Here is a 57,671-nt window from a genome sequence, read left to right as displayed (position 1 = left end):
CTTGGTGATCGCCTCCGCCTCGGCCCGGTCCAGCTCCGGCACCGCGGCGGCGTCGGCGAACACCACGCCGATCTCGTCGGCCACCGCGCCCGCGTCGGCCAACGCGCGCTGGATCGCCTTCTGCAACGTCGGCGCTCGGTCACGTCCCGGCGCCGGGTCCATCGTGGACGCGTGACCGGCGATCTCGCCGTAGACGCGGGCACCGCGGGCGGCGGCGTGCGCGCCGTCCTCCAGCACCAGCAGCGCGCCGCCCTCGCCCGGCACGTGGCCGGCGGCGTCCTCGTCGAACGGCAGGTACGCGCGCCGCGGGTCGTCGTGCTCGCTGAGCCGGCCGCTGGTGAGCTGCGCGACCCAGCCCCACGGGCAGATCGACGCGTCCACCGCGCCCGCCAGCACCACCGACGTGCCGTTGCGGATCTGGCGGCGGGCCTGCGCCACCGCGTCCAGGCCGCCCGCCTGGTCGCTCACCACCACGCTGCTCGGGCCGCGCAGCCCGTTGCGGATGGAGATCTGGCCGCTGTTCACCGCGTAGAACCAGGCGAACGACTGGTAGGCGCTGACGTACTGGCCGCCCTTGCTCCACAGCGCCCGCAGCTCGTTCTGGCCGAACTCGAAACCGCCCGAGTGGCTGGCGGTGATCACGCCGATGTCGTAGTCGGGCAGGTCGGACGGCGTCAGCTCGGCGTCGGCGAACGCCCAGTCGGCGGCCACCAGCGCGAGCCTGGTCATCCGGTCGGTCTGCGGCAGCAGCCTGCCCGGCAGGTGGTCCTCGTCGACGAAGTCGCGGATCTCGCCCGCGAGCCGGGCCGGGTAGCCGGACGGGTCGAACCGGGAGATCCGGTCCAGCGCGCCGACGCCCGCCAGGGTGTTGGCCCAGTAGGCGTCCACACCGAGCCCGGTCGGCGCGGCCACGCCCAGGCCCGTCACCACGACGCTCACGACCGCACCAGCCCCGGGTCGGCGAGCACCACGGCGCTCTGGAAGCCGCCGAACCCGCTGCCGACCGACAGCACCGCGTCGGTCCGCCAGTCGCGGGCCACCAGCGGCACGTAGTCCAGGTCGCACTCCGGGTCCGGTGTGTGCAGGTTCGCCGTGGGCGGCACCACGTCGTGCTGCATGGCCAGCACCGACGCGGCCACCTCGATCGAGCCGATCGCGCCGAGCGAGTGCCCGACCATGGACTTGATCGAGCTGACCGGCACGCGGTAGGCGTGCTCGCCGAGGCTGCGCTTGAACGCCGCCGTCTCGTGCCGGTCGTTCTGCCGGGTGCCGGAGCCGTGCGCGTTGACGTAGTCGATGTCCTCCGGGTTGAGCCGCGCCTGCGCCAGCGCCACCCGGATCGCCTCGGCCATCTCCCGGCCATCGGGCTTGAGGCCGGTCATGTGGAACGCGTTGGAGCGCGTCGCGTACCCGGCGACCTCGGCGTACACCTTCGCGCCGCGGGCGCGGGCGCTCTCCAGCTCCTCCAGCACGAACACCGCCGCGCCCTCGCCGAGCACGAACCCGTTGCGGCTCGCGTCGAACGGCCGCGAGGCGTGCTCCGGGTCGTCGTTGCGCGGCGTGGTGGCCTTGATCGCGTCGAAGCAGGCCACCGTGATCGGCGAGATCGGCGCGTCGGTGGCGCCCGCGACCATCACGTCCGCCGAACCCTCGCGGATCACGTCGGTGGCGTAACCGATCGCGTCCAGGCCCGACGTGCAGCCGGTGGAGACGACCGTGCTCGGCCCCTCCGCGCCGACCGCCCAGGCGACCTCCGTCGCGAACGAGCTCGGCGCGAGGTAGTTGTACAGGTGCGGCACGGCGTACCGGTGGTCGACCAGCTCCAGCCTGCCGCCGTCGCTGACCGTCCGGTACTCCTCGTCCAGGCCCATCGTGGCGCCGACCGCGCTGCCGATGGTCACGCCGACCCGGTCGGGGTCGACCGAGGAGAACTCCAGCCCGCTGTCCTCCACCGCCTGGCGGGCCGTGACGACGGCGAACTGGGCGGCCCGGTCCATCCGCCGGATCTCCTGCGGGCTCAGGCCGTGCAGCTCGGCGTCGAAGTCGACCTCGGCCGCCACCTGCGAGCGGAACGGCGACGGGTCGAAGAACGAGATGCGGCGGGTGGCGGTGCGACCCGCGGTGAGCAGGTCCCAGAAACTCTTCACGCCCGGTGTGCCGGGGGCGGTGACACCTACCCCCGTGATCACCACTCGACGGTTGGTCACGGTGTGCTCCAGTGGTAGAACCGGCTCGCCATCGCGTCCGCGGGCGAGCGCCACGTCTTCGGGTCGTAGGCCTCGATGAACGGCTTGAGGTCGTCGCTGATCCGGACGAAGCGCGGGTCGCCCTTGGCGTCCTCGATGCGCTCGCCGCCGTGGTCCTCGTCGAAGTCCTGCAGGTGGAAGTACAGGCCGCGGTAGTGGAAGAGCTGGCGCCGCCGGGTGCCCATGAGGCCCGGCATGTCGCTCTGGTCGAACTCCCGGAACAGCGCGGCCACGTCGCCCGCGGATCCGGGGTCCATCCGTGCCACGATCAAGGTGCTGTGCATCGCTCCTCCTCCTGCGTCAGCCGGTCGGCCCGAACCAGCGGTCCAGGGCGGTCGGCAGGTCGTGGTGACTGCCCGGCGCGGCCCAGGCCACGTGGCCGTCGGGCCGGACGAGGACCGCCGTGGTCCCGCCGGGGAGGTCGTCGGCCGCGGTCGCGGTGACGACGTCGATCCGGTCGGCCCAGGGAGCCGCCCTCCGGCGCAGGACGGCGTTGTCCGCCAGGTCGAGCAGGACGCCGCGGCCCCGGCGCAGCAGCTCCGTGCTGCTGGTCCGGCGGTTGCCGCGGGTCAGGTCCAGGTGGGGCATCCGCAGGCCGAGCAGCGGGTTCGCGCCGCCGCCGACGTCGTAGCGGATGTCCAGGCCGCTCACCCGCGCGGCGAGGTGGCGTTCCACCTCGGGGTAGCGCAGCAGCTCGGTCAGCACCTCGCGCAGCGGCGACACCTCCGCGCCGCCGAGGATGAACATGCTCTGCGCGCGGGTGTTGACCAGCAGTTGGCGGCCGACCTCGTGCCGTTCGGCGTGGTAGGTGTCCACAAGGGACAGTGGCGCGGTGCCGTTGACCACGGCGGCGAGCTTCCAGCCCAGGTTCAGCGCGTCCTGGATGCCGGTGTTCATGCCCTGGCCGCCCGCGGGCAGGTGCACGTGGGCGGCGTCGCCTGCGAGCAGCACCCGGCCGCGCCGGTACTCGGTGACCTGCCGGGCGGCGTCGCCGAACGCGCTCACCCACACCGGCTCGGCGTGCGAGATGTCGGTGTCGGTCAGCCGCTTCCAGACCTCCGCGACCTCGGCGAACGGCGGCGGGCCGGTGCGGCGGCGCGGCGGGGTGCCCCGCTCGCCCACGATGACCCGGGTGGTGCCATCGGGCAGGCGGGCGGACATCACCATCCCGCCGGACACCTGCTCCCCGATCATCCGCGGCTCGATCTCGATGCCGCGCACGTCGGCCATGAGCAACTCGGTCGTCGCGTCCGTGCCGGGGAAGTCGAACCCGGCCAGCTTGCGCACCGTGCTGCGGCCGCCGTCGCAGCCGACGAGGTAGCGGGCGCGCACCGTCTCCGACGTGCCGCGGACGTGCACGGTGACGCCGTCCGCGTCCTCCTCGAACCCGACGAGCTCGGTGCCGCGCCGGACGTCCGCGCCCAGCCGGCGCACCCAGCCCTCCAGCACGGCCTCCGTGCGCGACTGCGGCACGGTCTTCGCCGACTCCCGCGCCGCGCCGAGCACGCCCAGGTCCAGCGGGATGCCGCCGAAGTGCCCGAACGTGCCGGTCTGGATGCCGCCGAACCGCGGCAGCAGGCCGCGCTGGTCGAACACCTCCATCGTGCGGATGGTGAACCCGATGCCCCGCGACTCGCCGGTGCGCTCGGGCAGCCGTTCGAGCACGACCACGTCGACGCCCGCCAGCCGCAGCTCGCCGGCCAGCATGAGACCCGCCGGTCCCGCGCCCACGACAACGACCGATGCGTACACAGTCCCCTCCCCAGGGGTGGAAGGCTTCATTCGGAGAGCCGGCAGACGACGGCGCCCGCGGCGATCGCGTCGCCCGGTTTCGCGGTGAGGCCGCGCACGACCCCGGCGCGGTGGGCCAGGACCGGTTGCTCCATCTTCATCGCCTCGACGACCAGGACCAGGTCACCCGCGCCGACCCGCTGGCCCTCCTCGACGGCGACCTTCACGGCGGTGCCCTGCATGGGCGACACGAGTTCGTCGCCGGTCGCGGTGGCCTTGCGCGCCGCCGCACGCGGCTTGCGGACCGCCGTGGCGACGGGTCCGCGCGACGCGGGCACGAGCGACGGCAGCGACACCTCCAGGCGGCGGCTGCCGACCTCGACCACCACCGTCTCGCGCGCTGCGGCGGCGGGTTCGTCGTGCGGCTCGCCGTCGTAGGGCGGTACGCGGTTGTCGAACTCGGTCTCGATCCACCGGGTGTGCACGGCGAACGGCTCACCCGCGAACGCGGGGTCCTCCACCACCGCCCGGTGGAACGGCAGCGTGGTCGGCACGCCCTCGACCTCGAACTCGGCCAGCGCGCGGGCCGCCCGGCGCAACGCCTGCCCGCGGGTGGCACCGGTGACGACCAGCTTGGCCAGCAACGAGTCCCACGCGGGCCGGACGACCGTGCCGCTCTCCACGCCGGAGTCCAGCCGCACGCCCGGCCCGGAGGGCGGCGCGAACCGCGTCACCGTGCCCGGCGCGGGCAGGAAGCCACGACCGGGGTCCTCGCTGTTGAGCCGGAACTCCAGGCAGTGCCCGCGCGGCACCGGGTCGGTGTCGTCCAGCCGCTCGCCGCGGGCGACCCGGAACATCTCCCGCACCAGGTCGACGCCCGTGACCTCCTCGGTCACCGGGTGCTCCACCTGCAGCCGGGTGTTGACCTCCAGGAACGAGATCGTGCCGTCCCGGGCGACCAGGAACTCGCACGTGCCCGCGCCGACGTACCCGACGTGCGCCAGGATCGCCTTGGACGCCCGGTACAGCTCGGCGTTCTGCGCGGCGGTGAGGAACGGCGCGGGCGCCTCCTCGACCAGCTTCTGGTGGCGGCGCTGCAGGGAGCAGTCCCGGGTGGAGACGACCACGACGGTGCCGTACCGGTCGGCCAGGCACTGCGTCTCGACGTGCCGCGGCCGGTCCAGGTAGCGCTCCACGAAGCACTCGCCCCGGCCGAACGCGGCGGTGGCCTCGCGCACCGCCGACTCGTACAGCTCGGGGATCTCCTCGCGGGTCCGGGCCACCTTCAGGCCCCGGCCGCCACCGCCGAACGCCGCCTTGATCGCGATCGGCAGCCCGTGCTCGTCGGCGAACGCGACCGCCTCCTGCGCGCCGGTGACCGGTGCGGGCGTGCCCGCGACCAGCGGCGCGCCCACCTCGCGGGCGATGCGCCGCGCCTGCACCTTGTCGCCGAGCGCCCGGATCGCGTCCGGCGACGGCCCGATCCAGGTCAGCCCGGCGTCCAGGACGGCCTGCGCGAACGCCGCGTTCTCGGACAGGAAGCCGTAGCCGGGGTGCACGGCGTCCGCGCCCGACTCCCGTGCGGCGGCGAGCACCTTGTCGATGTCGAGGTAGCTCGTGGCCGGTGTGTCGCCGCCCAGCGCGAAGGCCTCGTCGGCCAGGCGCACGTGCGGTGCGTCCCGGTCAGGTTCGGCGTACACCGCCACGCTTTCCAGCCCTTCGTCCCGGCACGCGCGGGCAACGCGCACCGCGATCTCGCCGCGATTGGCGATCAGCACTTTTCGCACGGTTGGACCCCCATCCCCGTTCCGAACCACGACCGTGCCCGGGCAGGTTCGACCGCCCCCGGAAAGAATTCGGGGGAAATGAGCGTGAAAGCTCAGGCGGAACCGTTCTCCCGCATGTTCTCGGCGATCCGCCGCAGCACGTCGTTGGCCGCGAGGAACTCTTCCTGCGTGATGCCGCGCAACTGTTTCGCGGCGTGCTCGTTGACCAGCACCTCGGCCCTCGCGTGCGCCTCGGCGCCCACCTCGGTCGAGGTGATCGTGTCGCCGTCCAACCGGGCCCAGCCGCGGGCGACGAAATCCTCCACGACCGGCCGGTACGACCGCTCGCCGTCCGCGACGAGGAACGGCGCGAACGCCTCGTCGATCCCGGGCACCGTGCGCACGCCGATGTGGATGGCGTGCAGCACCTGCCACTGCCTGCGGTTGAGCCCCACGTCCCGCAACGCGGTGGTGGTGGCGGCGTCGAACGCCTGGTGCAGCAGGAGCAGCCAGTAGCCGATGCGCTTGGTGGTGTTCTGCTGGAGCATGGACCCTCCCCCTGGGGCGGTTGCGGCCGTGCGGTGGCGGCTCGCGGTGGCAGCCTGCGGTGGCGGCTAGCGGCCGTGGCCGCGGTCGTACGGGATCACCCAGAACGGCGTGAGCGTGATCCGGTCGAACAGCCAGCGGCCGCCCACCAGCGCGTACTCGTCGGCGAACCGGCCCGCGACCAGGTACGTCTCCTTGTCGAAGACGACCTTCTCCTCGAAGAAGCACACGCCGGTCGCCCGGTCGCCGCCGACCTCCACGTCGTGCCCGTGCACGAACTGCTTGACCAGCACCCCGGAGGCCACCGGGTTGTCCGCCTCGATCCGCGCGGGCAGCCCGGCGAAGTACTCCGCGATGGCCGCGCGGCCGTCCGCCCGACCCACCTCGCCGTAGTCGAGGTGCGCGTCCTCGGTGAACAGCTCGCCGACGCGCCCCCAGGCGTCCTCGTTGATCAGCCGGGGCAGCCGGTTGCGCAGTTCGTGCAGCGCGCGCACCTGCTCCAACTCGTGGACGCGAGCGGCGAGCGCTTTCAGCTGGGTGACCAGATCGGGTTCTCCGGGCAAGGCACACCAAACCCTTCGTCGCATTTGCGATCAGTGCCGAGGTCCCGATCCCGACTTCTTATCGGAAATGTCGTCCGGGGACCCGACTGATTCATACGGGATTGATGTTGGCACGGCGTCTTCGGCGCCGACAAGGCTTGCCCCCGGATACTACGGTCGACCCGCAAACTCGCCACCGGAGATTTGTGACCCAGGTCACCGCGCCCCGTTGCCCGAATGGGCAAGGAGGATGCCCGGATACCGCCTTGGTCCTACTTCAGTACTGCTTCAGCCCTGCTGCCCCAGTGCGGCGCGCAGCTCGTCGCGCCCGGTGACACCCAGTTTTTCGTAGGTGTTGGAAAGGTGGAACTCGACCGTGCGCAGCGCCAGGAACAGTTTCGTGGCGATCTCGCGGTTGGAGTAGCCCGCGACCACGAGTTCGGCGATGCGCGCCTGCTGACGGGTCAGCGCGGGCCTGCGCGGCGGCGCGGCGACCGCGGCGAGGGCGCGCTCCGCGGACTGCGCCCGTTGCGGGTTTCCGGTCCGCCGCGCCAGCGCGAGCGCGCAGTGCAGCCGCTGCCTGGCCGTCACCACGTCGCCGCGCGCGGCCAACCGGACACCCAGCTCGTACTGGGCCCGACCAAGTTCGGGCCACGCCTGCGCCAACTCCAGCAGCTGCACGGCCTCGCTGAGCCGCGCCATCTCCTGGCCATCGGCGTCCACGACCGCCAAGGCGCACAACGCGCGCCCGACCGTGCGCGACTCGCCCCACAGCACGGCGGCCTCGTACTCCTGACGTGCCAGCGCCACGGCGAGCTCGTCGCGCCCCGCCGCGAACGCCGCCAGCGCCGCCTCGCTGCGCCACGGCATCACCGCCGGGTTCACCACGCCGCGCGCGATCAGGTCCCGCCCGCACGTCAGGTACTGGGACACGGCCAACCCCGGCCGCCCCTCCGCCACGGCCACCGCGCCGCGCGCGGCGAGCAGCACCGGGCGGCACCCGATGCCGGAGTCCAGCGCCTCGTCCATCCGGTGCTCCCGGGCCAGCGCGCGGGCGCCGTCCACGTCACCGCACTCGGCCAGCAACTCCACCGACCACCCGATCGCGACCATCCGGATCTCGAACGGCGTGACGACCGACATCAGCGGGCCGAGCAGCGCGTGCGCGCGCTCCACGTCGCCGAACAGCCGCGCGATGCGCGCCTGGAGCAGCGCCACCACGCCGGAGACCTCCGGCCGGTCGGCGTTGAGCAGGCTGTGCGCGTCCGCGGTGACCAGCTCGCCGCCGTAGATCAACGTCGACAGCGCCCGGGCGACGCACACCTCACGACTCCGACAGGCCTCGTCCTCCAGCGCCTCTTCGGCGCAACGCATCGCGCCGACCCAGTCCCGTCCGGCCACGAGCAGGCGCAGCGCGCGTTCGGCCGCGCACAACGTTCCCGAGGCCTCGTCGCCGTGCCCGACAGCCATCAGCGTGCCGCGCCCCAAGGGCAGGAACGCTTCGAACAGCGGAGCGTCCCTACTTCCCTTGGACCACGACCGACCCGCCGAATGCCCCATTCCGGCCCCCTCGTGAACGTCCCCACAGCGCCGCCCGCACCCGACGGCACACCCACCGAAACCGGTCACGCTCGGTCAGAACACCTGTAACCCACGGTAGATCCATCCGATTCCAATATCCAGCGAGATCCACCGCGGCACAGCCACGCGGCCGCGTCGATCCTGTTAATGCGAACAGTCTTCCGGATTCGCCCGGGGCCGGTGGTGGGCCGCCGGTGAAGCGGTCAGGTTGCCGCGTTCGGGTGGAATTCCGCAGAGCTCCGGATCACGTCGACGGCCGCGAGGCCGTGCACCTCCTCCACCGCGTTCGCCGCCGCGTGGCAAGTCCGGAAGCGCTGGAACGGGGTCAGGCCGAGCCGACCGATCTGGAGGTAGGTGCAGTTGAGCAGGAACCGGTGGCGCAGGAACGCGGGGTCGCGGAAGACGGCCTCCCGGTAGGCGCGGTTGCCGAACACCAGCGCGTGCACCGGTGCGTGCGGCGGGGTCGCGGGCGGTGCGGCGGGCAGCGGTGGGAAGACCGAACCTCGTTCGACGAGCGGGTCGACGCGGCGGCCGTAGTCACGGCACACCGACGCCCAGCGGCGGGCGTACGGCGCGGTGGGCGCGCCGCCGTCCAGGGTGGCGAGCACGGCCCGCGTCCGGGCGACGAAGGCCTCGCGGTGCGCGTCGTAGTGCGCGTCGAACGCGGCACGCGCGGCGCCCGGGTCGCCGCACGAGTACAGGAAGCCCTCGGCGTGGGAGCGGTAGGACGCGAAGCCGGCCGTGACGGGCGGGCACGCGGCCACCGTCGTGGCCAGCATCAGCTCCAGCGCGATCAGGTCCTTGGCGTCGGCGCCCGCACGGGTCCGGTCGAGCATCCGGAACAGCAGGTGCGTGCCTTCGGAGGCCAGCGACGCCATCAGCTCGCCGGTCTCCGCGCTGCGGATCACGTGCGACCGGGTGTCGTAGGGCTGCTCGTGGATGGAGTTGTCGGGGAACCACGGGGTGAGCGGCCCGTGCTCCCGCTCACGCCTGGCCAGGACGCGGTGCTGGGCCAGGTCGTGCTCCAGGTCCGGTTCGGCCGTCGACGGGTGCGCCGCCAGGTAGTCACCGACGACGGCCACGATGCGGGGCCGGACCAGGCGTGCCCAGGTCTCCCGGTCGGTCTTGGCGAACAGGCGCAGGTGGGGTCCCCGGCGCCAGTGCCGGGTGAGGTGGAGCCCGGCCACGCGGGAGCGCACCTGTTGGAAGGCGGGGCGGACGGCGTCGAGGATCAGCCGGTCCTTGTCCGGTTCGTAGTAGTAGACGTGCAAGCAGTGCCAGCTCGGGTCGGTGGCCTGGTCGGCGCCTTCGGTCTCGACGGTCACAGCGGAGCCACCTCCTCGTGCAGTTCGGACAGCGTGCGGGCGGTGAGGGGGTCGGTCGGCGTGAGGCCGGAGAGGGTGGAAGGGCCGGCGGGTTCGGAGGGGCCGGAAGGGGCGGGGCGCTCGGAAGGGTCGGAGCCGTCGGAAGGGTCGGAGCGGTCGGAAGGGTCGGACGACAGCCGGTCCCACAGGCGGCGGGTCTGGTCGAGGAGGTCGTCGCGGCCGTCCGGGCGCGGGTGGGCTCAGCCATGCGGTTCCGTCTCGGGCGGCCCGAAGACGCGTGGCCCGTGGTCGCCGCCGCGTGCGGGGATCGCGTTGTTCGGCAACGCTTCCTCCCAGCTCCGACACCGCCGCGGCTGCGTGGCGGGCATCCGCACACCGCACGGCGTCAGCTCACGGGACCCGGGCCTCCGGTCAGGCGATCGCGCTGCCGAAGTCGGTGCCTCCGTCGCAGTCGTCGCACAGGCAGGTTCCACCGCACGCGCCCAGCTCGGTCTGCCCGTACCCCTCCGTCAGCTCTTCCAGACCCACGGGCGGGACGACGCCGATCATCTCGACGTCGAGGGCGTCGACGTGCGACGCGGGCTTGGGGACAGTCATGTGAGATCACTCCCAGGATCGGGACCACCGTTGTGCCCGAACGCATCCCGGCACGACGTCCAGTGCAGCACGGTCCATTCCGCACCCGGGCCGAAACCACCCGTGCGGGTGTCCTGGCCGATGTTCCGCACCGCACGACCCGTGGTCGCCGAAAAGTGCCACCGCGGTGTTCCGTCACCTTGTCGTGGTGCGGTGCCGGGGTCCGGTGGGTCACGGGCAGTCAGCCACGCCCCGCCCGTCATCGCCGATCCGGGTCGAGGAAACCCCGGAAGCGGGAACGACCGCCGATCAGGCCTGTTCGAGCACGACGGCCAGCCCGGTCCTGGCCCGGTCCCGCTCGTCCTGGTCGCCCGTCTCGGTGGCGATCCGCAGCGCGTCGGCGTGCGCGGCACGGGCCTCGCCGAACCGGCCCAGACCGCGCAACGCCTCGGCGAGACCGTTGAGCGCGCTCGCTTCCCCGTACCGGTGGCCGATGTCCCGGAAGATCGGCAACGCCGACGTGTAGCAGTGGTGCGCCTGCGACCAGTCGCCGAGCCGGCGGTGCACGTTGCCCAGGTTGCTCAACGTCACCGCCACGCCGTAGTCGTGGTTGAGCCGCTGGAACAACTCCCGCGCCCGGTCGAGGTGCCGTACCGCGTCCGGGAAGCGGCGCAGGCTGCCGCACACGTCACCGAGGTTCGACAGCGCGCTGGCCTGCCCGATGGCGTCGTCAAGGCGGCAGAACAGCTCCAGCGCGCCCTCCAGGTGCTCGGCGGCACGGTGGTGGTGACCCGGGCGGTTGTAGGCGTTGCCCAGGTTGAGCAGCACCGCCGCCACCCCGTACTCGTTGCCCAACCGCTGGTGCACGGCCAACGCCTCCCGCTGGGACGCCGCCGCCGCGTCGTGATCGCCCTGCCGTTCCTCCACGATGCCGAGGTTCGACAGCGCCCGTGCCGCGCCGTAGTGGTCACCGGTCCGCCGGTGCAGCCCGATCGCCTCGCGCAGGTGCCGGGCCGCCTGGTCGTAGTCGCCCAGCAGCCGGCGCAACGCGCCGAGGTTGGTCAGCGCCGCGGCCAGCATGGTCTCGTCACCGGCCCGCCGGGCGGCGCGCAACGCGCACTCGTGGATGGTCGACGCGTCCGCGTAGTGGCCGCCTTCCAGGTACCGGTACAGCGTGCCGGCCAGGTCGACGGCGTAGCCCGGCCGTCCGTCCCGCGCGGCGAAGCGGCACAGGGCGACCAGCGTGGGCCGTTCGGCGTTGAGCCAGGCGCGGGCGCCGTCTGCGGTCGCGAACGGCGGCGTCACGGTGACGTCCACCGGCGGCCGGTAGGGGCGGTCGGCCGGGTACAGCAGGTCCATCGCGGCCGACGCGGCGGCCAGGTGGTGCGCGAGCAGCCGGTCGACGGCGGCGGACCGCTCCGGCGCCGGGTCGTGCTCGCCGGCCAGCTCCTCGGCGTAGGCGCGCAGCAGGTCGTGCACGACGAACCGGCCGCCGGACGTCGGCTGCGCGAGGTGGTTGCGCGCCAACACCTCCAGCGCCCGCCGCGACTCCTCGGCGTCGGTCCCGGTGAGCGCGGCGAGCGCGAACGGCGTCACGTCCGGCCCGGGGTGCTGGCCCGACCGCCGGAACGCCTTCGCGACCCGCGGCGGCAGCTGCCGGTACGACCACGAGAACACGGTCCGCACCGCCGCACGGGCGTCGTCGCCGACGTCGAGCACGCGCAGCCGGCGTCGCCGGTCGGCCAGTTCACCGGTCAGCTCCGCCAGCGTGCTGCCCGGCCGGGACGCGGCCAGCTCGGCGGCGACGCGCAACGCCAGCGGCAACCGACCGCACCGGGCGGCCAGTTCCGCCGCCGCACCGGGTTCCCGGCGCACCCGGTCGCCGATCAGCGCGCCCAGCAACGCCACCGCGTCCGGCGCGGGCAGCAGGTCCACGTCGAGCCGGTGCGCGCCGTGCAGCGCGACCAGGCCCGCCAGGCTGTTGCGGCTGGTGACCAGGACCAGGCAGCCGGACGTACCGGGCAGCAGCGGCCGCACCTGGTCGACCGCCGACGCGTTGTCGAGCACGACCAGCACCCGCCGGTCGGCGAGTTCGGCCCGGTAGCGCGCGGCACGGCGATCCGGGTCGTGCGGCACGTCCGCGCCGGTGACGCCGAGGCCGTCGAGCAGGCGGCCCAGCGCGTCGTTCGCCGACACCGGCAACCGCGCGTCGTAGCCGCGCAGGTCCACGTACAGCTGACCGTCCGGGTAGTCCGACCGGATCCGGTGCGCCCAGTGCAGCGCGAGCGCGGTCTTGCCGACACCCGCTGTGCCGCACACGACGACGATCGGCACCCCGGTGCGGTCGGTCCCGGGAACCCGGCCGAGTTCGGCGAGTTCCGCCGCGCGGCCGGTGAACGCGAACACGTCACCGGGCAGCGTGTTCACCGCCGCGGCCGGGCGTCGCGGTGCTTCCTCGAGCGCGTCGAGGTACGCGGCGGTCAGTTCCGGGCCTGGACCGACGCCGAGTTCCTCGGTGAGTCGGCGGCGCACCACCTCGAAGGCCCCGAACGCCCGGTCCCGCTGACCGGTCGCCGTGTACGCCCGGATGAGCAGCGCGTGCGCCGCCTCGTCCAGCTCGTGCTCGGCGGTGTCCGCGACCAGCGCGGGCAGCACGTCCCGCGCCGAGCCGGTCGCGATCATCACCTCGGCGTACCTGGCCAGCGCCACCCTCTGCGCGGCGGCCAACGTGACCACGGCGGGGTGGTCGCCGAGCACCGGCACGTCGGCCAGCGGCGGTCCGTGCCACAGTGCCAGCGCCCGGCCCAGCAGCTCGGCGGCCTGCCGGGGTTGCCCGGGCAGGACGGAATCCGCACGGGACACCAACGAGTGGAACCGCGCCACGTCCACCCCGTCGCGGGGCAGGTTCAGCGCGTAGCCGTCGCCGACGGTGGGCAGGGTCGTGCTCGGCGTGCGGGCACCCCGGCCGGGTTCGAGCACGTGCCGAAGGTGCTTGACGTGGGTGTGGATGACGTTGGTCGCACTGGGCGGCGGACGTTCGCCCCACAGCGCCTGCACGAGTTCGGCCCGGCTCACCGGCTTGCCACCGGCGAGGGTGAGCAGGCCGAACACGGCCTTGCGGCCGGCCGGTCCGAACGCCAGCGCGGTGCCGTCACGCCAGGCTCGGACGGGACCGAGCACTTGGACGGCCAGCACCCACAACCCCCATCAGGTTGGTCAACGCGGCGGGAAAGGCGGCGGTTTCATGCTGGCACGGGCACGGAGCCGCACCAACGGCCGTCCGGGCGACAGGCGGGCTCGGACCCGGCTTCGACCGTTCAGCGGAAAACCCGAAACGAGACGTCGAATTCCGGGCGTCCACCCGCCGGTCACGCGGACCGGCGGGTCGGGCGGCCTCCCAAGGTGTCGAGGCGGTGCAGCAGCAGGTCCGCCATCGCGCGCACGCCGATGCCGATCGCCCGGTCGTCGGCGGCGAAGTCCGGCGCGTGCGGCACGCCGTTGATCCCGGCCGCCGGATCGGCCACGCCGAGGTAGAGCATCGCCCCCGGCACCCGGTGCAGGAACAGCGCGAAGTCCTCGCCGTTGAACGGGAACGCGGCGTGGAACACGTCGACCCCGCGCACCGCGTCGAGGCCGCGCAGGTGTGCCGCCGCCGCGTGGCTCAGCTCCGGCGAGCACACCATCGCCGGGAACGGCGGCGCCGGGAACGCGACACGTCCGCCCACCCGGTCCGCCAGCCGGCGCACGCCCTCGCGCAGGGCGTCGTACCGGTCGTCGGGCCAGGCCCGCAACCAGAACCGGACCCGCACCGCGCCGCCGTCACCGGGCACGGCCTGCGCGGCAGCGGTGACGAACCGCGCCAGCGGACCGCCCGGGGTGCGGACGTCGTCGAGCATCCGGGCGAACTCCTCGGGCGTGGCGGGCCGGTGGACGGTGGACAACCCCTCGATCGCGGCGCGGAAGCGTTCACCAGCCTCGCGGGCGTCCGGCCCGGTCAGGTCGACGTGCCCCGCGTCCAGGCCGGGCAACCCGTTGCCCGGCATGACCGCGAACGTGCCGACCGGCAGCGGGGCGCAGTGCAGGGCGTACACCTCGTCCGGCGCGACCGGGTCGAGGACACCGGCGTCGAGCATCGCACGGGCGCCTGCCAGCGTCTCCTCGGCCGGTTGGAACACGAACACGACCCGACCGCCGATCCGCTCCCGCGACCGGGTGAGCACCAGCGCGACGCCGACGCCGACCGCCGTGTGCACGTCGTGGCCGCACAGGTGCGCGGCACCGGGCACCCGCGAGGCGAACTCGACCGCGGCCCGCTCGTCGGCGGCGACCGCGTCCAGGTCGGCGCGGTAGGCGACGGTCGGGCCGGGACGGGCGCCGTCCAGCACCGCCACCACCCCGTGACCGCCGACGCCGGTCGACACCGCGAGCCCCGCCGCGCGCAGCCGTGCCGCGACCAGGGCCGCGGTGCGGCGTTCGGCGCCGGCCAACTCCGGCCACCGGTGCACGTCGCGCCGCAACGCGATCAGGTCAGGCTCGACGTCGGCGACGAGCCGGTCGAGGGACGGCCGGTCCGAACCAGGGTTCATGCGCTGCACGGTACAAAACCGGGTCGCGGCTCAGGGCACGATCGTCTCGTAGAGCCCCCGGCCGAACGTCGCCGCCACGAGCCGGTGGTGGCGGGCGTCGTACTCGATGTCGTCCACCGCGACCCGGGGCAGGCCGTGGCCCAGCCGCAGCCAGTGCCCGGCCACGACTGTGCTGCCGACGAACACGCCCTGGTCGGTGGCCACGTACAACGTGCCCCCGCGGCCGAGCACCACGTCGTTGACCGGCGCGGACGGCAGGTTGCCGGAGATGTCGGTCCACCGGGCGCCCGCCGAGCGGGTGGCCAGCACGTGCGGCTGGGCGGAGCCGGACCGGTAGCCGGACAGCGTCACGTACGCGGTGGCGGGATCGCGCTCGGACACCGCGATCCGGGTCACCCACGGTTGGCCGTCGAGCACCTTCGCCCAGGTGGCGCCCAGGTCGCGGGTGAGCCACACCCGGCCGTCGTCGGTGCCGACCCAGATCGTGCGCGGGTCCGACGACGCGGCGGCGACCGCGGTGATCGTGCCGTACGGGTAGGTGTCCTGGCCCGGTCCGCCGGTCAGGTCGGGGCTGATCGGCGTCCACGTCACGCCGTTGTCGGCCGACCGGTTGAGCCGGTTCCCGCCGTAGTACAGGACGTTGGGGTCGGACGGGTCGAACTGCACCGGCGTGAACCAGTTGCGCCGGTCCGCGGTGGTGGCCGGGGTGAAGTAGGTCATCGTCGTGCCGCCGTCGGTGGACCGGAAGCAGTTCCCGTACTGGTAGCAGGCGAAGACGTTCTCCTTGTCGCGCGGGTTGATGATGTTCTCCTCGCCGTCGCCGCCGAGGTACTCGTTGAACGCCGGCCCGCCCCACGAGCGCAGCGAGCCGTTGTCCTGGGTGCCGCCGGACACCCGGCCGACGTCCTGCGGGCTGATCGCCACGCTGTAGAACTGGGTCCACGGCTCGTGCACGGCCTTGACCCAGCCGCCGTCGCCGTCCGCGTCGGACCGGTACACGCCGCCGTCGTTGCCCAGGTAGACCCGGGCCGGGTAGCGGGGGTCCCAGACCATGGCGTGGTGGTCGACGTGGATCGAGGCGTCGTCCGCCGTCCACGTCGCGCCACCGTCCTTGCTGGTGAGCAGCGGCACGCCGGCGACGTGCACGTGCCGGGCGTCGTCCGGGTCGACCCAGACCTTGCCGAACCACCAGCCGAAGCTGGACTGCGAGGACTTCAGCACGTCCGGCTCGGGCAGCCGCGTCCAGGTACCGCCCGCGTCGGCCGAGGTGTAGAAGCCGGCGAACGGGCCCGCGGTGCTGTTGACGATCGCGTACAGCCTGCCCGGTTCGGACGCGGAGACGCCGATGCCGATGCGGCCGACGTCGGGTCCGGCGGGCGGCAACCCGCCCTCGAGCCGTTGCCACGTCAGGCCGCCGTCCGTGGAGCGGTGCACGCCGGAGCCCTCGCCGCCGTAGGTCCGCTTGACCGGGGTGCGCCGGTGGTCCCACAGCACGGCGTACACGCGTCGGGGGTCGGTCGGGTCGATCTGCACGTCGACCGCGCCGGTGAACTCGTTCGGGACGTCGAGCACGCGCCGCCAGCCGCCACCGCCGTTGGTGGACAGGTACACGCCCCGGTCGCCGCCCGCGCTGTAGAGCGAACCGTTGGCGGCGACGAACAGCCGGTCCGGGTCGGTCGGGTCGATCGCGATGCCGCCGATCGTGCCGGAGTCGCGCAGGCCGACGTTGCGCCAGGACGTGCCGCCGTCCGCGGAGCGGTAGACGCCGGTGCCCTCGTAGGTCACGCTGCCGCCGCCCGGGTTGGGCTCGCCGGTGCCGACGTACAGCGTGCCGTCCGCCGCGGTCGCGACCGCGCCCATGGCCTGGGTGGCGTTGTCGGGCCACGCGGTGGCGAACGTGCGCCCGGCGTCGGTGGACCGCCACAGCCCACCGCTGGCCGCGGCGGCGTAGACGGTGTCGGGACGGCGCGGGTCCAGCGCCAGGCCCACGATCCGGCCGCCGATGTTCGTCGGGCCGATCGACCGCCACGGCGCGCCGGTGGACGGGATCCGGTCGGCCTGGGCGGCGGCGAGCTCGTGCGCGTGCCGCGGGATGGTGTCGCCGCGGACGGCTTTCTGCAGGAACCGGTGCTCGGCGGGCGCGGACGGACCGCGGACCGGCCGGTACTCGCCGGGCTGGCCGGTGCCGGGTGGGTCGGCGGCGAGCGCGGGCGGCGGTGCGAGCAGCATCAGCGCTCCGGCGGCGACCAGCAGACGGCGGACTCGCATCGCGGAACCCCCAGGCGGTGAACGTCGGCACGACCGTGGCGGACGCTAGGGGACACCGCTCCCGGACGGCACCGGTGATCGTGGGTGGTTCTTGACAGTTGACCAGCGACCCGCCCGCCACAGCGGGACGCGCTCACCCGGTGACGAGGGTCAACCCGTACGCGGACAACGGCTCGGCGATCGGTTGGACCCACGTCGTGCCGCCGGACGTGCAGCTGCCGGAGCCGCCCGAGACCAGCCCCACCGCGCGGACCGTCGTGCCCGAACCCGGGTTGGTGACCACGGGTGCGCCGGACGCGCCGGGCTCCGGGCACGCGGTCACGCGGATCAACTGGTTCACGCAGCCCTGCGGGTAGCACACCGTGTGGTTGATCCCCGTGACGCTGCCGCACCGCCACCCCGAGACCGGGCTGGAGTAGCAGACCGACGAGCCGACTGGCGGGGTCGCGGCACCGGTGACGGTGACGTCGGAACCGCTGTTGTACCGGTCGACCAGCGCCGTCGACGTCGCCGCGGTCGACGCCACGCGGATCAGCCCGTAGTCGTTGGAGGGGAACGAGGAACCGACCGCCGGGCCGAGGTAGCCGCCGACGCCCTGCCACTCGGTGCCCGCCCGGACGCAGTGGCCCGCGGACAGCACGTAGCGGTTGGTGCCGGACCGGGCGTTGAAGCCCAGCGTGCACCGCGTGCCGCCGCTGGTGATCGGCTGGCCGGAGACGAGGTCCCAGACCGGGCGGGGTGCTTCGGCGACGTGCTCGACGGTGACCGGGCCCGCGCCGAGCCCGCGCGCCCACTCGGTGACACCGGCGGCGGAACCGCGCACCGACACCACCAGCGCCCCGGCGTCGACGTACCAGCCGGTGACCGCGTGCGGACGGGTCGCGGCACCCCGGTCCAGCCGTTCCAGGCCGACCGCGGGCGCCGCCGGTTCCGCGGACACGGGTCCGGCCGAGGTGAACGCGAGACCGGCCGCCAGCACAGCCGCACCCGCTCGACGCACGACAGCGGCACGGGTCATGGTCCGCTCCCCTCCTGGAGAACCGCGACGGTAACGGCCGCGGATCGCGCTGAACAGCGACCGTTCGTGGGCAACGACCACCGCACGCGACCCCGGACGGCACCTACTCTGGGCACGTGGGGATCGCGATCCTGTGCGGGCTTACGGCCGCGGTGCTGAGCGCCGTGGGCGCGGCGCTGCAGTACGTCGGCGTCCAGGACGTCGGCGACCTCACCGTGCGCAGGTTCACCCGACTGGCGCGCAACCGGAAGTGGCTGCTCGGGTTCTCGGTGCTGTTCGTCGCCGCGGTGCTGCAGATCCTGGCCCTGGCACTGGCCCCGGTGACGGTCGTGGCGCCGCTGGCGGTGCTGTCGTTGCCGATCATCGCGGCGATCGGGGTCCGCCAGGTGACGCGCGGGTTCATGGTGGCCGTGATGGCGGCGACGTGCGGTGTGGGCACGTTCGTCGCGATCGCCGCGCGGTCCGCGGTGACGACGGACGTGCCGCCGGCGGTGGCGCTGCGGGCGGGCCAGGTCGTCGCCGGTGTGGTGTGCGCGTTCGTGCTCGTCGGTGCGCTGCGGAGCGGGACGGCGCGTGCCCTCGCGCTCGCCGCCGGCGCGGGTGCCGCCTACGGGCTGGTCGCCGTGCTGGTGCGGGACGTGGCGACCTCGCTGCCGCGGGTGCCGTGGGTGTCGTTCGTCGGCCTGGCGCTGGCTTTCCTGGTCGGCGCGTCGCTGATCCAACTGGGGTACGCGAGCGGTCCGGCGGACCTCGTGGTCGCCGGCCAGACCGTGCTGAACCCGATCGTCGCCGCGTGGATCGGCATGGTGCTGCTGGACGAGACCCAGGGCGCGGGCCGCGGCACGGTGGTGGTCCTGGTGGCGAGCGCCGTCGTGTCGCTGACCGGGATCGCCGTCCTCGCCCGCTTCCACCACCGCCGCCTGGCCGCGCTGCGGGCCGATCACGCGCCCGCGCCGCGAACGCCCTGATCCCGCTGGACCGCGACCGCCCCGGCCCACCGGGAGGGCGCGCGATCAGTCGGTGAGCACGACGTCGCAGTGGCCGCGCCGGTGTGCCCCGAACGTGTGAACTGACCGCGTAACGCCCAGGACGGCCGGTCGGAGTGGTATGCAGCCGGTGGGGCTGGGGTGATCCGAGGGGGCTTGGTGGCGGACTTCCGCTTGTTGGGGGACGTGGCCGTCGCGGTGGGTGATCGCACGCTCGACCCGGGGCCGGATCGGCAGCGCCGCGTGCTCGCGGCGCTGGCGGTGGACGTCGGGCGCGTGGTGTCGGTGGAGCGGCTGATCGAGCGGGTCTGGCACGAGGCGCCGCCGTTGCGGGCCCGCGCGACGCTGGTGAGCTACCTGTCCCGGTTGCGCCACGTGCTGGCCGCCGCCGGTGCCGGCGACATCGCGCGCCGACCCGGCGGTTACGCGCTGGAAGTCGACCCGGCGGCGATCGACCTGCACCGGTTCCGCGATCGACGGGCCCGGGCGCGCGCGTGCGCCGGTGACGACGGCCGGGTCGCGGCGCTGCTGCGGGAGGCGTTGGGCCTGTGGCGCGGTGAGGCGTTGACCGGGCTCGGCGGCGGGTGGGCGGCGGCCGAACGGGTGCGGCTGCACCAGGAGCGCCTGGACGCGGAGCACGACCTCGTGGACGCCTTGCTGCGGCTGGGTCACGGCGAGGACCTGGTGCCCGACCTCGCCACCCGGGTCGTCGAGTGGCCCCTCGACGAACGGCTGGCCGGCCAGTACGTGCTGGCGCTGCACCGCGCCGGGCGCACCGCCGACGCGCTGGCGCACTACCGGCAGGTCCGCCGGCGCCTGGTGGACGACCTGGGCACGGAGCCCGGCGCCGCGCTGCAAGAGCTGCACCAGCGGATCCTCGCCGCCGACACCGCCCTCTCGGCACCCGCGGCCACGCCCGCCGAGCCGGTGATCACGCCGGTGGTCGTGCCGCGCCAACTGCCCGCTGCGCCACCGTCGTTCGTCGGCCGCCGCGACGAGCTGGACCGCCTGGACGCCAACCCGGCCGCCGTCTCCGCGATCGTCGGCGCGGGAGGCATCGGCAAGACGTCACTGGCCTTGCACTGGGCGCACCGGCACGCGGGCGAGTTCCCCGATGGGCAGCTGTTCGTGGACCTGCGGGGGTTCAGCCCCGACAGCGCGCCGATGGACCCGGCGGTGGCGCTGCGCGGTTTCCTCCACACGCTGGGCGTCCCGGCCGATCGCATCCCGGTCGACCTGCACGCGCAGGCGGCGTTGTTCCGCAGCCTGGTCGCCGACCAGCGGGTGCTGCTGGTGCTGGACAACGCCGTCGACACCGCCCAGGTGCTGCCGCTGCTGCCCGGCGGCCGGTTCAGCACGGTGGTCGTGACCAGTCGCAACCGGCTGTCCGGCCTGGTCACGGGTCACGGCGCGCAGCACGTGTCGCTGGACGTGCTGTCCGACGCCGAGGCACGCGCGCTGCTCACCGACCGGCTCGGCCCGGAGCGGGTCGAGGCCGACCCGGCGTCGGTGCGGGAGCTGATCCGGTTCTGCGGCGGGTTCCCGCTGGCGTTGAACATCGTCGCGGGCCACGCCTGCACCCGGCCCCGCCTGCCGACCGCCGCGCTCGTCGCGGAACTGCGCGACCTCGGCCTCGACGCGCTGGACGACGGCGACCCCACGGCCAGCCTGCCCACCGTGCTGTCGTGGTCCCACCGCGCCCTCACGCCCGAGCAGGCCACCGCGTTCGCCCTGCTGGGCAGCGCACCCGGCCCCGACATCGGCCTGCCCGCCGCCGCCGGGCTCACCGGTCTCTCCCCTGCCCGGGCCCGGGCCGTGCTGCGCGCGTTGGAACGAGCCTCCCTGGTCGCGCAGGACACCGCGGGCCGCTGGCGCATGCACGACCTCATCCGCACCTACGCCGCCACCACCGCCGAACGCGACCTGAGCGACGACGTGCGGCAGGAGGCGTCGGACCGGCTCGTGGACCACTACCTGCACACCGCCCGCACCGCCGAAGGGCTCCTGGACCCCCACGCCCAGCCGATCCACCTCGACCCGCCCGCACCCGGCGCCCGACCCCACCCCCTGCCCGACGAATCGGCCGCGATGGCGTGGCTGGACGCCCAGCACCCGCACGTGCTCGCCGTGCAGCAGGCCGCCGCCTCCCACGACCGGCACGACGTGGTGTGGCAGTTGGCGTGGTCGTTGACCAACTTCCACCAGCGGCGCGGCCACCTCCAGGACCAGCTGGTCGTCTGGCGGACGGCCTTGCGGGCGGCCGAGCACCTGACCGACCCGGTCCCCCGCATGCTGGCCCACCGGCGGCTGGGCCGCGCGCACACCAAGCTCGGGCGGTTCGAGCAGGCGACCGAGCACCTGCACCGCGCCCTCGCCCAGGCCGAGCACCACCACGACCTGACCCAACAGGCGCACAGCCACCACGAGCTCATGTGGGCGTGGCTGCAACGCGGCGACGACCGGCGGGCCCTGGAGCACGCGCGGCGCACGCTGGACCTCTACCGCGAGTTCGACCAACCGGTGTGGGAAGCCCGCGGCCTCAACGCGGTCGGGTGGTGCGCCGCCCGCCTCGGCGACTACGACACGGCCCGCGCGCACTGCCACGCCGCCCTCGCCCTGCACCGGCGCCACCACGGCCGCAGCGGTGAGGCGGACGTCCTCGACAGCCTCGGCTACATCGACCACCGGACCGGTCACCACGGGCTCGCCGTCGAGCACTACCGGCAGGCCATCGCCCTGCGCCGCGGCCTGGGCAACACCACGTCCGCCGCCGACTCCCTCGAACGCCTCGGCCACCCGCAGGCCGCGCTGGGCCAGGCCGACGAGGCGCGCGCGACCTGGCGGGAAGCCCTCGACCTGTACCGGCAGCAGGGTCGTCACGCCGAGGCGCGGCGCGTGCGGGAGAAGCTGGACACCCTCGGTTAGCCGGGGTCCATCCCGCCGGAGTCCGCCGGCGTCGACTCGTCCGGTGTGGTGTGGTCCTCTTCGGCCTGTTCGTCGGCGAACGTCGGCCGCGAGTGCTCGTCGGCGAAGTCCGGTTCCCGCTCCTGTTCGGCCGCGGTGACGGGGTCCGGTTCGGGTGTGCTCACCCAGGTGGTGTATCCCTTCGGTGACGGCCCAAACCACCAGGGGAGATCGTGCGCATCGGGGTGTTCTACGACGGGACGTGGTTCGCTTACCTGAGCGATTACTACGCCACCGCCCATCCGCGGGGCGCGCGGGTCTCGCTGGACGGCCTGCACGACGCGTTGCGCTGGTACCTGCACACCGAGACCGGAAGCGCGCTCGACGACTGCGTGCTGCACGAGGCGCATTACGTGCGTGGACGCATCGAGACCCCGGCGGCGTCGTTCGACGCGGCCCTGGCCGCCGCCGGCGTCATCCGGCACGACCTCCCGCTGCACGGCGGCAAGGAGAAGGGCGTCGACGTCCACTTCGCACTCGAAGCCTGGGAGCGCGCGACCACCGTGCCGCTGCAGTGGGTCGTGCTGATCACCGGCGACGCCGACTTCACGCCGCTGGCCACCCGGCTGACCGCGCGCGGTGTCGGCGTGGTGGTGCCGGTCGTGGACGACCGGTCGGCACCCGAGTCGCTGCCCGCGTGGACGCCGCGCAGCGCCGCGCCGCTGCGGGCGGCGGCGACGCTGACGCCCGCGTTCGACGACCTGTTCGCGCCCGCCGACCGCGCCGACTACCCGTTGAGCCGCCCGTTCGTGCGGTCCTCCGAGGTCGTGGCCTCCCCCGCGGGCACGCCGCGCGGCCGTCGACGCGGGACGGTGACCGCCTGGAAGAGCGGGCAGCCGCACGGTTTCATCACCGACACCCGCGGCGGCTCGTGGTACGCCTCCCGCGACGACCTGCCAGTCGGCGTCGCCATGGTGCCCACCGGTACGCCGGTGTCGTTCACCGGGTCGCCGGTGCCGTCACCGGGCCGGAAGTACCCCCGGGCGGAGTCCATCCGGTTCGAGTGACCGCCGGTGCGCGGACGCCGGCACGTCCGCGCACCGGTGGGACCGGTCCGCGCAGCGGCGGTTCCGGTCAGCTCGCGGTGCAGGACGCCATCGGCGCGGTGTTGGCGCCGCGCGACGTGGCCGTGAACCCGAACGTGGCGCTCGCCCCGGCGGAGAGGGTGCCGTTGTAGTTGGCGTTGCGGGCCGTCACAGCCGATCCGCTGCTGGTGACCGCGGCGTTCCAGGCGTTGGTGATGGTCTGCCCGTCGGCGAACGTCCACCCGACCGTCCAGCCCTTGATCGGCGCGCTGCCGGCGGTGACCCGGACCTCGCCCTGGAAACCGCCCGGCCACTGGTGGACGACCGTGTACCTGGCGGTGCAGGCGAGTCCACCGCCGGGAGTCGTGGTGGTGGTGGTCGTCGTGGACGTGGTGGTGGTCGTGGTGGTGCCGCCGAAGATGGTGGCTTCCTTGGCGGTGGCCTTGATCCCGTTGGGGCCGTTGACGATCCGCTGCCCCCAGGTGGTGAGCCGGGCCGGGTCGAACTCGGCGACCATGTCCAGGATCGGGTCGGAGTTGCCGCTCCACGACCAGGCCAGGTAGCCCAGGCCGCGGGCCTGCGCCTCGCGCACGATCGTCTCGTCGTCCACCTCGTTCGGCGCGAACCGCCACCCGAACTCGCCGATGACCAGCGGCCAGCCCTTGGCCTGGACGCGGTCGAGGTAGTCGGTGATGCTGGAGGCGGTGTTGTAGACGGAGTACATGTGGATGGACAGCACGGTGTTGCGTGCGCTGTCGGCGTCGAGGACCGCCTTGGCGTTGTCCCGCATGACGTGCTGCCAGTCCTGGCCCCAGTTCGGCGCGTCGACCATCAGCAGGTGCTGGAAGCCGTTGGCGCGCAACTTCTTGATGGCGTTGGCGGTGGCATCGGTCCACTGGGCGGCGTCGACGTTGCCGATCGGCTCGTTGCCGATGTTGATGACGACGTAGTCCTCCTGGCCGACCAGGGCGCCCTTCCGGCTGATCCAGTAGTCGGCGGCCTCGTCCAGCGACGCGGCGGCGGCCTCCTCGCCGTAGCCGGTGGTGTCGTGCACCTCCAGCACGCAGATCATCCGGTTGCGCTTGCACAGGTCGATCACGGCGGGCACGTCGTCGGACGGCCCCCACCGCTTGCCGGTGCCCAGCACCACCCGCACGGTGTTCGCGCCCGTCGCCTTGATGTCGGCGAACGAGCTCGTCCGGCCGGTGTACCAGACGTGCGGGTGGTTGACGCCCCGCATGGTGAACGGCTGCCCGTTGGCCTCGACGATCCTGGTACCGCTGACGTGCAGCCCCACCGCCGCCTGTGCCTGCGGCAGGACCGTCAGCCCGAAGCCCGCGACGACGAGCAGCGCGGCGCTGATCATGGCGATTCTGCTTCTCATGGCTCTTCGACACCTCGTTGAGTCGAGATTCGGCCCGCTCCAGCTCTGGGAACGCTCCCAGTAATGCTGTCGCACAGTGACGCCCACGATGCGACCGGTATTAGTTTCCGAATGGAACTTATGGGTTACGCTACGGTCGAGGCCCCCGGCCGTCAAGATCCGAGTTGCGCAACATTGCAGTGGGTAATCCTCCGATGGGCCTAGGACTGGGAGCGATCCCAGAACGCCGCTATGTTCGAGCCGTGATCTCCGAAGCGGACACCGGTGTCGCCACCTCCTCCTGGCCGAAGCTGAGCGAGGTACCGCGCGACGTCCTGCTGGAGGTGCTGATCCACGGTCCGCTGTCCCGGGCCGAGATCGCCGGCCGCCTGCGGCTGTCCCGGCCGACCCTGACCCGCGTGGCCAAGGCGTTGGTGCAGCGGGGATTGCTGGTCGAAGGCGACACCAGACCGCGTTCCTCGGCCGGCCGCCCATCGGAGATGCTGCACGTGCGTGGCGCGGCCCACCGGTTCCTCGGCGTGAAGCTGACCCCCGAACGGCTCTTCGCCGCGGTCACCGACCTGACCGCCACCCCCGTCGCGGCGGCCGAGGAGCCGCTGCGCTCCTGTGCACCGGAGGAAGTCGTCGCCCAGATCGCCGACGTCGCCCGGCGGTTCCCCGGCGTCACGGGCATCGGGGTGACGCTGGGCGGTGTCGTGCTCGACGGCCTGGTCGCGTGGGACGAGTTCCTGCGCTGGACCGACGTGCCGCTCAAGGCGGCGGTGACGCGGGCGACCGGCGTGCCCACCGCGGTCGACAACGACGTGCAGGCGCTGACCGCGGCACAGCACTGGTTCGGCCCGGGCGCGGGCCTGAGGTCGCTGGCAGTGATCACCGTCGGCGCGGGCGTCGGCACCGGGCTGATCGTGGACGGGCGGCTGGTCGCGGGCTCGCACGGGCTGCCGCCGCACTTCAGCCACACGCTGGTCGACGCCAAGGGCCCGCAGTGCGGCTGCGGGCGGCGCGGCTGCATCTCCAGCTACCTGATGACGCAGGTGATGCTGCGGCGGTTGGCGGGGCGGCCGACCTACGAGGAGGCCCTGGACCGGGTCCGCGCGGGCGACCGGGAGGCCGGGCAGGTGTTCGCCGAGGCCGGTTACGCGCTCGGTGTCCTCATCGGCACCGTCGCCAACGTCATCGACCCGCAGAAGGTCCTGCTGACCGGCGAGGGCCTGCCGCTGTACGAGGTGTCGTCCGAACTCGTGCACGACGGCATCGAGGACACCTACGAGGACGACCCCGACCTGATCGACCTCGACGCGCGGCCGTTCGACTTCACCGAGTGGGCCCGGTCCGGCGCCGCGCTCGCGATCAAGGCCACGATCACCGGCGCCATCTCCGAGCGGCCGCAACTCGACCGGCGGCGCTAGGCGTTGCCCAGCAACCCCTCGAACACCGCACGCGCTTCGCCACCGGGCCGGATGCCCAGGTCCGCGTCCAGCACCCGCCACAGCCTGCGGTAGACGGCGATCGCGCCCACCCGGTCACCCAGGTGCGCCAACGCGCGCATCAGCAGCACCTGCGACGGTTCACGGGTCGGGTGGGCGGACGCGTGCGACGCCAGGAGGTCCGCCGCCTCCTCCCACGCGCCCAGCTCGACCTTCGCCGTCGCGAGGTGCTCCACGGCGGTGATCCGGCGTTCCCGCCACAACGCCGCCGCCGCAGTGGCCGGACCCGACGGCACCAGCCCGGCCAGGCCGTCGACCGGCCACCCCGACAGCGCCTCGGTCAACGCGACGACGGCGTACCGCGGCTCGCCCCGGCGCAGCGCCGCCACGCCGTCGCGCAGCGAACCGCCCGCGCGCAACACGTCCACGGCCTGCGCGGGCACGTCCAGCCGGTAGCCGTGGCCGACGTGGACCAGCAGGCGGGAGAAGCCGGTGTTCGCCGCGTCCAGGCAACGGCGCAGGCGTGACGCGTACAGCTGGAGGTTCTTGAGCGCGCTGCGCGGTGGCTCGCGCTCCCACAGGTAGTCCATCAGGCGTTCGATGGACACGGCCGAACCGGCGTCCAGTGCCAGCGCGGCCAGCAACGTCCGCGACTTCACCCCTCCGGGCACCACGTCGGTCGCCCTCGGCCCGCTCACGGCGGGCCCGCCCAACAGTCGGATGTCGACTTCCCGCTGCACCAGCGACGTCGAACGGATCGACACCCCGGATCTCCCCACCTCGAACCCCTCGGTCACCGCCCACGGTATGTCGAGGCCAGAAGTGCCCGGCGGTACGCCGAACGCCGCGAACCACCGGACGGCGCAACGCATACCGGACGTATACCGGCAGGTGAGAGCGTGCGGTTCGCCACCCGCACCGCGGGGAGGCACCCGATGGTCCCGCCGCATCCCGATTCGGGGATCCGCAACGCCGAGCGCGTCGCGGGTCGCCGGTCGCCGCGACGGGTCGGTGCCGATCCCGGGCGGGCCGGCGGCACCACCCGACGCGGCGCGCCGATCCCGGTGCCGCCGCACTGGAGCAGGAAGGACGTGACCCGATGGACCTGACCTTCGACGACTCGGAACTCGACCTGGGCGACCTGGCCGTGACCGCGATGCGTGACGCGGTGGCGCTGCCGGAGACCGGCGCCTCGGCGGCGGCGTGCTCGTGCAGCGGCACCTCGTGCTGTTGCTGCCAGCAGCCGCAGCTGCCGACGACCCTGGGCTGAGTCCGACCGGAGCCGGGAGCGTCCACGCGTGGGCGCTCCCGGCCCACACCACGGGAGCACCGGATGGCCAGTGACCGCATCACCACCGAACTCGCGCCGTACGCGCTGGTCCGGGTGGCCGCGCTGGCGCACCCCCGGCCGGCACCCTCGGGCGTGCGGACCGGGCTGGACGCCGTGGTCGCGGCCGAGGCCCGGATCGCCGCGCTGGCACCCGACCTCGCCGACGCCCTGCACGACAGCGCGGGCGGCCACTCCCCCGCGTTCCACCACAGGGTCGTGCTGCCGCTGCGCCGTGACGTGCACAACGGTCGGCCGCCGCGTCCCGGAGACTTCGGCGGCTTGCCCGAACGGGTGCCGTTGCTGGCGCGGTGGTTGGCGGCGCACGAGGAACGGGCACGGGCGGTGGACGCGGTGCTGGCGGCGTGGCCGCACGACCTGGCCGCCGCGCGCCGGTGGCTCGCGGAGGTGTGCGCGACCGACGCGCTGCGCCGGGCGAGCGTGCTGACCGGCCCGGACCTGTTGCACGGCGTGGACCGCACCGCGCGCGGCCGGGGTGAGCCGGACCGCAAGGCGCGCAAGGCGGAACCGACCGTGCTCCGGTACGCGTTGCGGGCGACCGCCAAGACCAGTCCCCTGTCCTGGTACACGCACGTCGGCTGGGGCGCGTGGGGTGACGGGCCGTGGCCGGCGGCCGAGCCGGTGTCGCACCCGGCGGTGCACCGGCTGCTGGTGACGCGGTTGGTCGACGCCCTGGGTCCCGCGCTGCCGCACCGCCTCGCGCCGGGGTTGCGGGAACGGGACGGGCGCTTGCTGTTCCGCCGGGACGTGCCGGTCGGAGGTGTCGGCCGGGCCGCGGTGGTGCGGGAGGAAGAGGTGGACGTCGCGGCGACACGGCCGCTGCGGTTCGTCGTCGAGGTGCTGCGGGCCGCCGGGCCGGACGGGCTGGCACCGGACCGGATCGTGGCGGCGTTGGCGGCGAAGCTGGGCAAGCCGGAGGGCGCGGCGCCGTTCGTGGCCAAGACCCGGGAACTGGGCCTGCTGGTGCCGGTGTCCCCGATCCACCCGCAGGACCCGGACGCGGTGGGCTCGCTGGCCTCCTGGCTCGCGCCGACAGACGGTGACACCGCCCGCCGGTTGCGGGAGCTCGCCACGACCACCGCCTCGTTCGCCACCGCGGACCCGCCCACCCGTGCCGCCGTCCTCGCGCGGCTCTCCGCCGGGTGGCGTGACCTCGGTGAGCGGGTCGGCGCGGACCTGACCGGCGTGACCCCGGTGGTCGAGGACGTGGTGCTGCCCGAGCCGGTGCCCGTGCCGCCGGGTGCCGTGCCCGCCTTGACCCGCCTCACGCCGTTGCTGGTGGCGTTCGACCAGCACGTGCTGCTGCGCCGGCTGATCCGGACCAGGTTCGTCGAGCGGTTCGGCGTGGGCGGTGTCGCCACGCTCGCCGACTGCTCCGGGCCGCTGTCCCAAGCGTGGCAGGACTCCATGGACACCGACCGCGTGGACGATCCCGACGTCCGCGCGGTGGTCGAGACCCGCGACAAGCTCGCCGGGCAGGTGCGCGACGGCGTGGTGACCGACGACGTGCTGGCGTCCGCCGCCGATCTGCTGCCCGCGTGGGCGACCCGCCGCACCGGCTCGTACGGCTTCTTCGCCCAGCCGACGCACGACGGGCGGCTCGTGGTCAACCGCGTGTACGCCGGGTTCGGCAAGTTCACCAGCCGGTTCCTGGACCTGCTGCCCGGCGCGCGGGACGCGGTGACCCGCCAGGTGCGCCGCCACACCACGGATCCGGTGCAGTTCCGGCCGGTCCAGGGCTTCAACGCCAACCTCCACCCGTTGCTCGGCGCGCGGGAGGTCGGCGAGGACGCCCGGTGGGCCGACCTGGCGGCCGACGAGCTGGACGTGCGGCACGACCCGGTGACCGACGAGGTGCGCGTGACGCACGGCGGTGTCCCGCTCGACGTGCTGTATCTGGGTTTCCTGATCCCGTTGGCGTTGCCGGACCGGCAGGTGGCGCTGTACTCCGACCTCGCCTGCGGGTGGGTGGACCTCGACCGGCTGCGCACCGCCACCGCGGACGGCGAGGTGACCTCCCAGGGGCGGCTGACGTACGGGGACATCGTGCTGGCGCGCCGTTCCTGGGACTTCGCCGTGCCGCCCGAGGTCGGCGCGGAGGAACGGGCGGGGCTCGACGTGGCGCGGTTGCGGGCCCGGCACGGGCTGCCGGAGCACGTCTTCGTCGGGCCGGACCGGGGTCCGGTGTCGGTCGACGCCTACCAACGGGCGCTCACCGCGGGCAAGCCGCAGTACGTCGACTTGGGCGACCCGTTGCACCTGCGCTGCCTGCCGCGTCTGCTGGCGCGGTTCCCCGACGGCGTGCGGCTGACCGAGGCGCTGCCCGTGCCCGGCGCCGGCGGCCGGGTGGTCGAACTGATCGCGGAAACGTACTGGAGGGCATCGTGACCGACGTCGTCTGCTACTACCACGACCCGGTGAAGGCGCCGTTGCTCCGCGACGCCGTGCTGCCCGCGCTGGCGGAGGCGGAGCGCGGTGGCGCGGCCGGGCACGTGGAGCGGCACTGGTTGCACGGGCCGCACCTGCGGGTGCGACTCGGCTCGGAGGAGGCGGCGGAGCTCGTCGCCGCACGGCTGCGCACACACCTCGCGGCCCACCCGTCCACAGTGGACATAGCGCACACCGTGCTGCTGGCGCAGTCGCGGCAGAACGGGATCGCCGAGCTGGTGCCGCCGCCGTACGAGCCGATCCACCCGGACAACACCGTGGTCGTCGAGCCGACCGACCTGACGGTCCTGCGGGAACTGCTGGGATCCGATGTGCTGGTGGACCTGCGCGCCCGGTGCCTGCGGCTGGGTGTGCCCGCGGTCCGGGGCGCCGTGGCCGCGGACGGCACCAGCCAGTCGCGCGTGCGGCTCGCGATGGTCGCGATGACGGCGCACGCGAGCCGGTTCCCGGCGGGACTGGTGAACGGCTACCACTCGTTCCTGTCGCACCTGGAAGGGTTCCTGCTGCACAGCGATCCCGATGGCGTGCTGCGCCGGCGGTTCGACGGGGTGTGGGAGCGCAACGCCGACCAGGTGGTGGCGACCGTGCGGCGTGTCGCCGAGGGCGCGATCGTCACGCCGTGGACGGCGTGGACGGACGGCACGCGCGCGGTGGTCGAGGAGGTGTTCGACCGCGGCGAGCTGCCCACCGCCTACTCGACGCACCTCGGCGAACGCGCGCTGGAGATGGGCGAGGACGAGGCGATCCGGCGCTGGCACCGCGACCACGCCGACCGGATCAGCGACTACCACGCCAGGTTGCGCGAAGTGGACTTCGACCACCCGGACTACCAGCGGCCCGTCACCGTCTACCGGTTCGGGACCAACATGCTCTACCGGCTGCTGGCGGTGTGCGACGTGACGCCGGTCGAGCGCTACCTCGCGGCGAGCCTGGTCGTGCGGGCGGTGCCGCGGATCACCGGCGTCGAGTGGCCCGAGCACGTCCAGCAGATGGTGAAGGTGACCCGATGAGCCCGAACTCGGTGCGGCTGCGGCCGATCGTGCACGCGACGCCCACCGCGACCGGTCTGCACGTGCGGGGTTGGCGGTCCAGCTTCACCCTCGACGGCGGCAAGGGCCTGTGGACGATCTGGGAACGCCTGGCCGGTCCGCTCGCCGAAGGCGTCCCGCCGGAGCAGTTGGCCGTGCCGGACAACGCCCCGCCTGCGGTGGCGCGGGCGCTGGAGCTGCTCATCGGCCAGCTGCGCGAGCACGACATGCTGGTGGAGGTGCCCGGCGAGTGGGGTGAGGACGCGCCGCCCGCGGAGATCGCGAGCTGGCTGGAGTCGGTCGCCCCGTCACCGCTCGAGGCGTGGCGGCGGCTGCGCTCGGTGACGGTGGTCGTGACCGGTGATGGCGCGTTGGCCGCGCACGCCCACCGGGCGCTGGTCGCGGCGGGTCTGGCGGTCGCGCCCGTCCGGCCCGGTCCCGGGCTGCTGGTGGCGGGTGGCGGGGCCGCGGTCGCGGCCGGGTGCGCGGCGGACGTCGGTTTCGCGGTCGCGCCGGGTGCGGTGGCGGAGGTGGAGGCCGACGCGGCGGCGGTGGCGCGGCGGTTGGCCGGTGCCCCGGGCACGCCGCCGGAGGTGCTGGCCGCGCTCGTCGGGTCGGCCGCGGCGCACCGGCTGGTGTGCGCGGTGGGCGGACTGCCCGATCCGGCCACGGAGGTCGTGGACATGTGGAGCGACGTGCCCCCGACCGGGCCGCCGCACCAGCCCGTCCTGGTGGCGCGGCTCGACCCGCTGCACGCCGAGTACCACCCGTGGCTGTCGGAGGTGCGGCCGAGGGAGCCGAACGGCACCCTGCTGGAGGTGTTGGGCAACCGCGAGCTGGGCCCGGTGCCCACGCCGTTGCCCGGTGACCTGCCGCAGTTGCCGGTGAAGCTGGCCGCGGCCGGTGACGTGGTCGGCTTCGGCACGACCGAGCACGCCGCCCGGCTCGACGCCCTGCTCCGCGCCGCGCGTGCGCTCGCACCGGACGACGTGGTGCTCGGGGCGGATCGCGTGCACGCGCTCGGCTCGGCCTTGCGCACGGCGGTCCGGCACCTGGCCGGTACCCCGGTCACCGAGGACGAGTGGGCCGCCGACCCGACCGCCCGGCGGTGGTGGAAGGCCGTGGCGCTGCGGTTCGCCCTGCCCGCTTCGGCCGAGGTGACCCGGCTCGGTCCGGGCGTGGTCCGGGCGGTGGTGCGGGCGGACGGCGAGGAGCTGTCCTGGGCGGTGGAGGCGTCACCGGCGGACGCGGTCGCGTTCGCCGCGATGGCCGCCGCCGGGCGGGCGCAAGCCGGGGTGGCAGACACCGTGGTGCTGTGCGGCGCCGCGCCGTTCGCCGAGCCCGATGGCGCCGCCGCGCCGTGGACGAACCGGGACTGGCACTGGCCGTACGGGCTGCGTGACGGCGAGGAGGCGTTCCAGGACGACCTGCGGGCGCTCGGCGCGGACGTCAAGTCCGTGCCCCTCGGCCCGGTGCTGGAGGCGGCGGGTCTGGTGGCGTTCGCGGTGGCGGAAGGCGGGCGGTGACCGTGCGGGTGGTGGAGCTGGCCGACTACGCGATCGGCGACCTGGACGGCGTCGGCGCGGACGGCCCCGTGCTGCCGGTGCGGTTCGACGGTGCGCTGGTGCTGATCGGCCCGGTGTCGGACGGGGTGTGCGTGGCGTGCGCCGAGGACGCGCGGCTGGCGACGCTCGGCCCGTCCGTGCCGCGCGACGACCGGCGGATGGGGTTGGGCGGCCTGGCGTCGGCGGCGTTACGGCCGTTGGTGGCGGTGCTGGTGGAGCGCGTGCTGGCCGACCCGGAGGCGTACCGCGACAAGGTCTTGGCGCTGCGGACCGACCTGGCGACGGTGGGCGAGCACCGCGTCCGGCCGCGGTCCGGTGGCTGTGCGACGTGCGGGCCGCTGCCCGACGACGCACCGGAGGCGGTGGTCCGCGAACCGGTCGCGGTGGTGCCCGGCACGCTGCGCGGACCGAACCCGCTCACCGCGGGCGACGCCCTGCACCGCGAGCTGTTCGACCTCAGGCACGGCCCGGTCGGCGGCCTGCACCGCATCGGCGACCTGACCGTGGCGGCGGTGAGCGCGGAGCTGGGCGGTGGGCAGGCCGGGTTCGGCCGCACCGCCGACTACGCCGAGGCCGAACGGGTCGCGCTGTACGAAGCCGTGGAACGGCACGCGGGCCTGCGGCCCCGGCGCGTCACCACCGTCGTGGAGGCGTCGTTCGCCGAGCTCGGCGACCGGGCGCTCGACCCGACGCGGCTCGGCCTGCCCGACCACGAGTCGCCGCACGTCGTTCCGTACCGCCCGGACGTACCGACCCGGTGGGTGCATGGCTGGTCCTACACGCACGGACGTCCGGTGCTGGTGCCGGAACACGTGGCGTACTGGGGGCACGGCGAGGGCGCGCGGTTCGTGGACGAGACGTCCAACGGGTGCGGCACCGGCAACAGCCTCACCGAAGCCGTGCTGTACGGGCTGTTCGAGGTCGCCGAACGGGACGCGTTCCTGATGGCCTGGTACCAGCGCACGCCGCTGCCCACCCTGCGCGTGCGCGACGACGTCACGACACACCTCGCGGACCGGCTGGAGCAGCTCGGCTACCGGTTGGAGCTCTACGACGCCACGAACGACCTGGGCGTGCCGTCGGTGCTGTCGCTCGCGCGCTCCCCGAAGCGACCGCACGCGTTCTTCGCCGCGGGCGCCGGGCTCGACCCGGACGCGGCGATGCGGTCGGCGGCGGCCGAGGTGGCGATGGACGTGGAGGCGGGCGCCAAGCGCTACCGCGTCGACCCGGACGACTACGACCCGGACCGGCTGCGGCGGCTGTTGCGCGAACCGCGGCTGATCCGCGGCATGGACGACCACGTCAACGTCAACGGCCTGGCCGAGGCCGCCGGGCGGTACGACTTCCTGGTACCCGGTCCGGAAGCGGACCCGCGGGTGCCGGACGTGCCCCGGGACGACCTGGACGCGGTGCTGGAGCACTACGTGCGCGCGTGGGCGGCGCTCGGGCTGGAGGTGATCGCGGTCGACCAGAGCGACCCGGTGGTGCGCGACCGGCTCGGCCTGCACTCGGCGAAGGTGATCGTGCCCGGCACGGTGCCGATGACGTTCGGCGAGCTGAACCGGCGCACGCACGGCCTGCCGCGACTGCGCCCGGCCGGTACCCCGCTGCCCCACCCGTTCCCGTGAACGCCGACGCCCTGCGCGCCGCGTACACCCACGGGCCGGGCCGGGTGGTCGAGCCGGGTGCGTCACCGCGCACACCGGCGCCGGTCGGGCCGCACGTGCCGCTGACGGCGTTGCGGGGACGCTTCGGCACGGCGCTGGCGCGGCTGCTGACCGACGTGGCGACACCGCTGCGGTGGGAGCCGTGGAACCAGTACAACGACCACCGGGCGTACCCCTCGGCACGGGCGGCGGCCACCGTCGACCTGGTCGTCGAGGGGCGGTGGCTGCTCGACCCGGTGCGGCGCGCGCTGGTCGGTGCGGGCACGCCGGTGGTCGACGGGCCGGTGCGGGTCGAGCTGGTCCGCCGGCGCGACCGCCTCTCCCCCGGCTACCGCGAGTTCGGTGACGTGCTCACCGAGCTGGAGGTGGGACACGTCGCGGCGGCGTTGGTCGAGCACGCGGCACGGCGGGGCATGAGCGCCAGGGTGTCCGGGTCGACCGTCACCGTCACGTTCGACGGCGCCACTGACCCGCGCCCCGTCGCACGGCGCAGTTCGGGAGTGGGTCCGCGCGGCATCGCGGCCGATCCCCGGCCACTGCCCCGGCGCGTGCTGCACGCCGTGGTCGACGCCGTCGACCACCCGCCCGCCGGGTCGCCCGTGCGCGACGACCTGCGGCACCGGTTGGCCGTGCGGAACGTGGAGGGCGTCGCCGACGGCTGGTACGCGGTGGACGGCGGTCTGCGGCCGGTGGCGCCCGGACCGGCGGTGCCGGGGCTGCGACCGGTGTTCGGGCACCCGCCCGGCACGATCCACGTCGCCTCGATGAACCTCGCCCTGGTGACGACCGGCGACCCGGCCGCCGCGGTGGCGTCCGGCGGTCCGGACGGCTACCGGGCCCTGCTGCGCGCGGCGGGTGCCGTCGCGCAGCACGTCGGCACGGCCGCGGCGGAGACCGGTGCGTTCTGCCGACCCGCGCGCAGCACCGACGACGGCCCGCTGGAGGCCCTGGTCGGCGCGCCCGCGTCGCACGCGTTGCTCTACCTGCTGCTGGTCGGCCGCCCGCGTGGCGCGGGCTTCACCTACGACCTCACCCCACTGGAGACGCCATGACGTGGACCAGCCTGCACGTGCGGCTGTCGTGGTCGGTCGAGGACGTCGACGCGTTCCTCGCCGACGTCCTCGCGCCCGAGCTGGACGGGCACCGCGCGGCGGGACGGGTCGCCGACTGGTTCTACGTGCGGTACTGGGAGGCCGGGCCGCACCTGCGCGTCCGGGTGCGTGACGCGGGGGTGGACCTCGCCGGTCGGTTGCGCTCGCTCGTGGCGGCGGCCGATCACCCGGTGGAGGCGGCGGCGGACGGTTGGCTGCCGCACGGTGACGTCCGGGAGACGCCGTACGAGCCGGAGGTGCGGCGGTACGGCGGCCCGGAGTCGCTGCCGGTCGCCGAGGAGGTGTTCTGCCGGGGCACCGAGGTCGCGGTGGCCGTGCTGCGGTCCGCGCGCGCGGCGAAGTTCACCGCGGCCGTGGAGCTGGTGATGGCCACGACGATCGCGCTCGGGATGGACCGGGTGGAGGCGGCGTCGTGGCTGCGTTCGCTGGCGACGGGGTGGCGGCAGGCGCGCGAGCCCGTCGCACCGCCCGGGCTCGGCTCCCACATCGCCGCGCGGACGCTGCACGAGGCACGCGCGACCCGCCTCGCCGCCCGGTGGGACCGGCTCGAAACGCACGCCACGGGCGTGGTGGCCTACTGGGCGGACCGGGTCCGGGCGGCCGACCTGCCGCGTTACGCCTGGGCTTCGCAGCTGCACATGCTGTTCAACCGCCTCGGCCTGGGCCCCGAGGAGGAGCGCACCGCCTGCCGGCTGGTGGCGATGACGGCCGAAGCGCCGGACGGGCCGACGCCGTTCCACGAGGACGGCGCGACCGCACCCGACCGGCGCTACCTGGCGGCCAGCAGGTTCCAGCCGGGCGTGCCGGACCAGGGTCCGCGCAAGGTCGGGGTGACACCGTCGACGACACCGCCGTGGTGGCCGGACGTGCCGCTGCCCGAGGTCGCGCCCGTGCCCGACGCCCTGGCCGACGCGCTGCGCACCCGGCACACCGCGCGGGGTGCGGAGCTGTCCGGCCCGCTCGACGCCGCGCGGCTGGCCACTCTGCTGTGGACCGCGCAAGGCGCCCTGCCGGACGGCCGCAGGCCCTACCCGAGTGCCGGTGCGCGGCACAGCGCCCGGCTGCGGCTGGTGGCGTGGCGGGTGGCCGGCCTGGAACCGGGTGTGTACGAAGTGGACGAGGTGCGGCGGACGCTGGTGCACGTCGCGCCCGCGCCACCGGTGGACGACGTGCGGGCGACTTCTATGTGGTTCGGCGACGGCGAGGACCGGGTGGACCCGGCCACGACGCCCGCGGTGCTGGCGCTCTACGCGCGGGTCGGCGCGCTGCGGGAGGTCTACGGCCTGCGAGCGCTGCGGCTGGCGTTCACCGAGGCGGGGCACCTGGCGCAGAACCTCGCGCTGGTCGCCGCGTCGTCGGGGTTGGCGCTGGGCCTGATCGGCGGCTTCTACGACGACCTGGCGCACGACGTGCTGTGCCTGGACGGCGTGGACGACGCGCTGGTCTACCTGATGCCGCTGGCCCGCACCGGCTGACCGGCGACCTCGCCGATCGCGGCGGTGAACACGCGGTGCAGTTCGTGCGGCAGGGACCGGCCCGCCGCGGCGAACAGCTCCGGGTAGAGCGCGGGACCGGTGTTGACGTCCACCACGATCGGCTCGCCTTCGTGGCGGATGATGTCGAGGCCGAGCAGCGGCAGGCCGAACACCTGTTGCGCGCGGAGTGCGAGCGCGGCGTGCGTGGCGGGCACGTCCCGGTACTCGACCGCGCCACCGCCGCGTTCCGCGTCGAGGTAGCCGACGACGTCCCGCAGCGCGGTGAAGTTGTCGATGAACAGCACGCCCCGGCCGAAGCAGCCGCGCCGCGGCTTGAGCACGGCGTGGCCCCACTCCTCGATCGCCGGTGCCGATGTCACCCGACAGACTGGCCATCGTGCACCGCCCGGGACCGCTGCGGCAGGCCCGCTTTCTGCGGGAACACCGCCTGCACCGCCCGGTATGGTCGCGGCGAAGCGTTTTTCTCCATTGCGGACATTCCTCGGAGTAGTGGTTGACGCAGTCCGAGCCGGCACTCCAGGAACCGATGGCGGTGCGGGCCGTGCTGGACCTCCTGCGCGACCCGCCGGCGGACGCGGACGCCCTGTTCGACCTGGTGGAGCAGCGGCCCGTGCTGCTGGGCGTCGAGGCGGAGGAAGTGCTCAGCGGCCTGATCGCACAGGTAGCAGCGCGGGAACGCGACGAGCCTCCGCTCGCCGGGGAACGGCGCTGGCTCGAACGCCTCCGCCGCGTGCTGCGGGACTGCCGGCTGCGCGGGGTCGACGCCGTGCGGCGGACCGTGCCGGCCGAGTGGTCGCAGGACTCCTTCCCCGGCATCGACAAGTCGCAATTGGGCACGGACCAGGTGGCGATGGACTGGCGGGAGGGGACCATCCTGCTCGGCCTCGGCCGGCTCGACGAGGCCGTGGCCTACCTGAAGCGGGCGGTCACCCCGATGCACGAGCGGGGGTGGCACGCGCTCGCGGCCGACACCGAGATGCTGCTCTGGGAGGCGGTGCGGGGCGACCGGGCGACCGGCGACACGGCGGCGGCCCTGGTCCACGCGACGAAAGCCGCCGCGGCGTACCGCAAGGCGGGTGACCGCGCCAAGCTGCGCCACGCCCTCACCGTCCTCGCCATCGACTCCGACGTCGTGGCACCCCGCAGCGCGCGGTCCGACCACTACCGCGGGCTGCTCGCCGAACTGGACGCCGACCTCGCGACGTGGCTGCGCGAGTACGTCCGCGGCGCCAGGCTGATGTTCACCGATCCGGAGGAGGGACGCGCCGCGCTGCAGTGGTGCGTCGACTCGATCCACCTGGTCGGCGCCGAGCCGCAAGCGCAGGCGCACTGGCGCGACGAGTGCGCCCGCAAGCTCGCGTTCATCGACGACGCGGTAGTGCCCGAGACGACCGACGACACCGCCGTGGACCAGTTCCTCGCGGCCATCCTGGCGCTCAAACGGGACCGGCCCGAGGAGGCCGCCGACCGCCTGCGGCGCGCCGTGCTGCTGGCCGAGCAACGCCGCCGGTCCGTGGTGACCGAGGTGTCGCACCTCGCGCTGTCCGTTTCGTTCGCACCGCTGCACCACCTCGCCGCCGTCACCGCCGACCGCGCCGGCACGCCGACCGAAGCACTCGACCTGGTGGAGCTCAACACCAGCCGGAGCCAGCTCGCCCGATTGACGACGCACCGCCTGTGGCGCGACGCCGGTGCCGACCTGCTCGTCCTGCCGAACCTCTACCGGCGGCAGGCGGTCAGGTACCTGACCGACGCCGAACGCGGCGGCACCGGTGAACGACAGCAGTTGGACACCGCGCTGCACCGCCTCCGCGAAGCGCTGGCCGCCGCCGAGCACCAGGTACTGGTTACGGCGTCGGCCGCGCGCCGGGCCGAGCCGCCGGTCCCGGCCACCCGGCTGGCCGAGCACCTCGGCGAGGATGACGTCGTGCTGGTGTACGCACCGATCGGGGTGGTCTACGCGGTCACCCGGGGCGGTGTCACCAGGGTCGCCGACTTCGACACCGGGGCTGTCGAGCGCTGGTGCGCCGACTACCGGCGGCTCGCCTCGACCCCGGACCACGACGACGGTGACCCGGCGGAGCCAGCGGCGGACCTCGAAGCGGCGTGCGTCGACCCGGTCCGTGCGACCGTCGCCGGCCACCGCCGGGTCCTGGTGGTGCCGAACGAGCCCTTGTGGGGCGTGCCGCTCGGCGCGCTGGGCGACCGACCGCTCGACACGGACCACCTCGTGTCGTACGTGCCGAGCCTGTCCGTCCTGGACCACCTGCTCACCCGGCCGCACGTGCCCCGGCGGGTCGAGCGGTTCGTCGGCATCGGCGACCCGGACGGCAGCCTGCCGCACGCCGCCGGGGAGCTGGCGGACGCGGCGAGCCGGTTCTACGACCGGACCGTCGAGACCGGCGCGGGCATCGACGTCGAGGACTTCCGCGCCGACCTGTCCGACGCCGACGTGGTCCACATCGCGTCGCACGGCATCGCGTTCGACGAGTTCCCGGACCTGTCGGCGCTGCACGTCGCCGGTACCGGGAGCGAGCGGGAGCTGCTGTGGGCACCCGATCTGGTGCGCCTGAGCCTGCGGGCACGCCTCGTCGTGCTCGCCGCCTGCCACGCCGGACTGTCGAAAGCGTTGCCCGGCAACGAGTACGTCGGCCTGCCCGGCGTCTTCCTCGTCTCCGGCGCGCGTGCCGTCCTCGGTCCGCTGTGGCAGGTGGACGACCGGGTGACCGCACGACTCATGGCCCACTTCCACGAGGTGTCGGCCGAAGCCGGTCCAGCCGGCGCACTGCGCCACGCACAGCGGGCCGTGCGCTCCGATCCGGCCACCGCGCACCCGTTCTACTGGGCCGCGTTCCAGCTGTTCGGGCTGCCATGACCCACACGCCGACGAGTCGCGACCTCACCCCGCCACCACCACCGGCCGACGACCACGCCGTACCGGAGGCGTTGAGGCTCGGGATCGACATCGAAGAGCTGTACTTCTTCTTCGGTGAGGGCGAACGAGCCTACTTGATCGCGCTCGGCGTCGGAGGAGGACTGCCGGAGGGGTACGCCAACAAGGTCGACCGGGTCCGCACCGGGCTCTGGTCCCTGCCCGACGGCGCGGGCCTGGTGCACCGGCTGGACGACCTGCTGGGCCCGGCGCCGACGACCACGGCGGCCGGCGCCGAAGGCGACCAGTCGCTCGAACGGCTCTTCGACGACCTGATGCACACGCTCCGACTGGCGTTGCCGGACGACGCCGTGCCCTGGTACGACCTGGGCGTCGGCCTCGCCAAGCTGCACCTGTGCCTCGAGTTCACCCAGAGCCCACCTCCCGAACCGCTGCGGGAGCTGCACGGCATCTACCTCGTGGAACTGCGCCGGATCGTGCCGGTGTTCGCGCACACCCTGCTCCGGCTCGTCCGGCACGCTTCGACCGCCTCGGCACCGACGTCACTGGTCCGGTCGATCTCCGTGCTCGTGGACGACATCATCGCCTTCGACGACGGCGCACCGGACTGGAACCGCACCACGCGCGAGCACGTGGACGCGGTGTTCACCGCCATCGGCATGACCTACACGGAGTCCAACCCGTTACTCCTCGCCGTGCGTCGCGACGCGCCCACGACCGACGGACCGGCGCCCGACCCGGTCGCGGACCTCGACCGGCGGCACGCGGCGTGCCGGGAGGCGTTGCTCGGCCACCACCCCGAGGCCGCGGAGGAGTGCCTGCGCGGCCTGCTCGTCACCGCGCGCCGCACGGTCGGCCCGCACGACCCCCGGGTGTTCCTGATCAAGTCCGACCTCAGCCTGGCGCTGCTGGTACTGGGCCGCGACCCGCTGTGCGCCGAACTGGCCCTGGACGCGGTCACCGAGGCGGTGGCACACCTCGGCAAGCACCACCGAGTCACCTTGGCGGTCGCGCACGGCGCGCTTTGGGTGCTCCGCGCCACCGGGCGGGGCGAGGCGGCCGAGGCGCTGTCGCGCACCATGACGAGCGCGTCGTCGTGACGGCGGACGAGGACGGCCTGGCGGCCGCACGGGTGGTCGTGGTCGACGTGATCACGGCGGCCTGGCACCAACTCGCCCGACGAGGTGAGTTCATCCCGGAGGAGGTGCGTGATGCCGTCATCGCGGTGCTGGTGCAGCGCAGTCCGCGCACCAAGATCCGGATGATCGCCGCACGGCCCGAACTGCTGAGCCACGAGGCGGAACGGCTCGTCGACAGCGCCGCTGTCTTCAGCCGGGACGCGGGCGCGGACGCTCGTACAACGCACTACTTCGCCGGCCACCTCGGGATGTTCACAGCCGTACGGCTGGGCGACTACGACCTGGACCTGATCCCGGAGCACCCTCGCGCCCACCTGCCCGAGGACGACGGGCCGCCAGACGCGGCACGGTGGGTGGCGACGGCACGGGGGCTGAAGGCCGAAGGTCGCACCGAGGAAGCACGGAACGCGTTCACCAAGGCGGTGCGGCAGGCCCGCGTCGAGGGGAACCCGGGCGTCGAAGGCGAAGCGGAGCTCGGGCTCTTCGCGTTGCCGCCGAACATCGCGGGCGCGCGGGGGCGGAAGCTGGAGCACGCGGAACAGGCCGTGCAGGCGTACCGCCGGGCCGCGGACGTCGAGGGCGAGTGCCACGCGCTGGTGGCGATGGTCACCGTGCTGACCCACACCTCGGAACCGCTGCGGCTGGACGTCGCGCTGAAGAGGTTGGCGCTGCTGGACGCCGACAGCGGCCGGTGGTGGCGTGAGTACTCCACCACGATGCGGTCGGACGACCTCGACCGGACGATCAGCGGTCTGCGCTGGTGCGTCGAGCACGCCGGGCTGCTGGGCTTCCACGCCGACTTCTACCGGGACATGTGCGCGGGCAAGCTCGCGTTCTACGAGGAGCGCCGCGTCCCGGTGCACGACCGGGACACCCCTGCGTTCCGCGCGGCGGTCACGATGGTCGACCTCGCGCGGAACGGTCCGACGCACGAGACCACCGAGCTGATCGACCGCTTGGTGCGGGAGGTCGAAGACCTCCGGAGGTACGCGCGATCCCAGGCGGTGCAGCGAGAGCTGTCCCTGGCGCACCAGTTGGTCTACGACGCCGCCGTCAGGTCGGCGCTGGCGTCGGGCGGACCCGAGCGGGCCGTCGACCTCAACGAGCTGGCGAGCAGCCGCGCCCTGCTCGTGCAGACCGACGCGCACCGGTGGTGGGAGCGGTGGCACCCCGGCCTGCTGGAGGAGACCCGCCCGGTCCGCCTGGCGGAGTTGCTGGGCCGGTTCGCCGTCCAGCCGACCGAGCGCACCCGGCGCCTGCTGCTCCAAGCGTTCAAGCACGAGCGGTCGGCTCAGGACGACACCGAGCGGTGGCTCCTGTCCGCCGAGGGCAGCCCGACCACCACCCCACCGCCCGTCCCGGTGCGGACCCTTCGCACGCTGCTGGCAGATGACCATCGGGTCGTCGTGTACGCGTCGTCAGGGGCAGTCTTCCTGATCTCCCGCGACGACTGCCGCCTCATCGGTCAGGTGGACCACGAGCGCGTCCAGGACCACGTGGACACCGCGTTGAGCCACTTGTCGGCACCGGAGGCCGCCACCCCGGGCGGCGCGGCGTCGGTCGCCTACCTGGTGGACCACGTCGTGCGGCCCTTGCGTAAGCACGTGCGGGAAGGTGCGCGGCTGGTCGTCGTCCCGTCCGAGGCGCTGTGGCGCATTCCCCTCGCCGCGCTCGCACCGGTGGAACTGCGCGGTCGGGACGTGAGCTGCGTGCCGAGCCTGTCGCTGCTCGCCCGGCTGCTCGGGGCGGCCCACCTCGACCGCCGGGTGGAGCGCTTCGTGGGTTTCGGCGACCCGGACGGCAGCCTGCGCCACGCGCGTGACGAGATCCGCCACGCCGCGGGCACGTTCGCCGACTCGTTCACGCTCCTCGGCGAGGACCTGGGCTACCACCGGGCAATGGCGAACCTGGCGGACGCGGACGTCGCGCACATCGCCTGCCACGGCCTGTTCTTCCCGGAGTACCCCGACTTCTCGGCGCTGCTCCTGGCCGGACCGGCGCACGACCCGGAAGTCCTGTGGTACGGCGAGTTGGCGCGGTACCGGCTCAGGGCACGGCTGGTGGTTCTCGCGGCGTGCCACGCGGGTACCGGCTCGGTGGCGTTCGGCTCGGAGTACGTCGGCTTCCCGGGCGCGTTCCTCACGGCGGGCGCCCGTCAGGTCCTCGCGCCGCTGTGGGCGGTGTCGGACCTCTCCACCGCGCTGCTCATGCGGTACTTCTACTCGGCGCTCGCCACGCCCGCCTCACCGGCGGCGGCGTTGCGCGAGGCGCAGCGGCGGATGGCCGCGAACCCCGCCACCGCCCACCCGTACCACTGGGCGGGCTTCCAGCTGTTCGGTGCCGCGTGACCGGGGCGGGACGTCGCGACCTCGAACCACCGGCCCCGGCCTCCGGGGTCGAGTCCTACCCTGAGTTCCGGATCGGCTTCTGCCTCGAAGACGTCTACTGCGCCTACGTCGAGTGGTCCGGGTTGGTCGCCGGTGGTCACCCGGAACCGGAGGTCGAGCGGATCCGGGACCTGGGCGGCTGGGCGGCCGACGAACTGCGTGCGCGAGGGGTGGACGCGGCCTCGGTCGACCGGTTCGAGGAACTGCTGGCCGGGGTGCCAGGTCCCGGCGAGAACCCGGACCGGATCACCGAGCAGCGGGCGGACGAGCGGCAGCGGATCGTTGTCCGGCTCGAAGAGTTCCTCGGCGTCGCGCGGAAAGCGGTCGGCACCCGGCGAGGTCGCTACTTCGACTACGGCGTCATGCTGAGCCGCATCGGCGCCTGCACGCGCACGCTGCGCTTCGCGGATCGGCTCCCACCGGAGCTGGACGCGCTGCGGACCACGATGAGGGCGAAGTACAAGGCGGAACTCGTCCGGGCGGTCCGGGTGCTCGTGGCGTTCGTGGTCGACCTGAGCCCGGAACGTCCGCGTGATCCGGCACAGCGGGAGCTGGACCACGCGGTCGACGAGTTCGCCGGGTACGCGGTGACCTGGTTGGCCACGCCCGACTCGGCGGAGGAGCTGCACCGGCGTGGGAAGGAGGTCACCCTCGTCGCCGGGATGCACACCAGCGACGCGATCTCCCGCCACGGACGCCGCCACCTGTACCGGGAGCCGCTGCCCCGGCACGAGCGGATCCCGCTCGCCGTACCGCACGACACCGAGGACCGCACCCGCGTCGAGTCACTGCGACAGGAGCTCTTGGACAAGCCCGTGGGCGGGAGTTGGCGGGCCCACCACGACGCGCTGCGGGAGTTGGTGGCGCTCAGCCGATCCGTTCTCGGCCCCGTCCACCCGACGACCCTGCACGTCCAAGCGGACCTCGCCATGGCACACCTCCCGGCCGGCGAGCCGGACACCGCGGCGGACATGCTGCTCGACATCGCCGAAACCGCGTTGCGGTACTACGGGCCGGCCCACCCGACGCGGTACCTGGTCGTCGCGCACGTCCACAACTGCCTCGGCCGGTGGCACCCGGCGGCCGCGCGGCAGCTCTACGAGTTCCCGTTGAAGTCGTTGGCGCTGAAGGACGAAGTACCCGAGCAGTTGCGCCACCCGCGCGCGATGATCCGCCGGTACCTGGGGCTCGACGCCGAGGGGTGACGGCCGGTCAGGGGCCGATGTGGTGGTAGCCGACCCAGGCGGCGAGCGGGTGGTCGGTCCGCACCTCCCGGAGGACTTCGGTGAGGCACCGGGCGGCGTGCGTCGCGGTCAGGCGTCCGGAGGCGCGCAGTCGGTCGTACACCAGGCCCGCGACCAGCCGGGCGGTGTGGTCGCCCACCGAGTTGAGGTTCGCCACCACGTGGCGGAAGCCGGCGACGTGGAACGCGCCCGCCAGGTGGATCGCCTCGTCGGGCAGGTCCGCGCCGCCGAGGCCGCTCTCGCACGACGACAGGTAGGCCAGTTCGGCGGCCGACAGGTCCAGCCGGGCCAGGTCGATCGCGGCCAGGCCGCCGTCGTGCAGGTCGAGCCGGGTCGCGGCGGGGTGGCGCAGGTCCTGGCTGCTGTGCCCGGCGTAGTGCAGCCACGAGTGCTCCGCCACTGCCGCGCGGACGGCCGTCACGGTCGCCCGCGCGGAGTCCAGCACGCTGCGGGCCGGGCCGATGGACCGGACCTCCTCCACCGCGTGCGGCAACGGCGGCTTGCCCGGCGTCTCGGGCAGGGCGACGGCCAGCACGTCCGCCTCCACCTCGGGCCGTTCCCGTGCCTCGAGCAGCGCGCGCAACGTCGGCGTGTACGACGAGACGACGCGGTCGAGCACGCCGGAGTCGGTCAGCGCCACGGGATCGTGCCACTGCGCCGCGTGCAGCGGGAGCAGGCCGAACGGTCCGACCGGGCACCACCACAGCCGGTCGGCGTCACCGACCGCGTCGAGCACCTTCGCCGCGACCGACCGCCACAGCCACTCCAGCACGGCCCGCAGCCTGCCGTCCACCTCGGCCCGGTGCGCACGGGACAGGTGGGGGTAGTCGCGGAGGCGCTCGGCGGTGTCCAGGTAGAGCCGGGCGACCTCGCCGGGGTCGAGCCGGCCCAGCTCCACGACCTCGACGCGGCCACCGGCGACGACCAGCGCGTCGCACCGGCTCGACGCGGCGTTGACCACCACGACGGGCCCGTGGTCGCCGACCGCCCGGAGCCGGTCGAACGACGGCGCGCGCAGGAAGTCCGGGAACCCGCTCTCCCGCACGGACGCGACCAGCCGGTCCCACTCGGCGGCCAACGCGAGGCGCCGGTCCGCGTCGCCCGTCGCACCGTCCAGCGCCGCCCTCAGCCGGTCCAACCGGGCGGTCGTCCCCGGTCCGATCCCGCCCCGGTCGCGGCGGACCCCGACCACCTGGTTCCACAGCACGGAACGCCCCTGCTCCAGCAGTTCGACCGCGCGCTCCGGCCGTCCCGCGGAGATCGCCGCGGCAGCCGCCTCGCCCGCGACGGCGCCGAACCCGGTCAGCAGCAGTTCCTGGTCACGACGGCCGAGACCGCGCCAGGCGAGGGTGTCCAGCAGCTCGACGGCCTGCTCGTAGCCCTCCACGGCGGCCGGGTGGTCGCCCACCTCGGCCATCAGCCCGCCCCACGCGCGGGCCGCCGAGGCGCGGATCAGCGCGGGCGCGCCGACCTCGGCCACCGCGCGGCGGTAGGCGTGGTGGGCGGGTCCGGTGGCGTCCCGGTCGTCGTGCCGCCGGGCGCGCGTCGCCAGCGCGTTGCCGAGGTTGTACAGGTGGGTGCCTGCCCGCCGGTCGCCCGCGGGTGCGGCCTCGACGGCCCGCTCCAGCGCGGTGATCGACCGGTCCAGGTCGGACCGGTCGCCGGTGGCCTCGTAGCGGCGCAGGTGGGCGATGCCGAGGCCGTTCAGGTGGGTCGCACGGTCGAGGTGGGCCGGGTCCAGCGCGTCCAGTGCCTCCCGGCGCAGCGCGATCGCCAGGTCGAGCAGCTCCGCCTCGCCCGTGCGTCGGTGCAGGTCGACCAACCCCGAGCTGAGGTTGCCCTGCCGTCCGGGCAGCGACGGGTCACCGGGGGCGGAGGCGTCGACGGCGGCGGCCAGCGTCTTTACGGCCTGCTTCAGCACGTCGTCCGCCGACTCCGCCTCGAACCGCACCGACAGCGCGTGACCCAGGTTCGCCAGCGCACGGGCGCGGTCCGGGTGGCCTTCGGTGGCGGCCTCGACGGCGTCCCGCTGCACGGCGACCGCCTCGTGCAGCGACGGCGTGTCCCCGGTGTGCTCGTACCGGCGCACCAGGACGTTGCCGAGGTTGGTCAGGTATGCGGCCCGGCGCGGGTCCGGCCGGGTGTGGCCGTCCGCCGCGGCACGGGCCACGCGCACCGCCGCGTCGATCGCCGCCAGGTCGCCGGTCAGCTCGAACCGGGTGACGAGCGCGGTCGAGAGGTTGGTGGCGCGGGTCGCGTGGTCGGCGTGCCCCGGCGGTGTCGCGTCGACGGCGGCCTCGGCGATCGTGACGGCGTGGTCGAGCAGGTCGGTCCTACCGGTGCGCCCGGCGAGGTCGGTGATCGTCATCGCCAGGTTGGACAACAGCACCGGACGACGCGGGCTGCCCGGTTCCAGCGCGTCCACCGCCTGCTGCGCGGCCTGGGCGGACTCGTGCAGCACGGCGAGGTCGCCGTTGCGGTGGAACGCCGTCCGCAGCAGCGCACTCCACCCGCTCAGCACCTCCGGCGTCCCGGTCGGCACCACGCGTTCGTGCGCGCGCATGGCCTCGGCGAGCGCGTCCACGTCACCGGTGTGCTCGAACGACAGCCGCAGCGCCGCGGTGAGCCCGGTGGTGAACACGACGTGGTCGGGGTTCGTGCCGGGCACGGCGGCGACCGCCGACCGGTAGTGCGTGACGGCCTCCGCCAGGGCGTCGCGCGCCCCGGTCAGGTCGAACCGCACCCGCAGTGCGTTGGCCAGCGCGAACGCCTGGCGGGCGTGGTCGACGCCGCCGTCCGCCGCCGCCTCGCGCAGCACGGCGACGGACCGCTCGACCACCTCGACGTCGCCGGCCTCGGCGCCACGCAGGCGCAGCGCCGTGCCCAGCCCCAGCAGGCAGCGCGACCGTTCCGGGTGGCCGGGCGCTGTCGTCGACAGGACGTCGTCCAGCACGGTGATCGCGTCGTCCACCAGGCCCGCGCCGCCCGTCCGCTGGTGGAGTTCGACGAGCAGGTGCCCCAGGTTGCACCCGGCCACGATCCGCGCCGGATGTCCCGCCGGCACCGGGTCCACCGTGGCGCGCAGCAGTTCCAGCGCCCGCAGCCCGTCCCGGACCTCGCCGGTCGCGGCGTACCGGCGCGACAGCACGCCACCGAGGGCGCCGACCGCCACCGGGTCGGCGGGTGCCAGGCGGGCCGCTTCCTCCAGCACGGCCACCGCGCGGTCCAGGTCCTCCCGGCCGCCCTGCCACTCGAACGACATCCGCAGCCCGTTGCCGAGGTTGACCAGGTAGAGCGGGCGGTTGTCGGTGGCCTCGGCGGCGGCGACCTCCAGGGCCGTCACGGCGGCGGTGATCACCTCGGTGCGCGGGGCCAGGTCCAGCCCGCGCAGCAGCGCGACGCCGAGGAACAGGTGGGTGTTCGGGCGGTGCGGGTGCCCGGGGCCGGTGCGCCCGGTCGCCTCGGTGAGCAGGTCGAGCGCGGTCCGCAGGTCGTGCGGGTCGCGGCGGAGGTGGAAGCGCAGCGACCAGGCGTTGCCCAGGTTCCCCTGCCGGGCCGCGCGCATCGGGTCGTCATCCCCGGTGGCCTCCAGCCCTGCGGCGAGCAGCGCGATCCCCCGGTCGAGCGCCTCCGCGTCACCGGTGGCCTCGGCGGCTTGCAGGAGAGGCACGGCCGCTGCCGTGAACGCGCGCGGGTCGGGGTCGGCCGTCACGGGACGTGGATCCAGGCGGGCTCGGTGAAACCCTTGTCCGGAAGCTCCACCGTGGTCGGGTGGAACGACTCGGGGGTGAGGTCGCCGTAGCCGTGCGCGATCACGTCGCGGTACAGGGAATCCGGCACGATCACCGCCAGGTCGGCCCGCGGTGCGGTGGCCAGCGCCTGGCGCAGCGGAGCGGAGTCCAGCATCCGGTGCACGGCGATGGCGGCCGTGCCGACCCACCCGCTCGGCACCGCGCCGATGGTGCCCCGGTGCAACGCCACCCTGATGCGCAGCCGGGCGTGGTCGTTGAGGTCGGCGTTCGCGTACCGCAGCGCCGTGCGCAGGCCCGCCACCAGCCCGGGGATCACCGCGGTCTCGTCCAGGCCCGCGGGCAGGACGGCGAACTGCCCGTCGCCCGCGTTCTCCACCCGCACGGCCGATTCGTCCACCCCCGCCAGTTCCCTGGCCCTGGTCAGCAGTTCGCGGAACCGCTCCTGGGCCCGGGCCGCCTCGGGGTTGCGGAACCGGCGGTAGTTCTCCACGTCGGCGGCCAGGCACAGGCGCGTGGTCGGCGTGTCGGCGGGCACGGCGGTCGACGGTCGGGCGACCGGCACCGGTCGGTCCGCGGGCAGCGGGGCGGTGAACTCCCACGGTCGCTCGACCCGGACGTGGCGGATCTTCCGCAGCGGCAGCACCGGAACCGGCCGACCGGTCACCGAGGCGTCCAGCCGCACCTGCACCGCGAGCGCGGCGACACCCCCGGGCACGTCCAGCGCGGCGGTCGCGGTGAAGCGCCGCAGGTCGAGCGGACGGTCGGTGAAACCGCCGAGGAACCAGCCGAACGTGCGATCACCGAGCCCGGAGACCGCCACCGGCACGCCCGCGTCGCACCACAGGTCCACCGGCCGGATCCCGTTGTCCTCCAAGCCGACGCGCAGGAACACCGCGGTGTGGCGCCACCCGGTCGGCAGGTCGCCGAGTTCCACCGGGACGGTCATCAGCACCCGGCCGTCGCCGTCCACGCCGAGGGCGGGCCGCCCGACAGCCGCCGTGGTCACCGGCCTGGCCCGGGTGCCACCGGCCGACCACCGGTGCGCGGCCACCTCGCGCCGTTCGGGCGCGGTCATCGGACCGGGGGCAGGTCGGCCCTGGTGCGCCGGGTGCCGACCAGGTAGGCGGTGTGCGGCGCGATGAGCGCGTGCCCGGCCCGGCCGTGCGCGATCTCCCCGGCGGTCGCGCTGACCACGGTCGGGACACCGGGGTCGGTGCTCAGCGCGACCAGCGCCTCCCGCAGCCGCTCCGAGGCACCGTCCGTGACCACCAGGTCGTGCACCTCGAACAGACGCGCTTGGCGGTAGTCCTCGTCCGGCACCGGGTACGGGCCCTCCGACACGGTCCGCACGTGCGCCAGCGCGACCTCACGCACCCGGTCGCCCAGCTCGGGGAAGCCCACCTCGCCCAGTTCCTCGGTCAGCTCACGGCGCAGGCACTCCCGCGCGTCCTCCCGGTAGGCGCCGCTGGCGAACCACTGCCGGAAGCCCGTGAACGACCGCAGCGGCAGCACGCCGCGCAGGTCCGCCCGCGTCCGCGCGCCGCGCGAGGTCGACCGCTCGGCCTCGAAGCCCAGCCCCTCCAGCAACCCCACCGCCGGCGGGAAGTACTTGAAGACACCGCCGGGCGGCGCGTAGGCGCCCGGCCGGGACGCGGTGTGGAACAGCACGAACCGGTCGTCGTCCCGGATCCGCAGCAACGCGCAGTAGGAGATCCGCACGGCGCGACCCGGCCGCGCCCGGCCCGGCCCGGGTCCCTGCCGGAAGACCAGCGAGCCCATGCCGGCTACCCGTTCGGCCTCATGGCCGCCGCGAGCAGGTCGCAGGTCGGCGCCCGCCCGAGCACCCGTGCGGCCGACCGGTCGCACACACCGCCGGGGCACACGTGGTCGACGGTCTCCGCGGCGGCGGTCCACGACTTCCACGGCCGGCCGGAGTCGCCGTTGCGCGACCCGCCGGACTCCTCCGCCGCGCGCAGCCGCTCGAGGTCGGCCAGCAGCACGCGCCAGTCCGCCAGCGCCCGGGTACCGGAACGCGTGCGCTCCACGAGCCGCGTCAGCCGCGCGCGCAACCCGAACCGGTTGGCGTCACGCAGGATCTCCTGGAACTCCGCGCAGATCCGCGCCCACTCGGCCGCGTCACCCATCCCGCTCCCAGCCATGTCGAGTGCCACCGGGTACCACCCTGCCGGCAGACTCTACGTTCCGCTTCGAACGGGGGCCCAGTGGTGGACGTGGAACTCACCTTCGCGCCCGACCTCGACCTCCCGGACCGCAGGATTGCGGAAATACGGGCGGCTTTGCGGCGGATTCCGCCGAGCGGGCGTCCCGGCGGGTGGCGCGTCACGCCCGACCACGTCGAGGTGACCGGGCTGATCGGCGGCGGCCTCAGCGGCGCGGTGGTCGCGCAGCTGCTCCTGCACCGCGGCGACCAGCAGCTGCGCCGGATCGCGAAGATCGGACCGGCCGCCGAGCTGCTCGCGGAGCGGCGGAACTTCACCGAGATCGTGCAGCCCCACCTCAACGTCGTCTGCGCGCCGATCGACGCGTGGTCACCGGCCACCGGCTCGTCCGACCGGCTGGAAGCGCTGGTGTACGACCACGTGGCGCAGTTCGCCGGCCGCCCGGACACCGAAGCGCTCACGCTGGAGGACCTGGTCCGCGGCGGCGACACCGACCTCGCGGTCCGCCTGATCGAGCGCCTCTTCACCGGCATGGCCTCGCCGTTCCACCACCGGGCGGAGCCGCTCAAGCACAAGTCCCTGCGCGACTTGAACCACACGCTCGGCCCGGACGCGGTGATCCGCGCGGGCGAGGTGGACGGCCCTCACACGTACGCCGAGGAGGTCTTCCTGACGTCCGCGGGTCGGGCCGGTGTCCGGGAGGGCGACCCGATCCGGCTCGACGACGTGGAGTGGGCGGACGGCTCACCGCTGGGCCGGGTCGACGACATCACGATCCGGGTGGAGGGCGGCGAGCGCACCCCGGACGTGAGCGGTCACGTCGTGCGGACCCGGTACGCCCGGCACGCCGAGCGCATCGCGGGCGCGTTCGCCGCCTTCGACCGTGACGGTGACGCGGTGGTGGCAGACGGGGTGCGGTGCGCCGACCCGTTCGCGGGGCTGCACAAGGCGTTGACCGACAGCAGGTTCGGCCGCGTGCGCGCGGTCGTGCACGGCGACCTCAACCCGCGCAACGCGATGGTGGTGCCGGTCGGCGACCAGGTGATCCTGATCGACTACGCGCGCACCGCCGAGGGGCAGCCGGTGCTGGTGGACGCGGCCTGGTTGGAGGTCTGCCTGCTGCGCAACGTCCACTCGGCACTGGGCTTCGCCGACCTGGTGCGGCTGCAACGGGCGCTGGGCCTCGCCGGTCGGCTGCTCTCGCTCGGCGGTGCGGCCGACGAGGTCGGGACGGCGTGCGCGGACCTCGTCGGTGACGGGGCGGTGGCCGACGCGTTCCGGGTCGTGTTCGCGATCCGGGCGCAGGCGGCGAAGTCCTACCCGTTCCCGGACGAGTGGTGGGCGGCGCACGCGGCGATGCTCCTGCTGTGCGCGCACCGGACGGTCAAGTGGGACGACGAGCAGCAGACCGACGAGCGGTTGCGCGTGGCCGCCGCGGTCGCCTCGGTGGCGGGTGAGTGGTTGGCGGACACCGGCCCCTTCACGCACTGGGCGGACGTCGAGCCCGCGTTGCGCGCCGTCACGTCGGTGCTGCGCCCGGCCACCGAGGAAGCGGTGGAGTTCGCGGCCTCGCTGGTGGCGGCGGTCGACCCGGCGGTCGGGGTGGACGAGCTGCGCGACCGGGTGCTCCGCGACACGCGCCGCGACGAGGCGGGCCGGGTGGTGATCGGTTTCGCCGACGAGGCCGTCGAACTGGTCGAGTTGGCAGGCGACGCCGACGACGGCGAGTACGGTCAGGTCTGGCGGCTCGTCGCCGACCGGGCGGAGTGCGCCCTGATCGCCGAGTCCGGTGCGGGCAAGACGACCGCCATGCGAGCGCTCGCGTACCGGATGGCGCTGGACGTGGTGGGCGATCGCGAGCGGACCGCGTTCGACGCTCCCATGCGCATGGTGGCGCACGTGGACGCGTGGGCGATCGCGGACCGGGGAGACGACGTGCTGCCCGTCCGCTCCCTGCTCGTGCTCGGCGCGCTGCACCTCGTCGTGGACGATGTCGACCTGCTCCCACCGCAGGCACGTACGCGGGTCGTCCGCTGGTTGCACGGCCTGCGCCGCCGCTATCCGCGGACGCCCGTGGTGGTGCTCGGACGCGGCGAAGCCCCGCCGGTGTTCCCCGAGGTGCGGATCCGACCGCTCACCCCGCAGCAGGTCTACGACCACATCGAGCGGCTCGTCGTGCTGCGACGGACCCAGCCCGCGTACGGCCGGCTGCTCCTCGACCGGCTTTCCGCCACCTGGCCGGACGCGCACCGCGTGTTGCAGCTTCCCGCGGGTCTCGCGGAGTTCATCCGTACCGGCCACATCGCGCTCACCAGCGCCGCGGTGTTCACGGCGGGTCTCAACGAGCAGGAGAAAGACGAGCTGGTCGACCTCGCGGCGCGGGTGCTCGACGACTGGGGCGACGCGCGGGCGTTCCGGTCGCAGGCACGGCTCGACCACTTCGGGGCGCTGGCGCTGGATCGCATGCCGGACCACGAGGTGCGGCGGCGGGCACGCCGGTTCCGCTGGCGCGAGGCCTGCCTGATCGCGGTGGACCTCGCCTGGACGGGTTCCCGGATCATCGAGGCGATCGTCACCGAGGCCATCGGCGCGGACCCGCCGTTCGCGGGCGCGTTGCTCGCCCGTCGCCGGCACCCGCCGGCCGAACTGGTGACGCGCTTCCTCGCGGCGCAGCGGGAGGTGCTCGGCCAGGAGTGGCGCGGCGGCGTGGAGGTCGACCGCGCGGTGCGGGCGCTCGTCGCGCTGGGCACGCCGGAGGCCTACCGCGTGCTGGCCGAGACCGGGTCGTTCGAGGGGATGGCGGCGATCCGCAAGGGCCTGTACCCCGGAGCCGACCGGAACCGGCTGGACGAGGCGTTCCGGGAGGTGGCCGTGCGCGCGTTGGACCCGGGCGCACCGGTCGCCACCAAGGTGGCGGCGCTGCGGGCGGTGACAGTGACCGGCGTGCCGGGGCTGGAGCTGCTGATCGGCGAACTGGTCACGGACCCGGCCTGGGAGGTCGCGACCGAGGCGTGGTCGGCGTTGCTCCGGTTGGACGCGGCGGTGCCGCCGCGGCTGCGTGACGCCTACCTCCGCCACCTGCGCGACCGGCTCGCCGTGGTCGAGGCCGCGTTGCCCCGCACGGCCGTGGTCGCGCGCAAGGTGTCGCTGCAGGACGAACGGGTGAACCTGCTGCGGCACCTGGTGGACCCGGAGATCCTGCTCGACCGGAGGTTCCGCTACGAGATCGCGGACGAGGTGGCCGACTCGCTGCACGGCCTGGGCGTGTTCGCCGGTGACGCCGACCCCGAGGCCGTGCGCGGCCTGGCCGCGTTGTCCGTGCGCGAGGCGAACCTGGTCGCGCACCGGGCGTTGCCCGACCACGCCGACGACCTCGTCTCGGCGGCGTCGGCGGAGTCCGGTGGACACCTGCTGCTGATCGCCGCCGCCGCGCTGCCCCACGCCGGTGGTGCGGCGCTGTCGCACGTGGTCCGGGTGGTGCGCGAACTCGTGCCGGTGGTGGAGCAGGACCGGTTCGAGGGGTGTGCCGCGCTGCTGAACGCCGTCGCCGCGGTCGACCCGGCGGAAGGTGCCCGGCTCGCCGAGACGTGCGCGGCGACGCTGGCCGGGCGAGGGGTGCGGGAACGGCTGACGTGGCCGTGGTCCACCGCGATCGCCCGCGCCCGCGCCGGCTCGTCCGCGCTCGACGCCCTGGCCGCCGACGACTTCCACCGCGACGGACGCCGTCCGAACGGGGCCCCGGCCGATCCCGGCGGGCTGCTGGAGGACGGCGCGACCCCGCGGTGGGCGGTCGCGGTCGCCGCCGCCGGTCTCACCGAGGCGCTGCGCCGCGTCCGGCGCCTGGTCGCGGAGTGCGCCGACCACGAACCGGTCCTGGTGAGCAGCCCGCGCTACGGCGTGCTGGAACTCGCGCCGGCCGCCGACGTGCTGTCCTCCCTCGGGTACCTGGCCCGGCTCGCGCACGACCGGGGCGAGCGGCCGGACGAGGTGGCGGAGGTCGTCCGGCTGTTGCGCGACACCGCTCTCGACGCGCAGCACCCGAGCCTGCGCGAGGGCAGGCTGATCGGTGCGGGCTACCTCGGCGACTGCGTGCCGCTGCTGGAGGCGGTGGAGGGCGGTGAACGGCTGCGCGTGGCGGCACGGCAAGCGGTGACGCTGTGGACCCCCGGCCCGGCCACGCCGGCGGCGTTCGCGGAACCGGCCGCGATCGCGCGGTGGCTGGTGGACCGGCTCGCCGTCCCGGGGCTGTCGCGGGCGGCACGCGAGGTGCTGGTGGAGTTGACCGAGGACGTGGAGCGGCGGTCGGGCGAACGCGTCGGACGGTGAGGTGTCAGTGGGCGCAGGCGTCGCCGCCGGGGCACAGCAGGAAGGTCAGGTTCCTGATCACGAACCGCACCGCTGCCGGGTCGCCGCCGCCGAGGTCCCGCCGTCCCGGCCGCAGGAGCTCGGCCAGTTCTTCCGACGCCGACCGCGGGCGCCCGCGGTGGCCGACACCGTCCTGGGTGAGGCCGCGCAGGTCCTGCGGGCTGTCCGAGAACACCGCGAGCACCGTCTCGAACCGCGCGGACCCGGCGGGCAGCCCGCGCGGCCAGGTCAGCGGCAGGCCCGGCTCGTGGCCACCAGGATCGGCACCCAGCGGGCGCCCGGTGCCGGCGAACAGCTCCACGCCCGCGGGCTCGGCGCTGTTCAGGATCGTCACCCGGCCACCGACACCGAGGTCGACCACGTTGGCGTAGACCGGTTTCCCGCTCTCCGCGTCGTTGCGCACCCGGATCCGCAGCCGTTCGCCGACGTGCACGACCGGGTCCTCCGGAGACCACGGCCGACCGCCCACGACGGTGACGGCCAACTCCACCGGCGCGTCGAAGCCGTCCTCGTCCGCCCGCAATGACAGGTCGCGCAGCCGTGCCGCGGTGACGAGGTGCCCGACCTCGCGCCGCAGGCGGCCGAGACCGAGGCCGTCCAGGGGTCGCCAGTCGGCGTGCAGCGCCCGGCCCTCGGCGTCGTCGAGCCGGTAGCGGCCTTCGGCCACGACCACGGTCGCCAGCAGGCCTGTGGTCCCACCGTCCGGGCTCACCTCGGCGACCTCCGCCAGCGCCGCCACCAGGTCGACGGGCGGCGGGCCGGATCGGCTGTCCACCCGGACGACCTGCTTCGACCGCCTCGGCCCCACCCGCCGGGCGATCACGCCCTCGGGCACGGCCGCGTCCCCTTCGACGGTCAGGTACGCCGAACCGCCGCTGACCACCCCGACCTTCGCCCGGAGCCGCTCCGCGCCGCGCTCGACCGGGACCAGCAGCAGCTCGTCACCGCTGTCCAGGCCGTGCAGGAAGGCGCCGTCGACCCGGGCCTGCCCGGTGAGCAGGTCGACGCTCACCGGCAAGGTCGGCACCACGGCGTCCGTGTCCTCGGTGAACACCACCCGGTCCACCGGGCCTTCGACCTCCGGGCGCTGGGACGGGTTGAGGTTGAGCACGCCGAGCCGGACGCGGTCCGCCACGTCCTGCCAGGTCCGGTCCGGCGCGTCGGTCAGCTCGGCGACCAGTGCGGCGGTCAGCAGCCCGTGGACCCGCCCGAACCGGGGCGAGCGGCGTTCGTGGGCGAGCTGGCCCTGGCCGCACGCGAGCACCCGGACCGCGTGCGGGTTGGCGTCGTACCACTCGGCCCGCGGGTGCGCCGCCCGCAGTCGGCGGAACTCCTCGGCCGCCGCCCGCCTGCGCGCCTCGATGCCGCCGGGCGGCCACTTCCCGTCCCTGGCCCGCGCCTTCAGGCCCGCCGAGGGCCAGTCGCGCGACATCCGGCCGGAGAAGCAGCAGTCGAGGATCGTCGTGACGTTGGCCGTGCGCAGGGACAGCCGCCACTGCAGCACGCTCAGCTCCTCCGCGAGCACGCCGCGGAAGTCGTCTTCGGTGCTGTCGTCGATGTCGGTGGGCTGGATGAACCGGAGCTCCGGTTCACCGGGGACGAGTCCGCCGTGCCCGGCGAAGAACACGACCGCCGCGTCCCCCGGCCGCGAATCCCGCACCAGCCGGTCGTAAGCGGCGAGGATGCCCGCACGGGTCGCGGTCGCACCACCGAGCCGCACGACGTCGAACCGGTTCGCCCGCAACAGGGACGCCATGGCGTCGGCGTCGTTCTCGCAGCCGGACAGGCCGCCGACCTCGCTGGCGACGACCAGCGCCCGCCGCGCGCCACCACCCTGGTTCCGATCCACCGCAGGAACCCTAGTCAGGTCCAGGGCACTGAAGTGGTCGCCCTGCAGCACGGCCGTGTGCCGGACGTGGACGGGTGGCTGCACCGGCTGACGTGCGGTGCGCGGAGGCGGGTTCCGGCCTGGTTGACGCAACCATCCGGTTGCCATAGTGTCGCAACTGAATGGTTGCTACTCGTAGGAGGTCGTCATGGTCCGCGCCGATGCAGGTCGCACGGCAACACCCGCACGCATGAAGACCCCTCCGGTCGTTTCCGCGTCGGAGTGGGAGGAAGCCCGCCGGGAACTGCTGGTCAAGGAGAAGGAGCTGACCAAGGCGAAGGACGCGATGGCGGCGGCACGGCGGCGGATGCCGTGGCTGGCGGTGGAGAAGGAGTACGCGTTCGACACGCCAGGCGGCCGGATGAGCCTGCTCGACCTGTTCGAGGGCCGCCGTCAGCTGGTCGTCTACCGGGCGTTCTACGAGCCGGGCGTGCTCGGCTGGCCCGACCACGCGTGCCGTGGCTGCTCGCTCGTGACGGCCGACCAGGTCGGGCACGTCGCCCACCTGCACGCCCGCGACACCAGCCTCGTGCTCGCCTCGCGCGCGCCGCAGGCCGACATCGGGCGGTTGAAGGCGAGGATGGGCTGGCGGATGCCGTGGGTCACCATCCTGGACGACTTCGACGCCGACTTCGGCGTGGACGAGTGGCACGGCACGAACGCGTTCTTCCGCGAGGGCGACCGGGTGTACCGCACGTACTTCATCAACGAACGCGGGGACGAGGCGTTGGGCAGCACGTTCAGCTACCTCGACATGACGGCGCTCGGGAGGCAGGAGGAGTGGGAGGACTCGCCCGAGGGCTACCCGCAGGCGCCGGCGTACGAGTGGTGGAACTGGCACGACGAGTACGGGGACGCGGGGCCTGGGCAGGAGTGGATGGACAAGGTGGCGGAGACGCAGGGTGGGAGGCAGGGTGGCGGGGAGGCCGAGGGGCAGGGTGAAGGGCGGGGGGACTGCTGTCACTGAGGTGGGTGCGGTGGTTGGGTTCGGCTCGATTTGACATGGGGCCCCTTACGGGCACTCCAGGCAGGCCAAAGCCGGGCAGGCCCGGCGGATAAAGCGCCCGCCAAGCCTGCCCGGCTTCGACCAGCCTAAGAGCGTGTCTCACGTGGGTCTTGCATGTGTTGGTGCATGATCGGGGTTCGTGGACGAGTTGTCTCGACGTCTGGTGCCCGATGAGTTGTGGG

At 74.2% G+C, this 57,671-nt stretch carries 40 protein-coding genes (1 of these 40 running past the window's edge); 17 read left to right on the top strand and 23 right to left on the bottom strand.

The genetic code is table 11. The features are described 5' to 3' along the window. The 14 genes from B0I31_RS38290 to B0I31_RS38225 form a co-directional block, all read right to left on the bottom strand. A protein-coding gene (locus B0I31_RS38290) for a ketosynthase chain-length factor (protein WP_106620277.1) crosses the window boundary here: on the bottom strand, positions 1 to 939 show its 5' portion. 276 nt of this gene lie to the left of the window's left edge; 939 of the gene's 1,215 nt are visible here — the first part of the coding sequence; the start codon lies at positions 937 to 939; its stop codon lies beyond the left edge, outside the window. Further along, complete coding sequence (locus tag B0I31_RS38285) at positions 936 to 2,207, bottom strand: beta-ketoacyl-[acyl-carrier-protein] synthase family protein (RefSeq protein ID WP_106620276.1); 1,272 nt, start codon at positions 2,205 to 2,207, stop codon at positions 936 to 938. The genes B0I31_RS38290 and B0I31_RS38285 overlap by 4 nt, the downstream gene beginning before the upstream one ends. Beyond that, positions 2,204 to 2,530 carry a TcmI family type II polyketide cyclase gene (locus tag B0I31_RS38280; RefSeq protein WP_106620275.1) on the bottom strand — a complete coding sequence of 109 codons (327 nt, stop codon included), beginning with the start codon at positions 2,528 to 2,530 and terminating at the stop codon, positions 2,204 to 2,206. The genes B0I31_RS38285 and B0I31_RS38280 overlap by 4 nt, the downstream gene beginning before the upstream one ends. Before the next feature lie 16 nt (positions 2,531 to 2,546). Continuing rightward, positions 2,547 to 3,998 (bottom strand): FAD-dependent monooxygenase, encoded by a 1,452-nt coding sequence (locus tag B0I31_RS38275; protein ID WP_106620274.1) that lies wholly within the window; start codon positions 3,996 to 3,998, stop codon positions 2,547 to 2,549. Positions 3,999 to 4,024: 26 nt separating this feature from the next. Next, complete coding sequence (locus B0I31_RS38270) at positions 4,025 to 5,764, bottom strand: acetyl/propionyl/methylcrotonyl-CoA carboxylase subunit alpha (RefSeq protein ID WP_106620273.1); 1,740 nt, start codon at positions 5,762 to 5,764, stop codon at positions 4,025 to 4,027. 92 nt (positions 5,765 to 5,856) lie between these two features. Beyond that, the gene (locus tag B0I31_RS38265) at positions 5,857 to 6,291 is read right to left on the bottom strand and encodes a hypothetical protein (protein ID WP_106620272.1); all 435 of its coding nucleotides are present in this window, start codon (positions 6,289 to 6,291) and stop codon (positions 5,857 to 5,859) included. 66 nt (positions 6,292 to 6,357) lie between these two features. After that, positions 6,358 to 6,852, bottom strand: a complete 495-nt coding sequence (locus tag B0I31_RS38260; protein ID WP_181320758.1) for a nuclear transport factor 2 family protein — start codon at positions 6,850 to 6,852, stop codon at positions 6,358 to 6,360. Between the two features lie 267 nt (positions 6,853 to 7,119). Then, positions 7,120 to 8,301, bottom strand: coding sequence for a helix-turn-helix transcriptional regulator (locus tag B0I31_RS38255; protein WP_181320757.1), 1,182 nt, complete (start codon positions 8,299 to 8,301; stop codon positions 7,120 to 7,122). A 314-nt stretch (positions 8,302 to 8,615) separates the two neighbouring features. After that, positions 8,616 to 9,737 carry a thiopeptide maturation pyridine synthase gene (locus B0I31_RS38250; protein ID WP_106620269.1) on the bottom strand — a complete coding sequence of 374 codons (1,122 nt, stop codon included), beginning with the start codon at positions 9,735 to 9,737 and terminating at the stop codon, positions 8,616 to 8,618. Positions 9,738 to 10,148: 411 nt separating this feature from the next. After that, positions 10,149 to 10,334 carry a hypothetical protein gene (locus B0I31_RS38245; protein ID WP_106620268.1) on the bottom strand — a complete coding sequence of 62 codons (186 nt, stop codon included), beginning with the start codon at positions 10,332 to 10,334 and terminating at the stop codon, positions 10,149 to 10,151. Between the two features lie 288 nt (positions 10,335 to 10,622). Continuing rightward, positions 10,623 to 13,508: an AfsR/SARP family transcriptional regulator gene (locus B0I31_RS38240; RefSeq protein WP_219910993.1), complete on the bottom strand. Its 2,886-nt coding sequence runs from the start codon at positions 13,506 to 13,508 to the stop codon at positions 10,623 to 10,625. 173 nt (positions 13,509 to 13,681) lie between these two features. Continuing rightward, positions 13,682 to 14,899 carry a M20 metallopeptidase family protein gene (locus B0I31_RS38235; protein ID WP_106620266.1) on the bottom strand — a complete coding sequence of 406 codons (1,218 nt, stop codon included), beginning with the start codon at positions 14,897 to 14,899 and terminating at the stop codon, positions 13,682 to 13,684. 30 nt (positions 14,900 to 14,929) lie between these two features. Further along, a complete protein-coding gene (locus B0I31_RS38230; RefSeq protein WP_106620265.1) occupies positions 14,930 to 17,167 on the bottom strand; it encodes a WD40/YVTN/BNR-like repeat-containing protein in 2,238 nt (745 codons plus the stop codon). Positions 17,168 to 17,300: 133 nt separating this feature from the next. Next, complete coding sequence (locus tag B0I31_RS38225; RefSeq protein ID WP_106620264.1) at positions 17,301 to 18,185, bottom strand: S1 family peptidase; 885 nt, start codon at positions 18,183 to 18,185, stop codon at positions 17,301 to 17,303. A gap of 116 nt (positions 18,186 to 18,301) precedes the next feature. On the opposite strand from B0I31_RS38225, the gene B0I31_RS38220 reads away from it, so the two are divergent. Together B0I31_RS38220 and B0I31_RS38215 are read left to right on the top strand one after the other, a co-directional pair. Next, positions 18,302 to 19,153 carry a DMT family transporter gene (locus B0I31_RS38220; RefSeq protein WP_106620263.1) on the top strand — a complete coding sequence of 284 codons (852 nt, stop codon included), beginning with the start codon at positions 18,302 to 18,304 and terminating at the stop codon, positions 19,151 to 19,153. Between the two features lie 177 nt (positions 19,154 to 19,330). Then, complete coding sequence (locus tag B0I31_RS38215) at positions 19,331 to 22,096, top strand: AfsR/SARP family transcriptional regulator (protein ID WP_342751536.1); 2,766 nt, start codon at positions 19,331 to 19,333, stop codon at positions 22,094 to 22,096. Here B0I31_RS38215 and B0I31_RS41070 read toward each other — a convergent pair. Next, positions 22,093 to 22,260, bottom strand: a complete 168-nt coding sequence (locus tag B0I31_RS41070) for a hypothetical protein (RefSeq protein WP_181320756.1) — start codon at positions 22,258 to 22,260, stop codon at positions 22,093 to 22,095. The genes B0I31_RS38215 and B0I31_RS41070 overlap by 4 nt on opposite strands. Before the next feature lie 48 nt (positions 22,261 to 22,308). On the opposite strand from B0I31_RS41070, the gene B0I31_RS38210 reads away from it, so the two are divergent. Then, on the top strand, positions 22,309 to 23,142 hold the full coding sequence (locus B0I31_RS38210) for an NYN domain-containing protein (protein ID WP_245950753.1): 834 nt from the start codon (positions 22,309 to 22,311) through the stop codon (positions 23,140 to 23,142). Between the two features lie 67 nt (positions 23,143 to 23,209). Here the strand turns inward: B0I31_RS38210 and B0I31_RS42840 are convergent, their stop codons facing one another. Continuing rightward, the gene (locus tag B0I31_RS42840; RefSeq protein WP_106620260.1) at positions 23,210 to 24,544 is read right to left on the bottom strand and encodes a cellulase family glycosylhydrolase; all 1,335 of its coding nucleotides are present in this window, start codon (positions 24,542 to 24,544) and stop codon (positions 23,210 to 23,212) included. Between the two features lie 242 nt (positions 24,545 to 24,786). Here B0I31_RS42840 and B0I31_RS38200 point away from each other — a divergent pair, with 242 nt between their 5' ends. Next, positions 24,787 to 25,953 (top strand): ROK family transcriptional regulator, encoded by a 1,167-nt coding sequence (locus B0I31_RS38200; protein WP_245950750.1) that lies wholly within the window; start codon positions 24,787 to 24,789, stop codon positions 25,951 to 25,953. Here the strand turns inward: B0I31_RS38200 and B0I31_RS38195 are convergent. Further along, entirely contained in the window at positions 25,950 to 26,735 is a 786-nt protein-coding gene (locus tag B0I31_RS38195; protein WP_181320755.1) for an AfsR/SARP family transcriptional regulator, read from the bottom strand. The genes B0I31_RS38200 and B0I31_RS38195 overlap by 4 nt on opposite strands. Positions 26,736 to 27,070: 335 nt before the next feature. On the opposite strand from B0I31_RS38195, the gene B0I31_RS38190 reads away from it, so the two are divergent. The 7 genes from B0I31_RS38190 to B0I31_RS40225 all read left to right on the top strand — a co-directional run bounded on the left by B0I31_RS38190 (position 27,071) and on the right by B0I31_RS40225 (position 36,614). Next, positions 27,071 to 27,241 carry a thiazolylpeptide-type bacteriocin gene (locus B0I31_RS38190; protein ID WP_106620257.1) on the top strand — a complete coding sequence of 57 codons (171 nt, stop codon included), beginning with the start codon at positions 27,071 to 27,073 and terminating at the stop codon, positions 27,239 to 27,241. 63 nt (positions 27,242 to 27,304) lie between these two features. After that, complete coding sequence (locus tag B0I31_RS38185; protein WP_106620256.1) at positions 27,305 to 29,707, top strand: lantibiotic dehydratase; 2,403 nt, start codon at positions 27,305 to 27,307, stop codon at positions 29,705 to 29,707. Next, positions 29,704 to 30,777 carry a lantibiotic dehydratase C-terminal domain-containing protein gene (locus tag B0I31_RS41065; RefSeq protein ID WP_181320754.1) on the top strand — a complete coding sequence of 358 codons (1,074 nt, stop codon included), beginning with the start codon at positions 29,704 to 29,706 and terminating at the stop codon, positions 30,775 to 30,777. The genes B0I31_RS38185 and B0I31_RS41065 overlap by 4 nt, the downstream gene beginning before the upstream one ends. Continuing rightward, the gene (locus B0I31_RS38175; RefSeq protein ID WP_106620255.1) at positions 30,774 to 32,321 is read left to right on the top strand and encodes a hypothetical protein; all 1,548 of its coding nucleotides are present in this window, start codon (positions 30,774 to 30,776) and stop codon (positions 32,319 to 32,321) included. The genes B0I31_RS41065 and B0I31_RS38175 overlap by 4 nt, the downstream gene beginning before the upstream one ends. Further along, a complete protein-coding gene (locus B0I31_RS38170; protein ID WP_106620254.1) occupies positions 32,318 to 33,988 on the top strand; it encodes a TOMM precursor leader peptide-binding protein in 1,671 nt (556 codons plus the stop codon). The genes B0I31_RS38175 and B0I31_RS38170 overlap by 4 nt, the downstream gene beginning before the upstream one ends. Continuing rightward, positions 33,985 to 35,079 (top strand): hypothetical protein, encoded by a 1,095-nt coding sequence (locus B0I31_RS38165; protein WP_106620253.1) that lies wholly within the window; start codon positions 33,985 to 33,987, stop codon positions 35,077 to 35,079. Before B0I31_RS38170 ends, B0I31_RS38165 begins: the two co-directional genes overlap by 4 nt. Continuing rightward, positions 35,076 to 36,614 carry a thiopeptide-type bacteriocin biosynthesis protein gene (locus B0I31_RS40225; protein ID WP_146174111.1) on the top strand — a complete coding sequence of 513 codons (1,539 nt, stop codon included), beginning with the start codon at positions 35,076 to 35,078 and terminating at the stop codon, positions 36,612 to 36,614. Before B0I31_RS38165 ends, B0I31_RS40225 begins: the two co-directional genes overlap by 4 nt. On the opposite strand, the gene B0I31_RS38155 is transcribed toward B0I31_RS40225, so the two are convergent. Continuing rightward, on the bottom strand, positions 36,584 to 36,994 hold the full coding sequence (locus B0I31_RS38155; RefSeq protein ID WP_245950749.1) for an ATP-grasp domain-containing protein: 411 nt from the start codon (positions 36,992 to 36,994) through the stop codon (positions 36,584 to 36,586). The two genes, B0I31_RS40225 and B0I31_RS38155, sit on opposite strands and share 31 nt — an antisense overlap. A gap of 134 nt (positions 36,995 to 37,128) precedes the next feature. Here B0I31_RS38155 and B0I31_RS38150 point away from each other — a divergent pair, with 134 nt between their 5' ends. Genes B0I31_RS38150 through B0I31_RS38135 form a run of 4 tightly spaced genes read left to right on the top strand, consistent with a single transcriptional unit; the run spans position 37,129 to position 44,259 of the window. Next, on the top strand, positions 37,129 to 39,510 hold the full coding sequence (locus B0I31_RS38150; RefSeq protein ID WP_146174110.1) for a CHAT domain-containing protein: 2,382 nt from the start codon (positions 37,129 to 37,131) through the stop codon (positions 39,508 to 39,510). Then, positions 39,507 to 40,628, top strand: a complete 1,122-nt coding sequence (locus tag B0I31_RS38145; RefSeq protein ID WP_106620251.1) for a hypothetical protein — start codon at positions 39,507 to 39,509, stop codon at positions 40,626 to 40,628. Before B0I31_RS38150 ends, B0I31_RS38145 begins: the two co-directional genes overlap by 4 nt. Further along, positions 40,625 to 43,015: a CHAT domain-containing protein gene (locus tag B0I31_RS38140; RefSeq protein ID WP_106620250.1), complete on the top strand. Its 2,391-nt coding sequence runs from the start codon at positions 40,625 to 40,627 to the stop codon at positions 43,013 to 43,015. Before B0I31_RS38145 ends, B0I31_RS38140 begins: the two co-directional genes overlap by 4 nt. Next, a complete protein-coding gene (locus tag B0I31_RS38135; protein WP_106620249.1) occupies positions 43,012 to 44,259 on the top strand; it encodes a hypothetical protein in 1,248 nt (415 codons plus the stop codon). The genes B0I31_RS38140 and B0I31_RS38135 overlap by 4 nt, the downstream gene beginning before the upstream one ends. Before the next feature lie 7 nt (positions 44,260 to 44,266). On the opposite strand, the gene B0I31_RS38130 is transcribed toward B0I31_RS38135, so the two are convergent. Genes B0I31_RS38130 through B0I31_RS38115 form a run of 4 tightly spaced genes read right to left on the bottom strand, consistent with a single transcriptional unit; the run spans position 44,267 to position 50,221 of the window. Next, a complete protein-coding gene (locus B0I31_RS38130; protein ID WP_106620248.1) occupies positions 44,267 to 48,010 on the bottom strand; it encodes a CHAT domain-containing protein in 3,744 nt (1,247 codons plus the stop codon). Beyond that, positions 48,007 to 49,125, bottom strand: coding sequence for a hypothetical protein (locus B0I31_RS38125; protein ID WP_106620247.1), 1,119 nt, complete (start codon positions 49,123 to 49,125; stop codon positions 48,007 to 48,009). The genes B0I31_RS38130 and B0I31_RS38125 overlap by 4 nt, the downstream gene beginning before the upstream one ends. Next, positions 49,122 to 49,829: an SMODS-associated NUDIX domain-containing protein gene (locus B0I31_RS38120; protein WP_106620246.1), complete on the bottom strand. Its 708-nt coding sequence runs from the start codon at positions 49,827 to 49,829 to the stop codon at positions 49,122 to 49,124. The genes B0I31_RS38125 and B0I31_RS38120 overlap by 4 nt, the downstream gene beginning before the upstream one ends. A gap of 5 nt (positions 49,830 to 49,834) precedes the next feature. Beyond that, the gene (locus tag B0I31_RS38115; protein ID WP_146174109.1) at positions 49,835 to 50,221 is read right to left on the bottom strand and encodes a hypothetical protein; all 387 of its coding nucleotides are present in this window, start codon (positions 50,219 to 50,221) and stop codon (positions 49,835 to 49,837) included. Positions 50,222 to 50,281: 60 nt separating this feature from the next. On the opposite strand from B0I31_RS38115, the gene B0I31_RS42835 reads away from it, so the two are divergent. Beyond that, on the top strand, positions 50,282 to 54,556 hold the full coding sequence (locus tag B0I31_RS42835; protein WP_146174108.1) for a hypothetical protein: 4,275 nt from the start codon (positions 50,282 to 50,284) through the stop codon (positions 54,554 to 54,556). A gap of 4 nt (positions 54,557 to 54,560) precedes the next feature. Here B0I31_RS42835 and B0I31_RS38105 read toward each other — a convergent pair whose 3' ends face one another. Then, positions 54,561 to 56,444, bottom strand: coding sequence for a caspase family protein (locus B0I31_RS38105; RefSeq protein ID WP_181320752.1), 1,884 nt, complete (start codon positions 56,442 to 56,444; stop codon positions 54,561 to 54,563). 229 nt (positions 56,445 to 56,673) lie between these two features. On the opposite strand from B0I31_RS38105, the gene B0I31_RS38100 reads away from it, so the two are divergent. Beyond that, positions 56,674 to 57,450, top strand: a complete 777-nt coding sequence (locus B0I31_RS38100; protein ID WP_106620242.1) for a DUF899 domain-containing protein — start codon at positions 56,674 to 56,676, stop codon at positions 57,448 to 57,450. The last annotated feature ends 221 nt before the right edge of the window (positions 57,451 to 57,671 follow it).

Origin of the sequence: Saccharothrix carnea, assembly GCF_003014735.1 — a bacterium.
Taxonomy (GTDB): domain Bacteria; phylum Actinomycetota; class Actinomycetes; order Mycobacteriales; family Pseudonocardiaceae; genus Actinosynnema; species Actinosynnema carneum.
The sequence above is the reverse complement of the archived record's forward strand: the minus strand, read 5'-3'. Positions and strand labels throughout refer to the sequence as shown.

What these genes read in the sequence shown, in the direction of transcription:
- B0I31_RS38245 (WP_106620268.1), bottom strand. Translation starts at nt 10,334, where the DNA reads ATGACTGTCCCCAAGCCCGCGTCGCACGTCGACGCCCTCGACGTCGAG.
- B0I31_RS38230 (WP_106620265.1), bottom strand. Translation starts at nt 17,167, where the DNA reads ATGCGAGTCCGCCGTCTGCTGGTCGCCGCCGGAGCGCTGATGCTGCTC.
- B0I31_RS38175 (WP_106620255.1), top strand. Translation starts at nt 30,774, where the DNA reads ATGAGCCCGAACTCGGTGCGGCTGCGGCCGATCGTGCACGCGACGCCC.
- B0I31_RS38235 (WP_106620266.1), bottom strand. Translation starts at nt 14,899, where the DNA reads ATGAACCCTGGTTCGGACCGGCCGTCCCTCGACCGGCTCGTCGCCGAC.
- B0I31_RS40225 (WP_146174111.1), top strand. Translation starts at nt 35,076, where the DNA reads ATGACGTGGACCAGCCTGCACGTGCGGCTGTCGTGGTCGGTCGAGGAC.
- B0I31_RS38190 (WP_106620257.1), top strand. Translation starts at nt 27,071, where the DNA reads ATGGACCTGACCTTCGACGACTCGGAACTCGACCTGGGCGACCTGGCC.
- B0I31_RS38280 (WP_106620275.1), bottom strand. Translation starts at nt 2,530, where the DNA reads ATGCACAGCACCTTGATCGTGGCACGGATGGACCCCGGATCCGCGGGC.
- B0I31_RS38120 (WP_106620246.1), bottom strand. Translation starts at nt 49,829, where the DNA reads ATGGGCTCGCTGGTCTTCCGGCAGGGACCCGGGCCGGGCCGGGCGCGG.
- B0I31_RS42840 (WP_106620260.1), bottom strand. Translation starts at nt 24,544, where the DNA reads ATGAGAAGCAGAATCGCCATGATCAGCGCCGCGCTGCTCGTCGTCGCG.
- B0I31_RS38125 (WP_106620247.1), bottom strand. Translation starts at nt 49,125, where the DNA reads ATGACCGCGCCCGAACGGCGCGAGGTGGCCGCGCACCGGTGGTCGGCC.
- B0I31_RS38185 (WP_106620256.1), top strand. Translation starts at nt 27,305, where the DNA reads ATGGCCAGTGACCGCATCACCACCGAACTCGCGCCGTACGCGCTGGTC.
- B0I31_RS38255 (WP_181320757.1), bottom strand. Translation starts at nt 8,301, where the DNA reads ATGGCTGTCGGGCACGGCGACGAGGCCTCGGGAACGTTGTGCGCGGCC.
- B0I31_RS38100 (WP_106620242.1), top strand. Translation starts at nt 56,674, where the DNA reads ATGAAGACCCCTCCGGTCGTTTCCGCGTCGGAGTGGGAGGAAGCCCGC.
- B0I31_RS38145 (WP_106620251.1), top strand. Translation starts at nt 39,507, where the DNA reads ATGACCCACACGCCGACGAGTCGCGACCTCACCCCGCCACCACCACCG.
- B0I31_RS38265 (WP_106620272.1), bottom strand. Translation starts at nt 6,291, where the DNA reads ATGCTCCAGCAGAACACCACCAAGCGCATCGGCTACTGGCTGCTCCTG.
- B0I31_RS38225 (WP_106620264.1), bottom strand. Translation starts at nt 18,185, where the DNA reads ATGACCCGTGCCGCTGTCGTGCGTCGAGCGGGTGCGGCTGTGCTGGCG.